The organism is Vibrio sp. RC2502 (genome assembly GCF_054850435.1).
The window spans coordinates 173,015-230,685 of the sequence record NZ_CM141453.1 but is presented as its reverse complement, the minus strand read 5'-3'; the positions used below and the strand labels follow the sequence as shown (position 1 = coordinate 230,685).

55 protein-coding genes and 1 pseudogene (2 of these 56 running past the window's edge) are annotated in these 57,671 nt (G+C 41.6%); 20 read left to right on the top strand and 36 right to left on the bottom strand.

Annotated elements, in window-relative coordinates; translation table 11 throughout:
* Positions 1 to 25, bottom strand: the 5' portion of a protein-coding gene (gene wecA / locus ACYJZR_RS01070; protein ID WP_406966263.1) for a UDP-N-acetylglucosamine--undecaprenyl-phosphate N-acetylglucosaminephosphotransferase. 1,061 nt of this gene lie to the left of the window's left edge; 25 of the gene's 1,086 nt are visible here — the first part of the coding sequence; the start codon lies at positions 23 to 25; the stop codon falls past the left edge of the window.
* 1,164 nt (positions 26 to 1,189) lie between these two features.
* Between wecA and ACYJZR_RS01065 the strand changes: the two are divergent.
* Together ACYJZR_RS01065 and ACYJZR_RS01060 are read left to right on the top strand one after the other, a co-directional pair.
* Positions 1,190 to 2,506, top strand: a pseudogene (locus ACYJZR_RS01065) (MBL fold metallo-hydrolase RNA specificity domain-containing protein).
* Positions 2,507 to 2,745: 239 nt separating this feature from the next.
* Complete coding sequence (locus tag ACYJZR_RS01060) at positions 2,746 to 3,753, top strand: sugar transferase (RefSeq protein WP_025500303.1); 1,008 nt, start codon at positions 2,746 to 2,748, stop codon at positions 3,751 to 3,753.
* A gap of 768 nt (positions 3,754 to 4,521) precedes the next feature.
* Here the strand turns inward: ACYJZR_RS01060 and ACYJZR_RS01055 are convergent.
* From ACYJZR_RS01055 to ACYJZR_RS00990, 14 genes are all read right to left on the bottom strand, one after another.
* Entirely contained in the window at positions 4,522 to 5,445 is a 924-nt protein-coding gene (locus tag ACYJZR_RS01055; protein WP_025500302.1) for a KpsF/GutQ family sugar-phosphate isomerase, read from the bottom strand.
* A 101-nt stretch (positions 5,446 to 5,546) separates the two neighbouring features.
* On the bottom strand, positions 5,547 to 6,809 hold the full coding sequence (locus ACYJZR_RS01050; protein WP_140268602.1) for a capsular polysaccharide export protein, LipB/KpsS family: 1,263 nt from the start codon (positions 6,807 to 6,809) through the stop codon (positions 5,547 to 5,549).
* A gap of 22 nt (positions 6,810 to 6,831) precedes the next feature.
* On the bottom strand, positions 6,832 to 7,236 hold the full coding sequence (locus ACYJZR_RS01045; protein ID WP_005428152.1) for a serine O-acetyltransferase: 405 nt from the start codon (positions 7,234 to 7,236) through the stop codon (positions 6,832 to 6,834).
* Positions 7,233 to 8,225 (bottom strand): glycosyltransferase family 2 protein, encoded by a 993-nt coding sequence (locus ACYJZR_RS01040; protein WP_097371452.1) that lies wholly within the window; start codon positions 8,223 to 8,225, stop codon positions 7,233 to 7,235. The genes ACYJZR_RS01045 and ACYJZR_RS01040 overlap by 4 nt, the downstream gene beginning before the upstream one ends.
* Position 8,226: 1 nt before the next feature.
* Positions 8,227 to 9,333 (bottom strand): EpsG family protein, encoded by a 1,107-nt coding sequence (locus ACYJZR_RS01035; RefSeq protein ID WP_406966262.1) that lies wholly within the window; start codon positions 9,331 to 9,333, stop codon positions 8,227 to 8,229.
* Positions 9,334 to 9,335: 2 nt separating this feature from the next.
* Positions 9,336 to 10,484 carry a hypothetical protein gene (locus ACYJZR_RS01030; protein ID WP_219575048.1) on the bottom strand — a complete coding sequence of 383 codons (1,149 nt, stop codon included), beginning with the start codon at positions 10,482 to 10,484 and terminating at the stop codon, positions 9,336 to 9,338.
* Positions 10,485 to 10,564: 80 nt separating this feature from the next.
* Entirely contained in the window at positions 10,565 to 11,668 is a 1,104-nt protein-coding gene (locus ACYJZR_RS01025; RefSeq protein ID WP_129830443.1) for a DegT/DnrJ/EryC1/StrS family aminotransferase, read from the bottom strand.
* Positions 11,665 to 12,195 (bottom strand): GNAT family N-acetyltransferase, encoded by a 531-nt coding sequence (locus ACYJZR_RS01020; protein ID WP_025500293.1) that lies wholly within the window; start codon positions 12,193 to 12,195, stop codon positions 11,665 to 11,667. The genes ACYJZR_RS01025 and ACYJZR_RS01020 overlap by 4 nt, the downstream gene beginning before the upstream one ends.
* A complete protein-coding gene (locus ACYJZR_RS01015; RefSeq protein WP_025500292.1) occupies positions 12,182 to 12,592 on the bottom strand; it encodes a sugar 3,4-ketoisomerase in 411 nt (136 codons plus the stop codon). Before ACYJZR_RS01015 ends, ACYJZR_RS01020 begins: the two co-directional genes overlap by 14 nt.
* A 1-nt stretch (position 12,593) precedes the next feature.
* Positions 12,594 to 13,460: a glucose-1-phosphate thymidylyltransferase RfbA gene (rfbA, locus tag ACYJZR_RS01010; protein ID WP_005428136.1), complete on the bottom strand. Its 867-nt coding sequence runs from the start codon at positions 13,458 to 13,460 to the stop codon at positions 12,594 to 12,596.
* A 26-nt stretch (positions 13,461 to 13,486) separates the two neighbouring features.
* Entirely contained in the window at positions 13,487 to 14,758 is a 1,272-nt protein-coding gene (locus tag ACYJZR_RS01005) for an O-antigen translocase (RefSeq protein ID WP_406966261.1), read from the bottom strand.
* Positions 14,759 to 14,774: 16 nt separating this feature from the next.
* Positions 14,775 to 15,785, bottom strand: coding sequence for a Wzz/FepE/Etk N-terminal domain-containing protein (locus ACYJZR_RS01000; protein WP_029786799.1), 1,011 nt, complete (start codon positions 15,783 to 15,785; stop codon positions 14,775 to 14,777).
* 100 nt (positions 15,786 to 15,885) lie between these two features.
* Complete coding sequence (locus ACYJZR_RS00995; protein ID WP_140250463.1) at positions 15,886 to 18,588, bottom strand: SLBB domain-containing protein; 2,703 nt, start codon at positions 18,586 to 18,588, stop codon at positions 15,886 to 15,888.
* Positions 18,589 to 18,652: 64 nt separating this feature from the next.
* Positions 18,653 to 19,171: an outer membrane beta-barrel protein gene (locus ACYJZR_RS00990; protein WP_129830446.1), complete on the bottom strand. Its 519-nt coding sequence runs from the start codon at positions 19,169 to 19,171 to the stop codon at positions 18,653 to 18,655.
* Positions 19,172 to 19,574: 403 nt separating this feature from the next.
* On the opposite strand from ACYJZR_RS00990, the gene ACYJZR_RS00985 reads away from it, so the two are divergent.
* The 10 genes from ACYJZR_RS00985 (at position 19,575) to ACYJZR_RS00940 (ending at position 29,896) form a co-directional block, all read left to right on the top strand.
* Positions 19,575 to 19,802, top strand: coding sequence for a hypothetical protein (locus ACYJZR_RS00985; RefSeq protein WP_025499292.1), 228 nt, complete (start codon positions 19,575 to 19,577; stop codon positions 19,800 to 19,802).
* 67 nt (positions 19,803 to 19,869) lie between these two features.
* Positions 19,870 to 20,550 (top strand): YjbF family lipoprotein, encoded by a 681-nt coding sequence (locus ACYJZR_RS00980; RefSeq protein WP_406966260.1) that lies wholly within the window; start codon positions 19,870 to 19,872, stop codon positions 20,548 to 20,550.
* The gene (locus ACYJZR_RS00975; protein WP_025499290.1) at positions 20,547 to 21,305 is read left to right on the top strand and encodes a capsule biosynthesis GfcC family protein; all 759 of its coding nucleotides are present in this window, start codon (positions 20,547 to 20,549) and stop codon (positions 21,303 to 21,305) included. The genes ACYJZR_RS00980 and ACYJZR_RS00975 overlap by 4 nt, the downstream gene beginning before the upstream one ends.
* Positions 21,302 to 23,494, top strand: coding sequence for a YjbH domain-containing protein (locus ACYJZR_RS00970; protein ID WP_025499289.1), 2,193 nt, complete (start codon positions 21,302 to 21,304; stop codon positions 23,492 to 23,494). Before ACYJZR_RS00975 ends, ACYJZR_RS00970 begins: the two co-directional genes overlap by 4 nt.
* A 148-nt stretch (positions 23,495 to 23,642) precedes the next feature.
* Entirely contained in the window at positions 23,643 to 24,584 is a 942-nt protein-coding gene (gene rfaD / locus ACYJZR_RS00965; protein ID WP_406966259.1) for an ADP-glyceromanno-heptose 6-epimerase, read from the top strand.
* A gap of 115 nt (positions 24,585 to 24,699) precedes the next feature.
* A complete protein-coding gene (lpxM, locus tag ACYJZR_RS00960) occupies positions 24,700 to 25,689 on the top strand; it encodes a lauroyl-Kdo(2)-lipid IV(A) myristoyltransferase (protein ID WP_029830009.1) in 990 nt (329 codons plus the stop codon).
* Positions 25,686 to 26,744, top strand: coding sequence for a lipopolysaccharide heptosyltransferase II (waaF, locus tag ACYJZR_RS00955; RefSeq protein ID WP_406966258.1), 1,059 nt, complete (start codon positions 25,686 to 25,688; stop codon positions 26,742 to 26,744). The genes lpxM and waaF overlap by 4 nt, the downstream gene beginning before the upstream one ends.
* Entirely contained in the window at positions 26,738 to 28,009 is a 1,272-nt protein-coding gene (gene waaA / locus ACYJZR_RS00950; RefSeq protein WP_029830007.1) for a lipid IV(A) 3-deoxy-D-manno-octulosonic acid transferase, read from the top strand. The genes waaF and waaA overlap by 7 nt, the downstream gene beginning before the upstream one ends.
* Positions 28,010 to 28,023: 14 nt before the next feature.
* The gene (locus ACYJZR_RS00945) at positions 28,024 to 28,740 is read left to right on the top strand and encodes a glycosyltransferase family 25 protein (RefSeq protein WP_020904338.1); all 717 of its coding nucleotides are present in this window, start codon (positions 28,024 to 28,026) and stop codon (positions 28,738 to 28,740) included.
* Positions 28,741 to 28,792: 52 nt separating this feature from the next.
* On the top strand, positions 28,793 to 29,896 hold the full coding sequence (locus ACYJZR_RS00940; RefSeq protein WP_406966257.1) for a glycosyltransferase: 1,104 nt from the start codon (positions 28,793 to 28,795) through the stop codon (positions 29,894 to 29,896).
* On the opposite strand, the gene ACYJZR_RS00935 is transcribed toward ACYJZR_RS00940, so the two are convergent.
* The 5 genes from ACYJZR_RS00935 to ACYJZR_RS00915 all read right to left on the bottom strand — a co-directional run bounded on the left by ACYJZR_RS00935 (position 29,893) and on the right by ACYJZR_RS00915 (position 33,926).
* A complete protein-coding gene (locus tag ACYJZR_RS00935) occupies positions 29,893 to 30,498 on the bottom strand; it encodes a DapH/DapD/GlmU-related protein (RefSeq protein WP_020839971.1) in 606 nt (201 codons plus the stop codon). The two genes, ACYJZR_RS00940 and ACYJZR_RS00935, sit on opposite strands and share 4 nt — an antisense overlap.
* Positions 30,499 to 30,548: 50 nt before the next feature.
* Positions 30,549 to 31,493: a glycosyltransferase family 2 protein gene (locus tag ACYJZR_RS00930; protein WP_025499284.1), complete on the bottom strand. Its 945-nt coding sequence runs from the start codon at positions 31,491 to 31,493 to the stop codon at positions 30,549 to 30,551.
* 141 nt (positions 31,494 to 31,634) lie between these two features.
* Positions 31,635 to 32,693: a dTDP-glucose 4,6-dehydratase gene (gene rfbB, locus ACYJZR_RS00925; RefSeq protein ID WP_025499283.1), complete on the bottom strand. Its 1,059-nt coding sequence runs from the start codon at positions 32,691 to 32,693 to the stop codon at positions 31,635 to 31,637.
* Positions 32,694 to 32,797: 104 nt separating this feature from the next.
* The gene (locus tag ACYJZR_RS00920) at positions 32,798 to 33,508 is read right to left on the bottom strand and encodes a 3-deoxy-D-manno-octulosonic acid kinase (protein ID WP_025499282.1); all 711 of its coding nucleotides are present in this window, start codon (positions 33,506 to 33,508) and stop codon (positions 32,798 to 32,800) included.
* Positions 33,509 to 33,518: 10 nt separating this feature from the next.
* On the bottom strand, positions 33,519 to 33,926 hold the full coding sequence (locus tag ACYJZR_RS00915; RefSeq protein ID WP_005489604.1) for a diacylglycerol kinase: 408 nt from the start codon (positions 33,924 to 33,926) through the stop codon (positions 33,519 to 33,521).
* A gap of 107 nt (positions 33,927 to 34,033) precedes the next feature.
* On the opposite strand from ACYJZR_RS00915, the gene ACYJZR_RS00910 reads away from it, so the two are divergent.
* Genes ACYJZR_RS00910 through ACYJZR_RS00900 form a run of 3 tightly spaced genes read left to right on the top strand, consistent with a single transcriptional unit; the run spans position 34,034 to position 36,677 of the window.
* Positions 34,034 to 35,089, top strand: a complete 1,056-nt coding sequence (locus ACYJZR_RS00910) for a glycosyltransferase family 9 protein (RefSeq protein WP_406966256.1) — start codon at positions 34,034 to 34,036, stop codon at positions 35,087 to 35,089.
* Positions 35,090 to 35,124: 35 nt separating this feature from the next.
* Complete coding sequence (locus ACYJZR_RS00905) at positions 35,125 to 35,892, top strand: glycosyltransferase family 2 protein (RefSeq protein ID WP_023583812.1); 768 nt, start codon at positions 35,125 to 35,127, stop codon at positions 35,890 to 35,892.
* Positions 35,889 to 36,677 carry a glycosyltransferase family 2 protein gene (locus ACYJZR_RS00900; protein WP_406966255.1) on the top strand — a complete coding sequence of 263 codons (789 nt, stop codon included), beginning with the start codon at positions 35,889 to 35,891 and terminating at the stop codon, positions 36,675 to 36,677. Before ACYJZR_RS00905 ends, ACYJZR_RS00900 begins: the two co-directional genes overlap by 4 nt.
* A gap of 49 nt (positions 36,678 to 36,726) precedes the next feature.
* On the opposite strand, the gene ACYJZR_RS00895 is transcribed toward ACYJZR_RS00900, so the two are convergent.
* The 8 genes from ACYJZR_RS00895 to ACYJZR_RS00860 form a co-directional block, all read right to left on the bottom strand.
* The gene (locus tag ACYJZR_RS00895) at positions 36,727 to 37,662 is read right to left on the bottom strand and encodes a glycosyl transferase family 90 (RefSeq protein ID WP_025547174.1); all 936 of its coding nucleotides are present in this window, start codon (positions 37,660 to 37,662) and stop codon (positions 36,727 to 36,729) included.
* Positions 37,649 to 38,131, bottom strand: coding sequence for a pantetheine-phosphate adenylyltransferase (gene coaD, locus ACYJZR_RS00890; RefSeq protein WP_005462497.1), 483 nt, complete (start codon positions 38,129 to 38,131; stop codon positions 37,649 to 37,651). The genes ACYJZR_RS00895 and coaD overlap by 14 nt, the downstream gene beginning before the upstream one ends.
* Before the next feature lie 96 nt (positions 38,132 to 38,227).
* A complete protein-coding gene (mutM, locus tag ACYJZR_RS00885; protein ID WP_043043564.1) occupies positions 38,228 to 39,037 on the bottom strand; it encodes a bifunctional DNA-formamidopyrimidine glycosylase/DNA-(apurinic or apyrimidinic site) lyase in 810 nt (269 codons plus the stop codon).
* A 102-nt stretch (positions 39,038 to 39,139) separates the two neighbouring features.
* Positions 39,140 to 39,616: a hypothetical protein gene (locus ACYJZR_RS00880; RefSeq protein WP_029846727.1), complete on the bottom strand. Its 477-nt coding sequence runs from the start codon at positions 39,614 to 39,616 to the stop codon at positions 39,140 to 39,142.
* Positions 39,617 to 39,791: 175 nt separating this feature from the next.
* A complete protein-coding gene (gene rpmG, locus ACYJZR_RS00875) occupies positions 39,792 to 39,962 on the bottom strand; it encodes a 50S ribosomal protein L33 (protein ID WP_004410866.1) in 171 nt (56 codons plus the stop codon).
* 13 nt (positions 39,963 to 39,975) lie between these two features.
* Entirely contained in the window at positions 39,976 to 40,212 is a 237-nt protein-coding gene (gene rpmB, locus ACYJZR_RS00870; protein ID WP_005467944.1) for a 50S ribosomal protein L28, read from the bottom strand.
* A 303-nt stretch (positions 40,213 to 40,515) separates the two neighbouring features.
* Positions 40,516 to 41,190 (bottom strand): RadC family protein, encoded by a 675-nt coding sequence (radC, locus tag ACYJZR_RS00865; protein ID WP_005482037.1) that lies wholly within the window; start codon positions 41,188 to 41,190, stop codon positions 40,516 to 40,518.
* A 113-nt stretch (positions 41,191 to 41,303) separates the two neighbouring features.
* On the bottom strand, positions 41,304 to 42,977 hold the full coding sequence (locus tag ACYJZR_RS00860) for a methyl-accepting chemotaxis protein (RefSeq protein ID WP_015296117.1): 1,674 nt from the start codon (positions 42,975 to 42,977) through the stop codon (positions 41,304 to 41,306).
* A 184-nt stretch (positions 42,978 to 43,161) separates the two neighbouring features.
* Between ACYJZR_RS00860 and coaBC the strand changes: the two genes are divergently transcribed.
* From coaBC to ACYJZR_RS00845, 3 genes are all read left to right on the top strand, one after another.
* Positions 43,162 to 44,361, top strand: a complete 1,200-nt coding sequence (coaBC, locus tag ACYJZR_RS00855; RefSeq protein WP_021486875.1) for a bifunctional phosphopantothenoylcysteine decarboxylase/phosphopantothenate--cysteine ligase CoaBC — start codon at positions 43,162 to 43,164, stop codon at positions 44,359 to 44,361.
* A gap of 160 nt (positions 44,362 to 44,521) precedes the next feature.
* Complete coding sequence (slmA, locus tag ACYJZR_RS00850) at positions 44,522 to 45,112, top strand: nucleoid occlusion factor SlmA (protein WP_005478760.1); 591 nt, start codon at positions 44,522 to 44,524, stop codon at positions 45,110 to 45,112.
* Positions 45,113 to 45,117: 5 nt separating this feature from the next.
* Positions 45,118 to 46,068, top strand: coding sequence for a Kdo(2)-lipid IV(A) acyltransferase (locus ACYJZR_RS00845; RefSeq protein WP_005496814.1), 951 nt, complete (start codon positions 45,118 to 45,120; stop codon positions 46,066 to 46,068).
* 60 nt (positions 46,069 to 46,128) lie between these two features.
* Here ACYJZR_RS00845 and pyrE read toward each other — a convergent pair whose 3' ends face one another.
* Both pyrE and rph read right to left on the bottom strand, forming a co-directional pair.
* Positions 46,129 to 46,770, bottom strand: a complete 642-nt coding sequence (pyrE, locus tag ACYJZR_RS00840; protein WP_005458955.1) for an orotate phosphoribosyltransferase — start codon at positions 46,768 to 46,770, stop codon at positions 46,129 to 46,131.
* Between the two features lie 104 nt (positions 46,771 to 46,874).
* Positions 46,875 to 47,591: a ribonuclease PH gene (gene rph, locus ACYJZR_RS00835; protein ID WP_140270822.1), complete on the bottom strand. Its 717-nt coding sequence runs from the start codon at positions 47,589 to 47,591 to the stop codon at positions 46,875 to 46,877.
* Positions 47,592 to 47,805: 214 nt separating this feature from the next.
* Between rph and ACYJZR_RS00830 the strand changes: the two genes are divergently transcribed.
* Positions 47,806 to 48,672, top strand: coding sequence for a YicC/YloC family endoribonuclease (locus tag ACYJZR_RS00830; RefSeq protein WP_015296114.1), 867 nt, complete (start codon positions 47,806 to 47,808; stop codon positions 48,670 to 48,672).
* Positions 48,673 to 48,726: 54 nt separating this feature from the next.
* On the opposite strand, the gene ACYJZR_RS00825 is transcribed toward ACYJZR_RS00830, so the two are convergent.
* The 6 genes from ACYJZR_RS00825 to ACYJZR_RS00800 form a co-directional block, all read right to left on the bottom strand.
* The gene (locus ACYJZR_RS00825; RefSeq protein WP_005458957.1) at positions 48,727 to 49,152 is read right to left on the bottom strand and encodes a phosphate-starvation-inducible protein PsiE; all 426 of its coding nucleotides are present in this window, start codon (positions 49,150 to 49,152) and stop codon (positions 48,727 to 48,729) included.
* Between the two features lie 129 nt (positions 49,153 to 49,281).
* Entirely contained in the window at positions 49,282 to 50,121 is an 840-nt protein-coding gene (locus ACYJZR_RS00820; protein ID WP_005458953.1) for an ABC transporter ATP-binding protein, read from the bottom strand.
* 36 nt (positions 50,122 to 50,157) lie between these two features.
* Positions 50,158 to 51,015: an ABC transporter ATP-binding protein gene (locus ACYJZR_RS00815; protein ID WP_180760272.1), complete on the bottom strand. Its 858-nt coding sequence runs from the start codon at positions 51,013 to 51,015 to the stop codon at positions 50,158 to 50,160.
* A 9-nt stretch (positions 51,016 to 51,024) separates the two neighbouring features.
* Positions 51,025 to 52,851 (bottom strand): extracellular solute-binding protein, encoded by a 1,827-nt coding sequence (locus tag ACYJZR_RS00810; RefSeq protein ID WP_029853916.1) that lies wholly within the window; start codon positions 52,849 to 52,851, stop codon positions 51,025 to 51,027.
* A gap of 38 nt (positions 52,852 to 52,889) precedes the next feature.
* Positions 52,890 to 53,933 carry an ABC transporter permease gene (locus ACYJZR_RS00805; protein ID WP_025517786.1) on the bottom strand — a complete coding sequence of 348 codons (1,044 nt, stop codon included), beginning with the start codon at positions 53,931 to 53,933 and terminating at the stop codon, positions 52,890 to 52,892.
* 1 nt (position 53,934) lies between these two features.
* Positions 53,935 to 54,960 (bottom strand): ABC transporter permease subunit, encoded by a 1,026-nt coding sequence (locus ACYJZR_RS00800; protein ID WP_005458995.1) that lies wholly within the window; start codon positions 54,958 to 54,960, stop codon positions 53,935 to 53,937.
* Positions 54,961 to 55,780: 820 nt separating this feature from the next.
* Between ACYJZR_RS00800 and ACYJZR_RS00795 the strand changes: the two genes are divergently transcribed.
* Positions 55,781 to 57,671 carry the 5' portion of a TonB-dependent receptor plug domain-containing protein gene (locus tag ACYJZR_RS00795; RefSeq protein WP_406966254.1) on the top strand. It continues 710 nt past the right edge of the window, so the window shows 1,891 of its 2,601 coding nt (coding positions 1-1,891); it begins with the start codon at positions 55,781 to 55,783; its stop codon lies off the right edge, out of view.

Below are 57,671 nucleotides of genomic sequence, written 5' to 3'. Positions count from 1 at the left end.
ATACAAATAAATATGCATTATTCATGATAGCCAACTGTGTTATTAAATAAGTTTGAGGTAAATCTATAACGCATCCGACTGATTCCCTTTACGGATTCCATTGCATCACAGGTCCGATACTGCTAATTCTTACTTCGCTCGTATCTAGACACGCCGAACTCTAAGAATGAGCAGGTGATTTTTGGGCGTGACAAAACCACATTAGCCAAGGTGGGTTGTAACGCATTGCAAACGCTAATTTCTAATATTGAATATGTAAGTAACTGAGTTCCACCAACACTAGCTCGTGACGGTCATCGGTTCTCAGCCTTTTATAGGCAGGCCAAATACAAAGCTGAACATACTAACTGACGGTTTGGGCCAGTAGTTAAGTACGTCTATAAACCTAGTATTTGGTTTTGATAGGTATGAGAAATGGAGATTTAAATTGTAACCTATGCCTAACCAACATTTGCTCGCCACTTTGTTAGCTTTGAGCGTCCCTCTGACAAAAGGGAATTACATTAATTTGTAATAGTTCTCGTTTTTTATAAATCAATCTTGCCAGAAATGCACTTAGGTGCTTATTCTTGTTAAAGGTTATTTAACTTTTCAGTTACTTATCATGCACTTAGCTTTAGAAACCTCGGAGTTATAACGACTTCGGGCACGCTACCGCCCCTAGGTCTGGCTCCTAGAGGCAATTGAAATGTTCACGATTTAATCGGTTGCATCTCCGATCTGGTGACGAATTGTATAGTAAACTCGTTGCAACGAAAAGCCATTCAATCGAAAAGCTTACAAAAAAATAGCCCCTTCTTGACACTTAAAGCGACAAAAATGTGTCGTCTTTATAAAATTATAAATATCAGACGCCCATTTACGCAGTTAGCCCTAAGCAGCCAGTGACGTTGATTCCAAAAGCTTGAATGAAAATAGTTGCAATAATATGATTTGCATCACAACCAGTTGCAACCCAACACAGTCAAATTTATGACGAATATCTAAGTCTCTCTAAACTTTCAGTTTTGCCATTTTCTTTCTCCTATTTTGCTTGCCTACAATACGCTCACTTCTTCACTATCTGCCTGCTTACCCTATCTACTCTACTGAGCGATTTACCGAATCGCTGCCAAATAGTGAGGTTTGACTATGTGTAAAATAGATACTCGCAAGCGTAAGCTAGCAAAAGTAAAAGCGTCGTTTTGTTATGAAAGTACTGCACCACGGTGGGGAAAATACGGTTACTGGCTCTTGTCACGAGCTCGTATTACAAAATGGAAGTGTGCTGATCGACTGCGGTTAGCTACAAGGTCAAGATAATGCTCAGCAGCAGAGTTTGAATATCGACTTTTCAATCTCTGGTCTCAAAGCGGTTGTTCTAACCCATTCTCATATCGATCATATTGGTCGGCTGCCTTGGTTATTGACTGCTGGCTATAAGGGGCCTATTTACTGTACGGAAGCCACCTCTGAGCTCGTACCGCTGATGTTAGAAGATGGTTTAAAGCTCCAACTAGGCATGAGGCATCATCAAAGGGAAAACGTGCTCGATTTTATTCGAACGCTTATTCGCCCTTGCCCTTATTCCCAATGGATAGAGATTGAAGAACATGCCTCTCTTCGCTTTCAACCAGCAGGACACATTTTAGGGTCAGCATATGTTGAGTTTCGTTTATCAAACAATGAGGTTGTTGTGTTCTCAGGGGGTTTGGGCCCTCGTAACACGCCTCTCCTACCGGATCCGGTATCGCCTGAAAAAGCTGACTATTTGTTTATCGAGTCGACATACGGCAATAAAGTTCACGAAGATGTAGAGTCTCGCAGTAGGCGATTGCTTTCTATTATTGAGCATGCACTTCAGGATGGTGGCGTAATTGTTATACCTGCTTTTAGCGTCGGGAGAACTCAAGAGTTACTCTTTGATATAGAACAGCTTATTCATGAGCACGCTTTGCAAGATTCACCGCCTATTATTCTTGATTCTCCTTTGGCTAAAAAGGTAACTAATACCTATCGCCAATTTAAAAAGTTTTGGGGAGCAGAAGCGAAAGAGCGGCTCGAGCATCACCGACATCCTCTTGCATTTGATCAATGTATTATGGTCGAAAGCCACACTGACCATTTAAAGCTCGTGAATCGACTCGCGAGCACAGCAGAAGCTGCTATCGTAGTTGCGGCCTCAGGAATGTGTGAAGGTGGACGTGTCGTCAATTATTTAGAAGTATTGCTGCCAGATAAAAGAAATGATGTGCTATTTGCCGGCTATCAAGCGGAAGGGACTTTAGGTCGGCGTATCCAAGATGGAGCAGACAGTGTATTGATTGAAGGTAAACGCGTAAAAGTGAAAGCTCAAGTTCATACGATGTCAGGCTACTCTGCACATGCCGATATGAACGACTTAATACAATTTGTAACTGCCATTCCCACTCCTCCTAAGGAGGTTCACCTTATACATGGTGAGGAAGATTCGAAAAAAGCACTTTATCAACAACTAATCAACCTCGGATATAACTGCGTACTATAGTGAATTAGATGATTATTTAATTTCGAGACAACATAATATATCGCAAACATAGTTTGTCGAATTCATTGATATAGTTACGTCAAGATTCAAAAACAAGCCATAAGTAAGGACTCAGGTTCAAGAAAATTCTCAAAGTTACAAGCATGTTCTGGATTAAGGGATATAATTTCTATACGAATTAAATTATAATCGCCGACTTGTAAGCAATTGGCTAGCCGAAAACAACTTATTCCATTCCTATGACAGACAGTATGAGCGACACGCTTCAAGAACGAGAAGCAACTGAATTAGCTAAGAATAATTCTATCAGCATAACATCAACATTGGACGAGTTATCAGCAAGCGAAACCGATGCTTGTATTTATATCTACTGTCCAAAAGAAGACGAAACAAAGATTGCTCAGGTACTTAAGAGACATCCTGAGATTAACGCTCAAGTTAATAACTATGCCCTTAGGGATTTCAAGAGTAAAACGCTTTGCCACTTCAAAAGCTCACACCTAAACTCTGAGCAGCAAGCGTTTCTTGTAGCTGCGACAGAGCTAGGTGCTTGGGTTGAGCCTTTAGTGAGCTACTTTGATCGTTCACTTGGCTACACTGAAACTGAGCTCTTGCATAGCGGCTACTTCTTACACCAAAAAGCTTTTTCTATCCTCTCTAATCGTAAGAACAGCTGGCAAAAGCGCTTTATTGATCTATTGTTTGTTTTTATGCTCTCGTGGGTTGCTATCCCAGTAGGGCTTATTACGGCACTGCTTATTAAGCTTGAGTCACCAGGCCCGGTATTCTTTAAGCAGCGTCGTACTGGCCAATATAATGAAGAGTTTGAAGTGATTAAGTTTCGCTCGATGCGAAACGATGCGGAAAAGAATGGTGCCCAATGGGCAACTAAAAATGACGCGCGCGTAACGAAAGTTGGCTGTTTTATTCGTAAGACTCGCATAGATGAGCTCCCTCAGTTAATCAATGTACTAAAGGGAGAGATGTCGATGGTTGGCCCACGCCCAGAACGCGAGGTGTTCATCTCTGAATTGGAAAAAGCTATTCCTTACTACCGCTTTCGTCACGCAGTGAAACCTGGGGTAACTGGCCTAGCCCAAGTAAAATACCCTTATGGTGCATCAGTAGAAGATGCCATCTGGAAGCATAAATACGATATTTACTACATCAAACATCAAAACTGGATGATGGAAGTGAAGATTCTTTTCCTTACGGTTAAAACAGTGTTGTTTGGGATGGGTAGGTAAATTGTCACACTCTAAAAAAAAGAGGAGGATTACAATAGCGCGATTTAGCACTATTGTAATTATCACTAGTTCTCACACAAAAACTGTAATGTATCTACTGATGTTGTTTAACGTCTTAAAAATCAAAAGAAGGTTCTGCTGACAATAACCTAGCGAAGGAAAATCACCTACTAAAATAGGTAGTTGAGACTGAAAGTAAAAAGCTACCTTAACTAATATGGCTTTTTATTTATATTGACCAGTTCTAAAAAATTGACAATTTTCAACTATAGAGTTGGTGAGTATTACGAAGTCAATGAGTAAAGAACACTTAATAGCAAACCTCTAAGAGGCATCTATAATATGTTTGACTAACACTAAGTTTACAAATCTATATAGTCTTTATAAGATTACCTAAGTACTAACACTTTTACACTTAAAAACTAATGTTCTCGATATTAGCTTTTTTAAAACCACTGTAGTAAGGATAGCCATATCTATATAGAGAGTGGTGATGATTTAAGACGCCATTTGAAACCATCTCAAGCCCTCCACAAAGCAGAGGGACTTGTACAGCAACTATGTCTATAGAGGAAGTAGTGAACAGATTGTACATTGAGTTCTTATCAACAAAACCGAGAGGTTAAGTATAAACAAAAGTGGTGGTTATAGATCTCTTGTATGTAGACTTGTAATCAAGATTCCCGACATGCGTATTTAAAAGTCAATATACCTAATGTGGTACATCGAGCACTGGAAGTAAAACGACTAAACCCACACTTGGAAGGATCATTTTTTTAGAATACCGACAACCATTCCCTCATCTTCAACCAACAATGACGTAATTCTCTTATGCTCCATCATTTCTAGGGCAAGTTGAATGTTTGCATTCGCGGACACTACAGCTGGGCTCTTAGAAGATATATCAGAAGCAGTTAGATCAAAAACATCTTTACGTTTTGATTCCATGGCTCGCCTTACATCTCCATCAGTAATAATTTCCCAAGTACTACCAGTCTGTATTAATGCCAAACCTAAAGCACCTTCAGTGATAGCAGAAACTACATCAGTGAAACTTGCATCAGTAGAAACTATAGGTAATTTACAGTGCATTTCATCACGTACTTTTGACAGAAGACGACGCCCTAGACTTCCTCCTGGATGGAATCGTGCAAAGCTTTCAGGAGAGAAACCTCTAGCATCCATCAAAGCAACCGTAAGTGCATCTCCCATAACTAGCGTTGCAGTTGTCGACGCAGTCGGTGCTAATTGATGAGGACAAGCTTCTTTCGGTACCGCAATATCCAAATGACAGTGGGCATTTTTAGCTAACGTTGACTCTCTTTTTCCTGTAATTGCAATAATGTAGTTCTGGTTGTCTTTGAGGAAAGGGAGGAGTTTAAGAACTTCATCTGTCTCGCCGGAATTTGAGATAGCAACAAAGATATCTTCTGGCTTTACCATGCCCAAATCACCGTGGAACGCCTCTCCTGGATGCATGAAGAAACTCGGAGTTCCCGTACTAGCAAAAGAAGCTGCTATTTTTTTACCTATAATTCCGGACTTGCCCATACCACATATGATCACTCGACCCGTTGTATCTTGGATTTTACTAACAGCGAGCTCAAATTCATTTCCAATTCTATCTTTCATATAAAGAAGACCATTAACTTCGATATCAATGACTTCTTGTGCAACGTTGATGGCATTCATTGTATTTTTCCATTTAAGGTATTTAGTTGAGTTATTTTCTATTCCGGGTCATCTTTTATAGATGACGACTATACGTCATCAGTTATAGTAAATATCACATACTAGATGTTAGATAACGTTAGGATTTTATTTGCTGTATACTCTAAATCTTCACCCGTATAGTTGAAGATTGAGCCAGGTACTTGATAGTTATCAAGCACAAAGTACTTGTAATTCTTTGCACAACGCTGTTCGAAGTTGGCATCAATGGCATTCATATGCTTATCGACATAGCCAACAAAGCCGTGCTCTGTATAAAATGATCTTCCCAGACAAAGAACTCTCTTTTTAAATAAAGCTTCAAAACCAACTGTTGAATTTATCGTTATACAGAATTCGCAATGCTCAATAAGCTGTTCTGTAGGCAAACTGCTCACAAGAACATCATTGGGGAAATTATAGAGGGAAGTATCTAAAGGGTGTTGCTTAAAGACAAGCTCAGCCTCACCATATAATTTTGAAGCGCGAAAATCCTCTACAATTTTATTGATAAATTCTTGCGTACTAGAAAAATCAGAATTTATTAGTGTTTGGGTATCGTTTGAAAGTTGCAGTGGAACAAATACATAGGTTATGTCTGCTAAATCAAGTTTTATATCATTTTGATTTTTAGATTTCACCTTACTGCTAGAGAATTGTAACTTAACATAATCTTTTAAATTTTTTCGGTAACGACTTTTAGCTACAGCCTTCACACTTTTTGGTTGTAGCGCGGCTGCAAACTTTGACGCAATAAAATACTTTACGAAATTAAACTTAACCGTTCTTTCAACCCTATTTTTAAAAAATACACGATCTAAAGTTTCAGACTTTTCTGAACAAATCTCTGTTACACGAGTATTTCTCAACTTTGAATTCGCGTTTACACCTATTGTATCCATTGTCGTTGAATACGGCCTAAAAACACCTCTTTCAAAAACGAAAAATGTACAATTATTTTTCTTTAAAATATCTATAGCAAAAGCGTGATTCCAGCGTAAATCATTGTAAATAAGATAAATTGCATTTAGATTATTCTTTATGTATTTTTCAATCGAAATATATACTTCGATGTGCTTGCGAGCGAGCTCATTACAAGTAACTTCACCATTAACATTACTCAGGCTTGGAATCTTTGTAACAAAATCATAGCGATAAAGATCTTTATCACTAGATTTACCGAGTTTTGGTTTGAACAGAGAAAAGTTAGGCAAGTATAATTTATTTGCGCTATTGAATGTGACACATTCTTTTTCTAAACGCTGTCCCAAGCACTTTTCAATGGACAATGTTAAGTCGTTAAAATAATGACTATAAGGAGGATCAAAACAAACTATTTTTCGCATCTTTAATCTCAATTAAAACTAATTAGCTTGGCTTAACCAACTTGTTTGCACTAATGATTGTATTTTCGGGCAAAGTTACATTTCCGACAATCACTGCACCTTTATATATAATTGAATTACTACCAATAACAGGCATGCAGCTGTCATCAACGTTAAGTTGTCCTATGCTTACATCATTATAAATAATCACATCGTTGCCGATCACCGCATTTTTTCCAATCACTATACCAAAATGATGTCTAATACTAAGCCCTTTTCCAATTTTTGATGCAGGATGGATATCTGAAGAATATACAATGCGAACAATCATATAGAGTAAATATGATAAAGGTCGTGTAATTCTCGTATTATAAAGCCAAGAATATAAACGATAAAAAAATACTAGTTGCTCCGAGGGATTAATCACTTTGTAGATTGCTTTTATCATTTTCTTTTCCCACTTTGACAAAATGTTTTAAACAGTCTTTTAGATACTAACAAGACGATAAGTGCAAAAAATTTCTTTTTATGATATTTATACATTAGACTCAAACTAGAAATGGTTAATACGTTAAAGTCAATTCTACCGAAGAGGTTCGAGATATCTTTCTTGTAATTTTTTGAATAAATGGCAATCTGATGACTACCTGCTACAATCACGTTTAAAATATAACAAACATTGAGATAATTTAAGTTATCCTTAAGTAAACTTCTCTTCTCTAATTCAGAAACTATTGAATCATGAACGATAAACCTATCTGTTACACTCTTTTCAGAAAGACCTTTCATAATAGATCCTTCTCGCTGCAGGTAATAAAAAAGGGGTTTGTTAATCAAGCATACTTTAGAAGAGTCCAGAAACATCTTATATGTTGTCGCGCGATCTTCATAATATAGACCTAGAGGATAGGGATAGTTAATGATGTGTTCGCGTTTGTATAGTTTGTTTTGTGCACCAGACGCAATTGTATGCATTAAAAGATTGTTGCGGAACGCCTCGAAACCCGTAATGACTTCATTTTCTCTTGGGCCTCTCACCTCTAGTTCGTCATAACACTCATCAACTAGTGACATTGCGCATACAGAAATATCAGCGTTATTATCCATTAATGTATTAATCATTACTTCTAGGAACGTTTCGTCGAAGTAATCGTCACTATCTAAAAATGAGATATACTCACCCTTGGAATATTTAACTCCAAAGTTTCTGGCACAACTTAAACCACCATTGCTCTTACTTACAAATATAAACCTAGAATCTTCGGAGAATGCTGCTTTTGCAATTTTAATTGAATCATCGGGACTTTCATCATCTACAACTATGACTTCAAAGTTACTATACGTCTGATTTACAAGAGAGTTTAAACATTTAATAATATATTTTTCTACATTATAAACAGGGACGATAACCGAGATTAAAGGCTCTTTTGAATTCATGTTATTTCCATAGGTTTTCTGATATGACGATCGGACATACTGAATCCGACAAAATACAATAATTTAATGTGTAATGGCTATATGATATATCGCTTGAAGAACGATATATATATATAGCAGAAGAAAAGGTCAGAAGCATAAAGAAGAACGCACTTAATGCCATTCTTTTGTATATATACTTATTAAATAGTTCCAAAAATAATATTGAGAACATGACGAAAACAAACGGTTTAAAGTAGTTAGCTATCCTATTTATTTGTTCGAAATCCAAAGCCATCAATCTAAAAGTAATATAAAGAACAATCGCATTCTTAAAAACAGTTTCCATTCTTTTGTTAGGTATATTAAGAAAACTCAACATCGTAACAATAACGATAGAACTAATATAGGTGCTCAATCTTCCAACCATTGAGGTTTCATTGGCAAACTCTACATATGCCAAATATCCATAATATGGTAACTTTAGGTCAATATATATTGATTTAATTAGATTTATAGGTTCAATAAAAGCTATAGAAACCAGCAAAATAATTAGTGCTTTATGACTCATTTTTATTGTCATAAATGGTAGCAACCCAAGTAAAAGTAAGGCGCTAACATGAAATGAAGAAGCAAAGAAAATGAGAATAACCGATAACAAAATCTTCTTATTTACAAAGCAGAGCAAGGCAAAAAGTGACACAGCGATTGCAGCAAATTGCCTAATTTGGTTCATCGATTGGAAATAATAAAATGCTATAAAGAAGAGCAACATAAGATACTTATATTCGTACCTTGAGTTTTCCTCAAAAAAATTAGAACTTCGTGAAATGAAAAGATAAAAAAATGTAGATATAATTATCGAAAATATAATAAATACAGTTTGAGCATTACCACCAATAAAATCACTGAACATTACTATAAAGTAATACCCAACCTCTTTTGCAGTTGTACCGCCACTTGTTAATGTTGAATAAATATATTCATACTGGATAAAATCTGGACCTACATGATATCTAAGTGCAGAAAATAGAGTCAAAATAACCCAAGATATGACTAAGAGATAGTTTTCTCTTCTTAATATTGGTATAAATGTGGTAAATAATATTAATACAAGCCAAAAAAGCATAGTTATTTTGAACCCCAAAGTAGCAAGTATTCTTGCGCTATCTTCTCCGGTTCATGATTTTGAATTATAAACTCGACCGCATTAATTTTTATATTTCTTAATTTAACTGGGTTTAATATTAGTTCATTTATCGATGTATATAATTCTGACTCATCAGGAACTGCATTAATTCCTATTGGCTTATCGAAGCTTTTTTCGTTTTCAAATCCAGAAACGACCACTTTTCCGTTAGCCATACCTAATATAGCATTTACACCACGATCATAGCTATATACTTGATCAAGAAATATATCAGCTTTATCAAAACAACGCACATATTCATTGTACGGTACATTTTGAATTACATTGTATTCGATTTCTCGAACATGATCTTCTTTGATTTTTTTAACGACTCTATCAAGAACATCATTTCCTTTTCTTAAATCCTTTCCTATTTGCCATCCATGGAAGACATTTATTATTTCTTTATCTTTATTGGAGCTGTTCTCTAATTCCTTTTTAACATCATATGCGTTTGAATGTTGTTCCTTAGATATTGGTATCCTAATAATATTAGACACTTTTTTACAATCTGAGTAAGCATTATAATAATCTAATAGCCCAGGAATGATAGCTTCTGACTTTTCAATCACATACTGATCCAATTGCTTATATCCAATCGCATATAAGTATTTGAGAGAAAATAAATAATTTTTAATATTATTTAGTTTTAGCCTATCAAAGTAACTATATTTGTTCTTTTTGTTTAGGCAATAATTAACCCAAGTACGATCGTCTCCTAACGCACACAGAAACACTTTCGCGTTTGGATTTGAAGAGATAATCGTTTTTAGCACGAGATAATTGGCTAATGATGAATAACTACAAATTGAAGCTGTATTTATACATTGAATAACATCAATATCATTTAAATTAGATAGTACTTTTCTACGCTTGAAAAAATGTGCAGTACCTTTAAGCCCTAGCCAATCTAAGATAATTGATATGCCTAATTTTTTATACCAAGGTGAAAATGAAAGGTCTACATCGCGTGGAAATGACTTGAAGCCATCACCATCAGAAACGGTTATAACATCATGCCCTAGCTCCTTAAGAACCATTGCTAAGTTTGTATGAACACCAGAGTATTCACCCAATAAAAGAACTCTCATTCTAACAATCCAAATTTCCTGTAAATTGTATTAAAAACAAAAAAGGGCTTACGGAATTTCCGTACGCCCCCTCTTTAGTTTTACACCTCAAAGCTGTTGACTGCTTTGATAACCGCTGAAACTTCTTCTTCTGTCATAACAGGGCTTATTGGTAGACTTAGTACCTGTTCATGCAACTCTTCCGTTAGAGGTAAGCTCAACATATCCATACTCTTATATGCCATTTGTTTATGAGGCGGAATTGGATAATGAACAAGTGTCATCACACCTTCACTTTCTAGGTGCTTCTGGAATTTTTCTCTGTAAGGAGTTTTAATTACAAATAAGTGCCAAACATGAGATTGGTCACGTTCTACTTTCGGCAATGAAATAAATACATTTGATATTTCTGTAAGATAACGTTTCGCAACTGCTCTTCTCTGTGTTGTTTCTTCTTTCAAGTGACGAAGTTTCACTCGCAGCATAGCTGCTTGAATTTCATCAAGACGGCTATTGACTCCTTGGTACTTATTTTCATACTTTTTGTGTGAGCCATAATTTCTTAATGCACTAACAACTTCAAATAACTCATCATCATCTGTGAGAATTGCACCAGCATCTCCCATAGCACCTAAGTTTTTTCCTGGGTAAAAGCTAAATGCAGAAGCATGCCCCCAACTACCAGCTTTTTTACTATTAAGTTCTGCGTCATGTGATTGAGCGCAGTCTTCAAGTACTAGTAAATTGTGAGATTGTGCTATCTCATTGATTTCATCCATTGGCGAGATTTGACCATATAAATGGACAGGCAAAATTGCTTTCGTTTTTGATGTGAGAGCACTTTCAATCGCTTTAGCCGTCAAATTAAAAGTATCAGCATCAGGCTCGACCATGACTGGCACTAGGTCGTTTTCTGTGATTGCCAATATTGAAGCAATGTAAGTGTTTGCAGGTACAATAACTTCGTCGCCTGCACTCAATTTTCCTAGCTCTTTCCATGCTCTCAACACCAGAGTCAGCGCATCCAAGCCATTTGCGACACCGATACAATGCTTTGTACCACAATGTTCAGCAAACTCTTCTTCAAATTGCTTAAGCTCTTGACCCATGATATACCAACCTGAGTCAATAACTTTCGCGCAAGCTTCAACAAGCTCATCTCTATAATTTGAGTTGATTTTTTTCAGATCTAGAAAAGGAATCATATTAACTTACTCTTTAACCTATTTTTCATTTGCTCAACGGCGTGTTTTTGAATGATATATTGGTAGCTATCATCAGACTCTCCAACTTTTACAGCTCCCATTTTCTCGTGAAATGAAACGACTTTCTTGTTCTCTTTCATTACATCAAAATGAGATTGGTTGAACCCTAGAACGGAAAAGCCAAAGTCATATACAAGGAATGCACTTTCTAACGCTGCATATTTTGTTTTGCTTTCATTCAGAATCCAACTACCCCAACAAAAAGAGTCTGGCTTTATGTCATAAACACGGACGGTACCACATGGGGTCCCATCAATTCTTTCAATAATGAAATAATACTCTTTTCCTTCCTTTTCCAGACGCTTATAAGACTCTATCCACGCTTTTTGTTGCTCTACATCACTTTCAACTTTAGAAAGATACTTATTGTATTTGTCGTCCGTTCTCAACGATAAAATAAATTCGGCGTCTGATACCTCAACAAAACGAATTCGGATAGTTTTAGATTCAAGGTTAATTGTTGACATTCTCAATCTCCTTTAAGAACTCGTCATAATTGCGAATATAGTCACTTTCTTTATACACTTCGTTTGCCATTACCATTAATATGCAGTTTTCTGAAAAGTTATACATTTCGTGCCATTGCATCACATCAATGAGGAGACCTTGAGAAGGAGAATTTAAGGTGATTGTTTCCTTAGTTATTCCATCATCCATCAGAATCTCACAACTTCCGTTCAAACAGACCGCTACTTGCACTGTATCTTTATGTGCATGGAAACCTCGAGGAACGCAGCTCTGCATACCATACAGATAGTAAACTCTCTTGATATCAAAAGGGATATCTTTGCTCTGCTCTAAAGCTACTAGGCTACCTCGAGCATCACCAATAACATTAAAGTTTATTAACTTTATCAAACTCATCTTATTCATCCAAAAGTTCTGATAAGTATCTACCATAGTCATTCTTAGACAGCTGTTGACTTGCTTCTTTTAATTTTTCTTTCGACAACCAACCATTACGAAAAGCGATTTCTTCAAGACAAGCGACTTTTAAGCCTTGAACATTCTCAATAGTTTCTACAAACGAAGAAGCTTCGTGAAGACTTGCGTGGGTGCCAGTATCCAACCATGCAAATCCCCTTCCGAGCAATTCAACATTTAACTTACCTTGGTCTAAATACATTTGGTTCAAACTTGAAATCTCTAGCTCGCCTCGCTCAGAGGGTTCCACTTTCTTCGCTAATTCAACAACATCATTATCGTAAAAATACAAACCAGTAACTGCAAAATTTGACTTTGGTTTTAGCGGCTTTTCTTCAATTGAGACAGCTTTCATATTTTCATCAAATTCAACAACACCAAACCGCTCAGGATCTTTTACTTGATAACCAAAAACGGTAGCTCCAACATCTCTATTTGCCGCTTGTCTCAATATTGGTGTAAACCCTTGACCATAAAAAATGTTGTCGCCAAGAACTAAACATACTGACTCGTCACCAATAAAGTGCTCACCGATAATAAAAGCTTGTGCAAGGCCATCAGGGCTAGGTTGTACCGCAAACTCTAATGAAAGCCCAAAATCAGCCCCGTCTCCCAACAAGCGTTTAAAGCCATCTTGATCTTCTGGCGTCGTTATAATGAGAATTTCACGTATTCCCGCTAACATCAGCACTGAAAGCGGATAATAAATCATGGGCTTGTCATATACCGGCAATAACTGCTTAGACACACCTCGTGTTATTGGATAAAGGCGAGTCCCTGACCCACCTGCTAGAATAATTCCTTTCATTATTTTCTCTATTATGTAATTAAAATTTAATTATTGGAGATGCTAGAACTTTTAATGAAAATATACTTATTCATTATAAAAATCATAGCAATTAGATAACAAAAATAGTTTGTAGCAAATGCGTAACTCATCCCAATCAAACCATAAGAGCTAACAAAATAAATGCTAAACAAAATGAATGTTATTGCAAAAAATATTTCCGTTAAAACATAGACTTTAGTCATAGCTTTTGCCAACATTAAATATGCTAACAACCATGAACTAATTTTCAAAAAATCCCCTACTAATTGCCATTTAAATAGTGAGAGCATTGGATAAAAGTCTTCGGAAAACAATAACCAAACTATGAAGTCTTTAAGAAGGTATATGGAAACACAAAGAATGGCTAAGATTGGAAGTATAACTTTATAACCATTTAGGAGCTCCTTCCTTAGTTCAAATCTATCCTTTATTTCTGAAAGACGAGGAAGGTAATAAGTTCCTAATGCTGTTGTAATTACCATTAAGTACATTGTTGATATGTAGTACATACCTTGCCAATAACCAGCTTCATCCCATGATAAGTTTTCGCCCAAGTAATTCCTAATGTACATCATTGATAAAGGAACAGCAGCAGTTGATACTAATGTCATCAGAGTATATTTACTGAGTTTTACACAAACCTCTGAACTAATCGGTAAGATAAAATTCTTAAAACAAATCTCTCTATGGCCTCTCAACATCCACAAGAGTATTAGAAATATTACCGACTGGTTAGTTACCATGGCAATTAACGCACCATCCAACTGGAAAAATACTATCAAAACAGTGGTAAAAATAAGGCTATATATGCTTTGAATTACATTTATAGATATGAATCTTCTAATTTCTTTCAAACCATTAATAATTGATAACAGCAATTGATTTATTGAATACATGATCATTGTAATAGAAAATACAACGAACACATACTGATAATCATAACTGCCAAAGATAAAATGAGACCAATAACTAGAAAATAAAAATAATAGCAAGCTAACTATAACGCTAAAAAATACAGTTATCTTTAACGATGAACTCCATAGTTCATGTTTTTTTTCTCCATTTTCATGAAACTCAGCTGTATATTTAGTAACGCCAGAGTTAATACCTCCTTGAGCTAAAGTTCGTACAATGCCTTGAGCATTTTGAAACTGGCCAATGACTGCTAACCCAGACGGTCCTATAAAAATTGATACTGCTTTATTTATTATTAGTCCGGAAAGTAATTTAACTGCTGTCGCTATAAAGCTCAATAAAGAAGTCTTAATCAAATTCATAATATATAGCCATAAACTAATAATTACCTTGATTTATTTCACTGCTTTCAGAACGATTCTTTACAATAGCATAGCGGATAAGAACTAAAGCTAAGCCCAACATAAAGCCCATAAATGTTCCTACAATCACTATTAATGAACGCTTCGGTTTACTTTTAAGCTCAGGAACGACTGCAGGATCGACCACTTTGAACACAAACTCTTCTTGAGCCTCAGCAAGCATCAAGCTTTTCGTCTGCTCTTCTATAAGTTTATAAAATGTACTCTGCATTTCGGTAATTGGTGTTTTAACTAACTGGTCACTCAAGTACTTCAAATTCTTAGTCGTTTCTTCAATTGTTCGGTTTCGCATCACTTCATTGATATCGGCCACCAACCAATCAACCCATTCTTTGGCTACATAAGGGGAGTAGTAATTTACAGTGATACGATAAAGTCCACTATCTTTGTCTTGAGCCACTTGGAAAATATCTTTAATGAAGATTTCATAAGCTTCAAGAGTGCTAGGCTTAGCAACTCTCAGTCCTTTCGAGTCTCGCAACCATTCTTTAGTATCTTCATTATAAATGTCAGCGTCTATATTAAGAGAACCACTACCTATATCCCAATTATTCACTGCCATTATGGGGATTAACAAATCATGCTTACTAATAAAAGACTCGATAAACTTCCTCGATTGCATTACCTGTACTGCAAGCTCAGTTTGAGAAGATTCGCCTGCATTCAAGTTGACCCCAGCAAGAGCTGCGATACCGCCAAATTGACCAGCCATCTGAGATAAACTACTGCTACTCGAGTTTTCAGCAGGAGAAAGGAGAGCATCTGCTTGATATATATCTGGACGACTCAACGCGAAAAAAACAGACAGTATACAAAAAGCTATCGTCACAAACGTAATATATAGTTTGCCACTGTAAATGGCTTTTAATATTTCTCTAATATCAACTGATTGATTTAGATCATCACTTAGATCAAACCGCGAGCTTGGTGAAGCCACTTGAGGATGTTTATCTTGATTCATGTTCATTTCTAATTCTGGATTAATAATTTCACCGATACGAAATCGTGTTACTCACCCTGAGATTGGCGAAAAGGCTCTAATACAATGTACTAGAGCCTTGTTCAGGTTATTTCAACGCATTTATCGCTACACCCGTTTGGTAAAGGATCTGTGTAGCAGCAGTCCAGGTGCTTAACGCATCACGGTAGTCGGTATCAATTGGCACAACAATAGTATCGCCAGCTTTTAGTTCTTCTTTGTTATTTCCAAACCAATAACCAGAGGATGGTTTGTAAACTGAACCATCAGCTCGTACGACAAAGATACGATCTTCGTCCGCTTGCTTCTTGGCACCACCGGCTTTGTTAAGATAATCATCGACATTAAGTTTGTTGTCCAACAAGTAAGTAATTGGAACCTGCACTTCACCCATAATCGATACTGTATTACGGAAGGTCGGGACAAAGAGGAAGTCTCCATCTTCTAGCATAAAATCTGCTGAACGCTCCCCCTTTAAGATGCGATTTAACTGTACCACCATACGGCCAAGTGCTTTGCTGCGACTTGCTTCTTCAACAAACTTCAGTGTTTTATCTGGGTCTGAGATCACTGAGCCCATATTACTGTCTGCACGGAATGTTTTCTTCGCAGTCTCTGCTCGCATATCTGCTGCGTATTGGTTTAAAAGCTTTTGCTCTTGAAGGCGTAACGCTTCACGAGTAAAGATAGCACCTTGTGGGTGTGCAAATTCAGTTAAACCACCAGCACGTTCAAGTAATTCACTCAAGGTTTCCCCCTGGCGAACCGTATAAGTTCCAGGAAAACGAACTTCACCCTGTAACGTTACTGTGCTTTGTAGCTTCACATTTGGCTTTTCTAAGATGTTCAAACGATCTCGGCCCACGATAATTGCATCGTCTGAAACACTGCCTTGTATTGCTTTACGTAAATCAATGCGTTCAACATCAATATACGCACGCTCATCCGCACTATTAATCGCTGTTCGTGCTAGTTCTGCATTAATTGTGAATGCGTTGTAAGTCAAACCACCAGCAGCTTCAATAAGTGTTGATACCGTCATTCTTGGAGTGATCGGGTAGCGTCCTGGGTGCTTCACTTCACCAAAGACTTCAGCAATTTGAGGAGCTAGCCCCAAACGAGACTGTTGCTGAAGTTGTAACAACACAGGGGCAAGTAAAGTGCGACGAGTATTTTGCTTCAGCTTTTCAAAGCCTTCCTCTGTAATCTCTTTACCACGGAAAATGATTTTAGCTGGTTTCGCCTGCTCTGTGGCGTTCTGGTTGTTCAGCATACCGTTTTCTGAATGTGAAACGGCAACAGAAGAGCTCATCACTTCTTGCTCTTTCTGTTGTTCCAGCTCAGCTTGCTCTTGCGCTTGCTCCAATGTTTTTGCTTTTGAAACAGCCTCTTGTGTTGCCAATGTATCCAAATCTTCGTTATTAAAGCGGTTGAAAACCAATATACGATCTCGTGATTGTAACTGGAGGTTGTCTTGGCTACCTGGTGATAGAATTGCGTTGGCTAAACTTAGTTGAAACACTTCAATATCACGCTGTGGATTAATCTCTCTTACCACAACGGCATAGTTAACATCAGCTGTAGAATTAAAAGCCGAGTCAACAGATTTGAAAAGATCGGCAACACGAACGCCATTGCGCCATTCCACATAGCCAGGATGACGAACATCCCCCTCTATCTGCACGTAACGAGTAAGCTCTTCGCTTTTTTTCAAGATCTTGATGGAGTCGCCATTTTTAACTTTACTCTGTCGATCTTGCGTTTTGTTGAAATCAAGCGTCAAAGCCTCACGAGCGCCATGTGAAGCGTAGCGCTTTATCTCCAACTGCTCGACATAAGCATTCGCAGTAAAACCACCGGCCATCTGAATAAGTTGTTGGTAAGTTTCACCGGCCTTGACTTCATAAATTGCCGGACGGTTGATCTCGCCTTCTATAGACACTGTATCGTTAACAGAACCAATTAAAACAACATCATCCGGTAGTAAGCGCACATCATTACTTGCATCACCTTTTAGTAAAAGGTCATACATATCCAACTTACGAATGATTTTACCATCACGCTTTAGCTGGATATCTCTCAGCGCCCCACTTTCACCAAAACCGCCGCTGTAATAAATAGCTTGTGAAATTGTCGTTAATGCGCTAACCGTGTAGGCTCCAGGCTTATATGCATCACCCATGACAAACACTTGCATGGTGCGTAATTCACCCAATGAGATATCACTGCGCACACCAATCATTTGCTCTTTTACACGTTGCGTCAGAGAGTCTCGAACATCAGAAAAGTGCATGCCAGCAACATTTACCGGCCCAAGTGAGGGGAAGTTGATTGTGCCCGCACGATTTACGCGTAAACGATGCGTTTCATTCTCCTTACCAAACAACTGCACAATGATTTCATCACCTGCACCCACGGTGTAATTTGCTGGCACAGGAACATCACTGATCGGAGCAAAAGTGCTTGGAGAACCAGCAAAAAGATCTAAACCAAAACGTTTAAGCTCTTCCTGCTCACCTTTTTTGAGCCATTGTTCTTCGATATTGGAAGATACAGCGCCACTAGATTCAGCTCTAGGTTTGATTACTTGCGGGTTTTCGTAAGGAGACTTGTTTGAAGATAAACTAGAAGGAATGGAGAAACCATATTTACTCGCCAAGGCCTGTTGTTGGTCGGCGGGTAGATTTTGAAACATTTTGATTTGTTCTGGAGTGGGTGTTTGTGCTATCGAATAAGACGCAAACGTACTTGCCAATATAAAAGCGGCAATAGAGAAATATCCTTTAAACATGGTATGTCACTATAATAATTGAATAAAAAACCCTAGCCCCAAGTTTGAGCTCTAGGTATTTAAATTAGAATCGGTGCTGAAAACCCAGTGTAATCGAGTTAAGGCGAAACTGGTCTTCAGAGACGTTATCAACGAACTCAAATATCACCGCGCTTTTGTTATTTAAAGCATAGTGCATACCTAACCCAAAACTAAATCCTTGTTCTTTGTGAGAACCTACATTTTGTAGATTAAGCTGAACGCTTGAATACCCAGCTAAACCATAAAGTGCAACTCGCTCTGAAACTGGCATATTCAACTTAACAAAGCCGCTCAAAACACTATCAACGGCAAGACCACTGTCACGTTGAACTGATGTCCCATAGCGTCCTTCTAAACCAATGTAATCGTTAAAGAAGTAACCTACTTGCGCACTAAGAAGAAAAGGGCTTCCCTCTTTTACGGACTCAGAAGACGAGCTTTTCAATTCTGCATTTGAGTAGCTCACTAACGCACCAGCATAAAAATCGGCTGACGCTGAAAAAGAACTCAGGCTTAAGCCCAGTGCACTAAGTATTCCTAAACAATGCTGCTTTCTTATCACGTAAAAGTCCCTAGTACTGGTAATAATATGGGCTGCCAAAGCAAAGTTAAGCGTGCTATGCAGGCCATTAAATACTGAAGAATTGGCACGCTACCGCCCTGAGGCGTTGAGCGTAAGCCACTGTATCGCTTTCTATATGGTGTAAGTAAAAACGACCTATTTCCTCCAAACCTCTAGTCTGGAGGAAATAGGCCGACAAATTATGCACTCTTGATAGTTTATCAGCAAGCAAGGGAGCAAGATAACCACACAATGTCACATTGGTGTTAGAAATGAGATAGTAAGCTATAGCAAAATAAGAAACTATTTACATGCTAAGGCTTTTTTATCTAAAATATAATTTGGAGCATTTTTTATGCTACCAAACATCGATGTTTTTATACCGGATATACAAGGATTAATAATGAAGAATACAGCTCTAGCTATTCTTATGGCTCTAAGCGCATCAACTGCATTTGCAGCAGAAGAAGCAGGTTCAGCAGGCGCAGCTTCTGCATCTGCAACAGGCACAACAGCTGTAGCAGTAGGTGCGGCAGCAGCAGTAACTGTAGTAGCAGTTGCAGCGTCAGATAGCGACTCAACATCTACTTCAACATCTACTTCTACTTCTACTTCTACTTCTACAAACTAATTTCGTTTTGTAGATAAAGATAATCGCCCTGAATGACTCAGGGCGATTTTATTTGTAAGAGGGAATAATGAATATCTTCCGAACGTCTAAATGGATACGCCCACTCCTCACTCTTCCGCTATTCGCCTTACTCTTTGGTTGTACACAAAAGTTCAATGATGTATCAGCCACAGTCCAAGAAGCATACGGTAACTACATCGATGTAGAGATGACCCCAGAAGAAATAAATGCTGTTCCATATGCCAGTGCCTACTTGAAACTTGGAAATCAAAAACAGGTGTTTGTTGTTTTAGCTTTCGCGGAACGAAACCCACTCAGCGGTAAAAAACAATTAAAATGGGTAAGCGCCGATAAAGCAATGATCGTTACGGAAAATGGACATATCGTCAAAACGATTGGACTACAAAATGGAGACTTAGTGGGCGTTTATGGTGATGTACCAGATTTTTCTCCAAACTCGGCCTCTGTCAACTTCACACTCTCATACGATTGGGCAACACAATACCGTTATGGTTTTCCTGCAAATGTAACGCGCTCTTACTCAGGCCAAGAAACGTTAACAACACCTATTTCTAACACCATGGCCGACGTATATAAAGAAGTTGTTGAGTTTAATAGCCTTTATCAGTCTGTCGAAAACTACTATTGGGTAGATGAACAAGGTCAGGTTGTCAAAACCTTACAGTATTTAGGGCCAAATATGATTCCGGTTGAGTTAACTATTTTAAAAGGGTATAGCAAATCATGAGCAAGCGACTACTCACATTATTCATTTTGGTTATGCCGCTTTTGAGCACACACAGCTTCGCTAAAACAGAAACCTCTACTACACAACCATTAAATGTTGAGTTGCCGGAAGTGGGCAAACAGCTACGATTCCAAGGGCCAGCTCGTTTAGAAAGTGTGTTAGCACTCGCCATCGAGCAAAATGTTTCACTACAATACTCTCTTGGTACGACCTTGTTTGACAAATCGGATCGTGCTGAGAAAACCTCTACCGCTTTAAAGAACTCGGTACTCAATCAAATGATTCAGCACAATTTGATTGCACACCCATTCTACAAGTTTATTCAGAAGCAAAGCTTTGCACCACGCTTACTGTCTGCGATCGATGTTGATAAAGTTCGACTAAACAAATTCGAAAATCCGATTTTGTATGGCAATGCCCTTCTAGCAAGCCCTCTACGCGAAGAAAAAGTGTATTACTTGGGAAACCTAAATAGCGTGTATTCCGTGAAAGACCAAGCAGGCATCCCTTTGCAGAGACAAATAAAGAATTTGAAAAGTAACATTGGTACGTTATCAACGCCGCCAGTGTTGATCTACCCAGATGGTCATGTAGTTAAACCGCATCACGGAGCTTGGTTAACAACACAATATTACTTACCACCTCTGACATTGGTATATGTCCCATTTGGTAATATTGAATACTCCGAAATGGACCAAGATATTGTCCGCCTACTCACCCAACTGATACCAAATTCCACAAAGAGACCACAATGATGCCAATTAGAAAAAGCTTAACCCTTTCTTTAATGGGCCCTGCATTGGTTTGGGCTCAAGACATGCCCTTTGAGGCTCCTGCTTTACAGCCGTCTCAATCAGACTTTGGTGGTGTTGGTTTAATGCAAATGCCAACAGGACGTATGGCTCCAGAAGGTGAATTCAATTTTTCTATCACTAGTAGCGATGAATACCTTTTTTACAATGTAACTCTTCAAGTGTTGCCATGGTTAGAAACGACGCTCCGCTACACTCGAGTTCCCAATATTCCATACTCATCAACACTACCTGACGTAACTAATGATTTCACCGACAAAGGCATTGACTTTAAAATCCGACTTTTAGAAGAATCCTCACATGTACCTGAGCTATCTATAGGAATCAGAGACTTTTCAGGCACAGGGCTATTTGACTCAGAATACATCGCCGCAACAAAAAGATTTTCAAACTCAAACGTTGGCTCTTTAGACTTAACTTTAGGTATTGGTTGGGGGTCATTGGGAATGCGCAATAACATCTCAAACCCAGCATGTAAATTGTCTTCTGCTTATTGTACTAGACCATCTGATTATAATGGAAACGGAGGAAGTGTTGACTTTGAACGATGGTTTAAAGGTCCTACAGCTCTTTTTGGAGGTATTGAATACCAAACGTTGCATAAGCCACTAAGGTTGAAATTAGAGTACGACAGTAACGATTATAGTCAAGAGTTACCTTATGTCCGTGGCGGAATTAATATGACCCCGCACACGCCATGGAACTTTGGTGTGCTCTACCGTCTAGGAATGGCCGACTTTCGTTTAAGTTATGAACGCGGCGATACTTTGGTCGCGGGCTTAACGCTAAACACTAATTTCAATGACATGCCATCATTCTGGCGAGACACACCAACACCAGAAGTCGAAGATAACCAGCCCGAAGAATTGTCTGATGTTGATTGGAAACGTGTAACAGAAGATTTAGACAAAATTGCAGGTTACAAACAAACTCAAGTTTTCGTAAACGGTAATACGGTTTCCGTTGTTGGCGAACAGAAAAAGTATCGTGATCGCAACGAAGCTCATGAAAAAGCAGCGGCAGTCCTTTACAACGAGATGCCAACACACATCGATACCTATACAATCAATGAGCGTAGCCGTGGTTTGATCGGCGAACAAACGGTTATTTCTAAAGAGAAATATCGTGACTTTGCAGAAGTAAACTACATCACTCCAGCTATTGAAGATGCAACGTCAACCTCGAGCGAAAAACCAAAAGGTAAGCCAGCTTACGATGACTTTGAGCGCTTTGATTGGGGCTTTGCACCTAAGCTTGTTCAAACTCTTGGTAGCGCTGAAGATTTCTATCTCTTTAGTGTAGGGCTAAGCGGTAATGCGTCATACTGGCTGACGGACAACCTTGAAATTGGCGGTTCGTTATACTGGGACTGGTATAATAACTACGATAAGTTTATCTATGTCACTCCACCTGATGGGACTACTGTTCCTCGCGTTCGTACCATGTTCCGCGCTTACCAAAATGAACATGTGGTAACCATGTCAAACCTCCAATTGACTTGGTTCCAAGAGTACACAGATACCATGGTTCAACAATTCTACGCGGGTTATCTGGAAAGCATGTTTGCTGGAGTCGGTACCGAGTTTCTTTACCGTCCACAAGGAGCTAACTGGGCGATTGGCGCTGACGTCAACTTAATTTCTCAACGTGATCCACAAAGTTACTTCGGTGTTTACGATGAGAAATGGCAAAACGTGCCAGAATATGGACGTCCGTTCCAAGTTATTGATAAAGGCTTCACTGGTTTTGTATCTGGTTACTACTACCCTCAATGGGATTTCCTACAAGATTTGATGATCCAAGTCGATGTTGGTCAGTTCCTAGCCGGTGATGTAGGTACACAAATCAATGTTTCTAAGCAGTTCAAGAGTGGCGTCATTGCTGGCGCCTTTGCCTCATTTACAGACTTGTCTGCGGATGAATTTGGTGAAGGTAGCTTTACCAAAGGCTTCTACTTGTCTATTCCGTTTGACATCATGACCGTTAAGCCAAGTAACAATCGTGCGAACTTTAGCTGGCAGCCTCTTACTCGTGACGGAGGGCAGAAGCTCGGCCGTAAATACAGCTTAATTGAGTTAACCGACGAACGAAATCCTTGGTACCAAAGACCTAACCGTTCGGATGTGGAATAATAAAGTAATCAAGGGAGCTACGGCTCCCTTTTTCATGTCTAGATACTGGCTCATAGAAGATTAAAACCTATCTTCCGGCTTCCAATAGCGCTACTTTTCGTTTCTTGCTAGAATTCCAGAGAAAATTTTAATCTATGGTGGAAGTTCTATGATCATCGTAACTGGTGGCGCTGGCATGATCGGCAGCAACATTGTTAAAGCACTAAACGAAGCTGGTATTAACGATATCTTGGTTGTCGACAACCTAAAAAATGGCAAAAAGTTTAAGAACTTAGTTGATCTGGACATCACAGATTACATGGATCGTGACGACTTTCTGACCCAAATTATGGCGGGCGATGATTTTGGTCCGATTGAGGCAATTTTCCACGAAGGCGCTTGCTCTGCAACGACAGAGTGGGATGGTAAATACATGATGCTAAACAATTACGAGTACTCTAAAGAGCTGCTTCATTACTGTTTAGATCGTGAAATTCCATTCCTATACGCCTCTTCCGCAGCCACTTACGGCGATACAGATACTTTCGTTGAAGAACGCGAATACGAAGGCGCACTAAATGTATACGGTTACTCGAAACAGCAGTTTGATAACTACGTTCGTCGTCTATGGCAAGACGCTGAAGAACATGGTGAAACCCTTTCTCAAATCACCGGCTTCCGTTACTTCAACGTATATGGCCCACGTGAAGATCACAAAGGCAGCATGGCATCTGTTGCGTTCCATCTGAACAACCAACTAAACGCAGGTGAAAATCCAAAACTGTTTGCAGGTAGCGAGTCTTTTAAGCGTGATTTCGTTTACGTTGGTGATGTATGTAAAGTAAACCTGTGGTTCCTTGAAAATGGTGTTTCTGGCATCTTCAACTGTGGTACTGGTCGTGCAGAATCTTTTGAAGAAGTAGCAAAAGCAGTTATTCAACACCACAACAAAGGTGAAATCCAAACCATTCCGTTCCCTGAGCACCTAAAAGGCGCTTACCAAGAATTCACTCAAGCAGACCTAACCAAGCTTCGTGCATCAGGTTGTGATATAGAGTTCAAAACGGTAGCAGAGGGTGTTGCTGAATACCTAACGATTCAAAACCGTTAATTTCCTTCAAAGGTGGTAGTTTACTCTCTACCACCTTTACTCTGATACGATTACTAGTATCATTTCTACAACCCCTCAATCGCCTTTCTCCAAAAATATAGGTACTTAAAACTTCATGACTAATCAACGTGATGATTTCGATCCTAAAGCTTATAACCCTGAATTTGAGCGCCACTTTTTAGCGCCGAAGTATTGGGGTACGTGGATAGGCGTTGTTCTTTCTTTGCCGCTTGCTTTATTACCTTTAGGGGTTCAGAAATGGCTAGCAAAAACCATCGCGAAGAAACTGGCTAAATCGCACAAAGGTCCGGCTCACCGAGCTCGAGTAAACTTTGAGCTGTGCTTCCCAGAGAAATCATTTGAAGAGCGCGAAGCACTGATTGAAAAAACGCTTTATACCGCAGCATTGTTCTTTTTCCGTTTCAGCTTACTTAGCTTACGTTCATCTAAATGGTTACAGCAGCGTTGCCAGATCCGAGGTTTAGACATCCTTCAAAAACACATCGACAATGATGAGAAAGTCATTTTGATGGTTCCACACTCATGGGCTATCGATGTTCCTGCTATTTTGCTGGCTTCAATGGGGATGCCTGTTTCTGCGATGGCAAAAAAACAAAAGAATGATGTGGCTGACTGGTTAATGCACAAGCAAAGAGTTCAGTATGGCGGCCGAGTTTACGAGCGCTCTGGTGGAATTAAGCCTTTTCTAAAATCTATTCGAGACGGCTACATTGGGTATTACCTACCCGATCAAGATCATGGCCCTGAACACAGCGTATTTGTCGACTTTTTCGCCACACGTAAAGCAACGCTCCCTGGATTGGGTAAAATTGCTAAACTATCACGTTCCAAAGTATTACCTCTGTTCGCTTCAATGAACACCGAAGATGGCACATTCGATATCGAAATTTTGCCTGCATTTGATTTAGACAAAGGTGAAGAACAAGACGCCCGCACCTGTAACGAAGCTATTGAATACTTCGTCGGTGATAAACCAGAACAATATATGTGGGTGCTACAGCTATTGCATTCACAAGAAGACGGCAACAATTATTACAATCTCTTTAAGCCGAGATACAACACTGACTGGCAAGTTGAAAAATGAAAAAAATTCTAATTATTGGCCCAGCATGGGTTGGTGATATGGTGATGTCCCAATCTCTTTACATCACACTAAAGCAACTGCATCCGGAAAGCCAAATTGATGTTATTGCACCCGGCTGGTGTAAGCCTATTCTTGAGCGTATGCCAGAAATTCACCAAGCAATCGAGATGCCGATAGGCCATGGTGAGTTTAATTTATTAGGCCGCAGAGAGATTGGTAAATCATTACGTGAAAAGCAATACGACCACGCTTATATTCTGCCAAAATCAGCGAAATCAGCGCTGATTCCTTGGTTTGCGAACATACCTCTGCGTACAGGATGGAAAGGAGAGATGCGCTACGGTCTTCTGAATGACCTGCGTCCAAATATGAAATCCTTCCAATACATGGTTGAGCGTTATGTGGCTCTCGCTTACTCTAAATCAGAAATGGTTGATTCATCCTCTCTTGGAGGATTGGATACACTGCCTCGCCCTAGCCTGTCGATCAATAAAGAAGAACAGCAAACAACCATCAATAAATTCAATTTAGATCAAAAACGACCAGCTGTTGGTCTATGTCCTGGTGCAGAATTTGGCCCAGCGAAAAAGTGGCCGGAAACACACTATGCCGAAGTTGCTGCACAGATGTGCAAAGCCGGCCATCAAGTATGGCTGTTTGGCTCTCAAAAAGACCTAGAGACTTGTAACAATATCCGTGCAATTGTTCCAACACAGTTCCATGAACACATTCATGTTCTAGCAGGGCAAACCAGTTTAATTGAAGCGGTCGACCTTCTTGCTGCATGTAAAACGGTGGTCGCAAATGACTCAGGCTTAATGCATGTAGCAGCCGCTGTAGGTTGTAATGTCGTTGCTGTTTATGGCTCAACATCACCAAAGTACACACCACCACTGGCTGAAAAAGTTGAAATGGTTCATACCGATATCGACTGCCGACCATGTTTCAAGCGTGAGTGCCAATACCAACATTTGAAATGCTTGACTGAGCTATCGCCAAAACAAGTCCTAGATAGCATCCAGAAGCTCGAAGCCATTGCGACTATTTCATGTTAATTCGAATTATTTATACGGCACTGTTAGCGCTTGCCTCACCATTTCTTTTATTGGGCTTATATAAAAGCAAACCCAATAAACCCAAATTTGGTGGGCGATGGAAAGAACACTTTGGAATAACCCCACAGTTAAAAACGCATCAGCGTCCAATTTGGATTCATGCTGTTTCTGTAGGCGAAAGCATCGCGGCAACACCTCTAATCAAGGAACTCAAACAGCAATATCCAGAGCAACCTATCGTTGTCACAACAACCACGAGCACTGGTGCGGAACAAATAGCCAAGTTGGGTGATTTAGTTGAACACCGCTATATGCCAATAGACTTTGGCTTTGCTGTAAAAAGCTTCCTAAAGGCAATACAGCCAGAGAAAATGCTGATTATAGAGACAGAACTGTGGCCAAATACGCTCCACGTCGTCAAACAAGCCAATGTTCCGATCACCGTAGTTAACGCTAGGCTATCAGAAAAATCCTGTCAAAATTACGCAAAAGTCCAATGGCTTTTTAACCAACTTCATCCATGCTTGACGCAAGTACTTTGTCAAACGGATTCTGATGCAGAGCGATTTGAACGCTTAGGCGTCAATAAAGAGAAGCTATCGGTCACGGGCTCGATTAAATTTGATATTCAAATTTCAGATCACGTGAAGCTACAAGGCAAAGCACTTCGAGCACAACTTGGAAAAGACCGCCCAGTATGGATTGCAGCGAGTACGCATAAAGGCGAGGATGAACAGGTATTAGAGGCACATAAGCAGATTTTAGAATCTCATCCAAATGCTCTACTCATTTTAGTTCCTCGTCATCCGGAACGATTTGACGATGTTTTCGCTCTTTGTAAAAAACAAGGCTTTGAAACTGTCCGTCGCACAGAAAAGCAACCTGCAGAAAACACAACTCAGATTTACCTAGGCGATACAATGGGTGAAATGCTCGTATTGATTGGTGCAGCAGACATCTGCTTTATGGGTGGTAGCCTAGTTGGAGATAAGGTCGGTGGGCACAACGTTTTAGAGCCAGCCGCTTTAGGCATACCTGTTGTTATCGGTTCAAGTTACTATAACTTCACAGAAATCGTGAAAGCAATGCGCCACCAAGATGCAATCATGCTCATCGAGAACAGCCAGCAGCTTTCTTTGTTCATCACCTCGCTACTCCGTGACGATAACCACCGTTTTGCTCTCAGTAAAAAAACAACCGCGTTTGTTGCCGGTAACGCGGGAGCTTTGAACAAGACTCTAAAAGGGATAGAAGAGCACTCATAACCATGTCCATAACCATGAAAACATACGTAATAAATCTCAAAGAATCTGTTGAGCGTCGAGAGCATATGACCCAAGTGCTATCATCTATTAACTTTGAGTTTTTTGACGCCGAAAACATAAAGAAAGATCCGAACCACTTTATATACACCCTTTACGATGCGCAGAAAACGCGCAAGTACAAAGGCTATCAGCTAACCGTTCCGGAGTTAGGTTGCTGGGCAAGCCATATTGCTCTTTGGCGACATTGTGTAAAAATACAAGAACCAATTTTAATTCTTGAAGATAATATTGAACTACTTGGTCACCTGCATGAGCAGCTGGAAAACATAGAAAAGCTTACAGAGCAATATGGTTTAGTGAAGCTTGGTAATATTTTTGAGCGAAAACACGTAGATATAGCCAAGATAGATGGAAAATACAAACTAATAGCAAACCTGAAAGGTGCTTGTGGAACCTCTGCTTACGCTATAACGCCTACAACAGCAGAAAGATACCTCAAACAGATCGATGGTTTTTTCGAACCGGTTGATGACTTCATGGATAATGAGTGGCGAACAAATCAAACCATTTACAGTTACTTTCCTCCTTTAGTATCACGCAGCAATACGGCTTCGACTATAGGTAAGAGAAAAGTTAAATCAAATATAAGCTGGATAAACAAAATATATATCGAATGGTATAGGGTTTTCAAACAATGGAAACAAAAAGAATACAATCAACGAGCCAAATAATTTCAATATATACATTTTTCCACTTTAACATTTTACTCGTTATGGAACGGTTATGAGAAAAAAAACCATCATATCTATCATGCCACACTTAAAAGGCGGTGGTGTTGAAAAAGTAGTGTGCCAATTAAGCGATGGCTTGAGTCAATATGATGACTGTGATGTACATATCATTACAATCAAACCGTACGAAAGCCTTATACCAATTTCAAATAGTGTTAAGATACACCATGTAGACACCACTATTAGAAACTCTTTAAACCTTCGAATTAGCGAAAAGTCAAAATCAAAACTGATTGTTGATTATATTAAAAACAACATAACCACGTCTGAACCAGAACTGATACTGTGTCATCAAGATACAGTATCAAAGATCATGAGACACAGTGAATTTAATAATACTTTTCATGTCATTCACAGTACTCTATCCCACGATAAGCTTAGCAACTCAATGGGTTTAAAGCGTTTACTTAGAAGAAATAAGCTGCGCTCTCTGTACAAAGGTTTAAATATTATCTGTGTATCAAAAGGGGTTGAAGAAGACTTAAAAACAAACTTTAAGCTAACCAACACAAGTGTGATCTATAATGCGGTATGCCAACAGGCGCTTGAGCGTTACGCACAGGAACCCACTCAATTGCCAAGTAAAAAATACTTCATCAATGTGGGCAACTTTAGCCGTGCAAAACGACAAGATCGTTTAGTACGCGCATACTTGGAGGCAAACATCAAAGACGTAGATTTGGTTCTACTCGGTGAGTATTCGCACCGAACTAATGAAATACACGATCTGATGGCGCAGATGGAAGGTGCCGACAAGCGAATCCATATGCCCGGCTTTGTGAGCAACCCTTATCCATGGATAGCAAACTCGAGTGGTTTTATCCTATCATCAGATTATGAGGGGCTACCGACAGTATTATTAGAATCCATCGCCTTAGGAATGCCGGTGATTTCAACCGATTGTAATAGCGGCCCCAGAGAGATCTTCGGAGAAAATTTTAAACACTGCCTCAGTGAAGTAAGCACATCAAGTCTGAGAGATAAAATCATTGAGCTTTATAACTCTCCCAAGGATTTTACCATCCCGCTACGAGAAGAATTTTCTCTTAATTTTATGAGCCGCCAATACTATAAACTAATTAAACAACACCGCTAATCAATATTAAGAGTTTCTATTATGGGGGCATTTGCCCTCACTATTTTGTTCTTTTCAACATTCTGTGATATCAAACAACCAGCGCCAATAACACTGTTATCTCCGATCTCAACGCCTTGCAGAATAGTCACATTTGCACCAATGAAAACATTTCGACCGATTATGATTGGCTTACATGTGTAATCTGATGTCTTTCTTTTATCAGGAGAAAGTGGATGAAAATTACTCCCCAAACACATAAAACCGGGACCAATTAATGTTTCATCACCTATATGTATAGAGGATTTATCGGCAATAACGGCACTACCATTGTTAATCATCACATTTCGACCGATTTCAATAGTACTTTCTTCGCCTCGGGCTTCTATATATACTTCTGAAAGTCGCAATTGTGGAGATGTGTCATAACCCAAACAAACACCATCACCAATACTAACCCTTCCTTTACCCACAATCTTGACAGGCTGACTAATAGAAATATCCCTCCCAATTTCTGTCTGACCTTCCCTAAATAACGCATAAAATAAGAACTTTCTCCGGTATATACATAAAGCAAACTTTCTGTATTTGGCTATTATTTTTTTAATAATTAGATATCTCATACCAACATTACCACCTAAAGCTCAATGACAGAAGTAACTAGCAATCCCGCTCAACAACTAGAGTTTCTGAAATACTTCTTTACTCTTCTATTGAATTTAAACAATCGACTTAACTTAACACCTCGGGAAAAGTAAGCCTTCCATGCTTGAGCTTTACTATCAAATTCTCCACTAAAGAGAGCTCTTAATATTTCCACAAACAGATGTTTTTCATATAGAGCTTTAACTACCTCTGTATTTCCTACAGCCTTAGCATCTTTTATATTCATCCGTAAATCAATTAACTCTCTTTCATACATCACTTTCCATTTATTGATGAATTCTTCTTTTGTTCTTTGTTTTAAGGCACTAATTCCAACATCATATCGATAGTCAATTAATGACTCCATTAACTTAATGCTTTTTCCTTTTAATCGACTTCTGAAGATAAATACTCGATCTTCGTTGATAACTTTTTTATCAATTTCCGGAAAATCATTAAACAATGATGAGTCAATCGCTGCGGTACAGCCTGCTGGTAAAACTTGACGCTCGATAATTGATTGATAAGAGTCATCAAAAACTTCACCTTCATCTCTGCCAGAAACAAAGTTGCCATGTTCATCAATCTTGTCAAACTGCGACAAAATGAGCTTAACATCTCTCTGCTCTTTCCAGGCTTGATATTGTTTTTCAAGTCGTTGTGGCTTAGACATATCATCACCGGCCTGAACAACTATCAGCGTATCATTAAACATCCCTTTCAATTTATTAAATTGAGAGACGAGGCCAACATTACATTCATTTTTAATAAACTCAATATTAAGCCCTTCTGGCTTTTCCATGAGTGTTTTTTCAATCACCGTCTCGGTATCATCGGGTGAACAATCATCAAAAATGTACATCTTTTTAGGCCAAACCGTCTGATTAAATATAGATTTGATAGCGCCTTCAATATATGCAGATTGATTATAGCAAAATATTGCGACAATCATATCGTCAATAATTTTATTCATTGTAATTTCTCTAGTGCAAATTCATCCTTAGATACACATAAAACTTTAAATTCCATTCACCTAAAAACAACAACTTTTATATAGATAATCAGCTATCACCTTCGATATAGTAATAGCTGATAAACATGAAGAAGTGATATTTTAAACTCCCAATCGCTCCAAACTGTAAGAACCATCTAATACACGTTGCCACCATTGATGGTTATTTAGGTACCATTCTACAGTTTTGCGAATGCCGCTTTCAAAAGTTTCTTCTGGTGCCCAATTAAGCTCTTGAGCAATCTTGGTGGCATCAATTGCGTATCGCACATCATGACCAGGGCGATCTTTGACATGAGTGATTAAAGACTCATAAGACTCAACGCCTGCTGGTTTTTCTGGTCGCAACTCTTCAAGTAGTGCACAAATGGTTTTCACTACCTCAATGTTTGCTTTTTCGTTATGACCACCGATGTTGTAGGTCTCACCGACTTCACCTTCGTTGACCACTTTGTACAGCGCGCGAGCATGGTCTTCCACAAACAACCAGTCTCGGATTTGCATACCATCGCCATACACAGGCAACGGCTTGCCATCGAGGGCATTCAAAATCATCAGAGGGATCAACTTCTCTGGGAAGTGGTACGGGCCATAGTTGTTGGAGCAATTGGTGATAAGTGTTGGTAAACCATAAGTACGTTGCCAAGCTCGAACTAGGTGATCGCTCGAAGCTTTAGATGCTGAATATGGGCTGCTCGGTGCGTATGAGGTGGTTTCGGTGAACAAATCATCCGTCCCCTCTAAGTCGCCATACACTTCATCCGTAGAGATATGATGGAAACGGAACGCCGATTTTCTCGCATCCTCTAGGCCTGACCAATATTGACGCGCCGCTTCAAGCAGATGGTAAGTGCCCATGACGTTAGTCTCAATAAAAGCAGCAGGACCATCAATAGAGCGATCGACATGAGATTCGGCGGCCAAATGCATCACCATATCGGGTTGATGCTCTGAAAACACGCGATCTAGTTCAGCTCGGTCACAGATATCTACTTGTTCAAAGTAGTAACGTTCACTCTCTGAGACATCAACTAATGATTCTAAATTCCCTGCGTAGGTCAGTTTATCTAAATTGATAACGGTATCTTGAGTGCCACGTATAATGTGTCGTACAACAGCAGAGCCAATGAACCCCGCTCCACCAGTTATTATAATTTTCATTACGTATATCACCTTTGTTGATTTGTAAATCCACAATATATTATTGGGCTGTGTATATGGACGCGGTCTTGGAGTTTCGCACGGATAATCCTATTAAAGAAAAACTACGTCAAAGATATATAACTTTTGTTTACTTGACTAAAATCTGACTCTCGCCAAAGGATTTTTCGCACAAGCAATTCTTTTTTGAATGAGCGAAGAAGCCTTTCTAAGTTTTGCTTTTTCCAGTCGCCGTGCTCTTGTTTGCGGCACTTATCAAAATCAATAATCCACACTTTATCTTTGTCATCGATCAAGATGTTGTGGATATTCAGGTCAGTGTGATTAACGCCAGCGTTGTGCATTTTGGCAATTTCTTGCCCTATTTTTTGATACATTCCTTCCGGTAACGGTTTTTCCTGCAAGATACTGACCAGGTCTCTTGCGTTAGGAATACGCTCACTCAATAAATCGGCCTGATATGTCAATCCAGATTTCACAGCTCTCGCAGCAATTGGCCTTGGCACATGAACACCTGCATTAATCAGTGTAAGTAATAGTTGGAACTCTTGCGCACAACGCGTTTGCTCCCAACCTGAAAACCAATAATTGTCTTTAACTAACTTACCAAACAAGCCACCACGTCGATAATGACGCAGAGCGGCTTGCATCGTATCAAGCTGAACAAACCAAGTCGTGCCACGCCCTGACGCACTGCCAGTTACTTTGTTGGTGGATTGCCAATACTCGGCATCAAAAATAGGCTGACTAGGATCTTCAATAAGCTCCTCATCAAACCAAATGACTTGGTTGCTATCTCGATACTGCTGAATCATGTTGTAACCTCTAGCCTAGGTAGCGACTGGCCAATATGTATAGCCAACTAAAAGCTGCGAACGCCAACGCAACCATAACGGCTGCCGATCCTATATCTTTAGCGCGACCACTTAATTCATGGCGTTCAACACCAATGCGATCCACCACTGCTTCTATAGCAGAGTTAATCAGTTCGACAATAAGAACTAATACCACGACACCAATCAATAAGATGCGCTCGATCATCCCGACATCAACCACGCACGCCAAAATCACAGCAATGCTTAGCAAAGCGAGCTCTTGTCGAACAGCAGCTTCATGTTTAAAAGCGGCTTTTAATCCCTGTATAGAATAACCTGTCGCTTTGATAATGCGCTTTACCCCAGTATTGCCTGGCTTTCCAGATTCTTGCGATTGATGCGGTGTTGTCTTTGACATTGCAGAACACTTATCGGTACTTCGTTATATTGGAGCCGTGTATTTTACATTTATTCGGGATGTCTGCATAATTTACCTGCCTCTATTCATCTAGTCAGACAATAATTATGTTCACTTCTGCCCCATCGTCATTATGCATCTTGCGTTTATCCGCTATTGGAGATGTGTGTAATACCATCGCTACTGTACAAGCAATCCAGAAACAGTGGCCAACCACGCAAATAACTTGGATTACTGGCAAGTTAGAAGCTCAGTTGCTAGCAGCTATTGAGGGGGTCGAAGTCATTGTATTCGATAAAAAAGCTGGTTTAGATGGCTATAAAGCCTTGTGGAAACAGTTAAAGGGCCGAGAATTTGATGCTCTGTTACATATGCAATATGCGATTCGAGCGAGCGTCGCGACTTTGGGCATTAAGGCAAAATACAAACTTGGTTTTTCATCTGACAGAAGCCAAGATTTTCAAACACTATTCACCAATGTCAAAGTTCCCTCACCACAATCTCTGCACGTGGCGGATGGTTTGATGGCATTTGCTCATCAAATTGGCATCCCTAACACGGAGCTAGACTGGGCACTTTCCTACTCCACACAAGACCAAGAGTGGGCAGAGAATCATGTTTCTTGCGACAAACCCAACCTACTGATTGTGCCAGGAGCCAGTAAAGCATATAAAAACTGGAATGCTGAAGGGTACATAGACGTCATCCACCATGCGAGAGCACAAGGTTGGAATGTAATTCTGGCTGGCAGCCCAGCTCAAGTCGAACTGGATTTGGCAGATGCCATTCAATCTCGACTGGAAGAGCCATGTCTAAATTTAGTTGGGCAAAGCTCAATCCTGCAAATGCTGGCTCTGATTGACAAAGTAGACATGGTCATCGCGCCTGATACCGGGCCAGCTCACATGGCAAGCGCCATGAACACACCGATCATTGGTTTATACGCCCACCATAATCCGGTTCGAGTGGGCCCATATCGCTATCTACAGTATGCCGTCTCAGTTTATGAGGAAGTCATCTTGGCTGAAACAGGAAAAACCAGCCAACAACTAAGCTGGAGAACTCGTGCGAAAGATGAAAAAGCAATGAATCGCATCACAAGCAAGCAAGTGATTACAATGTTCAATCAAGTCGTAGAAGATTTGTACCCGCAATACCAGTAAACTCCCTGTATAGATTTGTTAAGAAGGAAGTCAATTTGTCCAAGCCAACTTTAGCCGTTGCCTTAATCGTCAAAAATGAAGAGAAGCATTTAAAAGCTTGTCTAGACACCGTAAAAGGTTGGGTTGATGAGATTGTCATCCTCGACTCGGGCAGTACCGACCGCACTGAAGAAATTGCCCGACAATACACCGATAAGTTCTATACCAACTTAGACTGGCCGGGATTTGGAAAACAACGCCAACTTGCGCAGCAATATGTTACGGCCGACTACGTATTGTGGTTAGATGCCGATGAACAGGTTACTCCTGAGCTAAAAGCAAGCATTTTACAGGCTGTTTCAGCAGATAAGCCTAACGTTTTGTATAAACTAAATCGACTTAGCTCAGCATTCGGAAAGTTCATCTACCATTCTGGCTGGTCCCCAGATTGGATTGTTCGCTTGTATCGCACTGAATATACGCACTACAACAATTCACTTGTGCATGAAAAAGTCGATGAGAAAAGCTATCAGACTGAAAAGTTAGATGGTCGATTGCATCACTACACTTACGAACATCTTCATCATTACATCAATAAAACCACTGGTTACCTCAAGGCCTGGACGGATGAACGTGAAGGTAAAAAGAAATCCGGCTTAACCACTGCAATTGTTCATGCTCTTGCCAGTTTTTTAAAAATGTACATCCTCAAGAGAGGCTTTCTTGATGGTAAACATGGCTTTATTCTGGCGTGGCTTAGCATGCACTCTACCTTTGTGAAATACATTGATCTTTACTTACGTGAACAGGCAAAGAAATCATGAAAACGACTTTAATAATCACCACTTATAACTGGAAAGAAGCATTAAAAGCGGTGTTAGAAAGCGTGAAACGTCAAACCGTTTTGCCTGACGAAGTGATTGTGGCAGATGATGGTTCACGAGAAGACACCAAAGCAACGGTTGACCAAATGCGTGAAGGTTTTCCGGTTCCACTGATTCATAGTTGGCACGAGGATAATGGCTTCCAGCTTTCCATGAGCCGTAACCGTGCAATCGCTAAAGCATCAGGTGACTACCTGATCATGATCGATGGCGATTTGGTGTTGTCGCAAACTTTTATCGAATCCCACAAACGCGTGGCAAAACCAAATTGGTTTGTTCAAGGCGGTCGAGTTCTGACGGACGAAACGTGTAGTCGTGACATTATGGAAAACGGATTGGTTCCTTCGGTGTTTAGCAAAGGGATCCGCAACCGCAAGAACTGCATCACAAACTCACTGCTATCGAACTGGTTCTCATACGAACGCAACAACGATAAAGCAACTCGCGGCTGTAACATGGCGTTTTGGCGACAAGATGTCATCGAGGTGAATGGCTTCAACCAAGATTTTGTTGGATGGGGACGCGAAGACAGCGAGTTTGTTCATCGCATGTTGAATGCGGGCAAATCACGTCTGTACCTAAAATTCGCAGGTGTAGGCTACCACTTGTACCACGTAGAAAACTCTCGCGCGTCATTGGGCCAAAACGATGAAATCTTAGAGAACACCATTAAAAACAAGCTTAAGCGTTGTGAAAACGGTGTTGACCAGTTCCTAGAAGCTTAAAAACTTTGGAAGCTTACAAGAATAAAAAAAGGGGCGTTTCGCCCCTTTTTTATTGTTGATGAGATAAAGTGAAGTACTTATCGGCAACCATCAATGAGATCAAACGCTCTTTACGTTTATCTTTAAACTGCTCAACCCATTGGTGCGCATTCTCAATGATCGCCAATGCTTCTTGCTCATTCGCCAAGTAATAGTCCATCTTTTCAGGCAAATCTGAATAATCATCCTGCACTTCAACATAGTGGATGCCAGCTTCTAGCTTACCTTCCATAAACCACGTTTCGTACTTAGGTTTCGACATAATAACCAATGAGTTAGAGGACATTGCCCACTTCAGGTTGGTTGCGACATCATTGCCTTCAATACACAGCAAGAACTTGTATTGAAGTTGCTCCTCAATACTCATAAAGCCTTTTTCCCAAGGCTGTCCTTCTTGCGGTCGAGTTTGACCTATATTGCAACGGGGATGGTCATAGAACGCTTGTATCACCTTGCAACGGTGCGGTTGGAAACCGACACCTCGCCACGCCACCATATCTTTCTTATCGTGGTAGCTCATTTCGTCATCAATAAATTTGAAATGACGAATTTGATTCAGCTTTAAAACGACAGAATTCTGATTGTCGCCGTGGATAGGGCGACTTTTAATAAAGCTCGGAACATTGGGAATATGCGTCACATCGCCATTGATGTAGTTGAATTTAAACTCAGACGGGAAATAGCGTATGACTTGGCGCGTATCGAAAAAATAAGTCCAACCTTTTGTTTTTTTGAATTCGCCAATTTTAGCATAACTCTGTTCTCGGCTATCGACCGTAAATGGTTGCCCACACTTGTTGTAGTAATTTACTCGCTCAAGACAGTACTGCTTCTCCGCTTCAGTCAGAGTAGAAAGTAAACGCTTTGCCTGTGCTCGATATACAAAACGAGGAACCAGCATCGAAAGTGCGTTTGAGAAATAATAAGGAAACTTACTGTCTTTCATTTACTTTCTTCTCAATAGCGTTAGCAACGGCCGCGGGAACGAACTGCTCAATACTGCCGCCATGGATAGCAACTTCACGCACGATGGTCGAAGATAAAAAGGCAAACTCTTCTTCTGGAGTCAGAAATACACTCTCAATCCCAGGTAGTAGTTTTCGATACATGTTAGTCAAACCAAACTCATACTCAAAGTCGACTGTCGTTCTTAACCCGCGAATCAGCACTTTGGCTTGTTCTTGGCGAGCAAAATCCACTAACAATCCAGAAAACCCTTTTACTGTCACGCCAGGTAAATGTGCCACTACCTCTTCCATCAAAGCGACGCGCTCTTCCAATGTGAACATAGTGTTCTTTGAAGGGCTTGCTGCTACTCCAATGACGACTTCATCAAACATTTCATGAGTGCGCTCGATAAGATTTAAGTGACCATTGGTCACTGGATCAAATGTACCTGGGTAAATGACTTTCATAGGATGTACTGATCTATTCAAAATTGTATGAATTATTGAAGGAAAGGTCGGCGATTACAACTGCTTGATGGCAATACACCGTACGCGATCGTATTTCTATTGCTGACACTCATTACAGAAGAAGGTATTACGTTGGCCAATTTTTAGCTCTTGAAGCGGCTCTCCACATTCTGGGCAAGGCTCACCCGCTTTTCCATACACTAAAAGTTCTTGAGCAAAATAACCCGGCTTGCCATCGGCTTGAGCGAAGTCTTTTAAAGTCGTACCACCTTGGTTAATGGCAATTTTTAGCGTGGCTTTGATGTTTTCCACTAACAGCACCCACTCTTGGGGTGTCACTTGACCTGCTTGTCTGGTTGGGAGAATACACGATTTAAATAGAGATTCATTGGCATAAATATTCCCCACACCGACCACGACTTTGTTGTCCATGATGAACTGCTTTACCGCGACACGCTTGCCTTGCGCTTTATCGGCAATGTACTCGCTATTAAACGCATCAGTTAGAGGCTCTGGTCCCATATGATCAAGTACCGCATGGGACTCACCAGGAGCGCACCATAACCAAGCTCCAAAGCGTCGAGGGTCGTTATAACGCAGCACTTTACCATTTGTAAGTTTGAGATCGACATGATCGTGCTTAGCCGCAGGAAAATCAGCATCCAACACACGTAACGAGCCGGACATTCCAAGGTGCACAATGGCAGTCCCTGTATCCGTTTCTATGAGCAAATACTTTGCGCGGCGGTGAATAGCTCGAATCACTTGCCCTTCAAGCAATTTCAGCTCTTGCGGGATATCCCAGCGCAGTTTGGGTGTGCGAAAAACAAATGCCTTAATCGTTTGTCCAACCATATGTGGACTAATACCCATCCGGCTTACTTCAACTTCTGGTAATTCAGGCATTTAATTCTCCTTAAAACACTCAAAGCCTTACTGAAAGGCAGTTAGCATAATCGAAAAGTACAAGCGTAAACACTGCTTACCTACGAGGTTATTGACCACCTCTCACTTAGGCATGATGTAATTGCTATCAACAGAAATCGCGATCCACTTGTTTTGCCAATTCTTGAACAACCAAAAATCATGAAGACGATAAAGAGTAATTCGCTGCGGTTCTTCGACGCCTTGATACCAGACTTCGATGGTTTCTGGTGTGCCTAACTTATCTTTAAGAGTGTCGTATTGCTGCGCAGATAACTCCGTACCTTCGAGCGCTTGCCAGCGAGCAATAAGTTCAGATAGAGGGAGAGGAACATCTGCATTCGCATGCCATCGCCCATCGCGAAACTCCAATTCAAGACTATTGGAATAAATAGCGCTAACCGAATGATCAGTTCGAAGTAAATGCGGATAAGGATCAACGTTCTCTGACAACAAGTACGTTTTGATCCACATCGGCGCATTTAAGATCACGATAAACGCGATAATGCCCAATATTAGAATATTGTTCCAACGGCGACGGCGAGTCGGACTAATACGCATAACGGTTCCTACTATCTTAGTTCTAGTGACAAACTAACAAAGGTTACAGGAATTGACTAGAGCATCAGCATGTAAACATGGTGAAGGTGGATTTGAAGGAATAGTGAGGATTTCAGATAATAAAAAACCCAACTCGAAAGTTGGGTTTTTCAAATCGTCAAAGAGACAAAACCAATTATTTGATTTTAGCTTCTTTGTACATAACGTGCTGGCGTACAACTGGATCAAATTTCTTGATCTCAAATTTGCCTGGCATGTTACGCTTGTTCTTATCAGTTGTGTAGAAGTGGCCTGTACCTGCTGAAGATACTAGACGGATTTTCTCACGAACGCCTTTCTTTGCCATTGCCTATTTCCTCTTAAACGTTTTCGCCACGTGCACGGATATCAGCAAGAACAGTATCGATACCTTTCTTGTCGATGATGCGCATACCTTTTGCAGTAAGGCGTAGTTTAACAAAACGTTTTTCGCTCTCTACCCAGAAACGATGAGTTTGTAGGTTCGGCAGAAAACGACGCTTAGTAGCATTTCGTGCGTGTGAACGGTTGTTACCCGTTACTGGACGCTTACCAGTTACTTGGCATACTCGTGACATGAATGTCTTCTCCAAAATCGTTTCAGCTCGATATCAACCTTGGTGGCCGAACCTCTCTATCTCTCGAAAAGAAGTTAGAGGTTAAGAACCGCTATGGAAAATCCATACAAGGCTATCAAAGGTCGCGCATTATACTAACTTGATATGCATTGCTCAAGACCCGAACAGATCCTTTTTACAGGTTTTCGTGATCTTTTTTTAGACAGCAGGTTTTTTCTAGCAGTCCAAGCTGAATTCAGTTAAAAATTTAGTGGCGAGGATGATAGCAGATTTTTAGCAACTAACAACCTAAAAAACGCACAGTTATATCCATCCTCTTTCAGCAAAAGAGACACTTTCCCCATCGCCAATAACGAAATGGTCCAAAATACGAATATCCACCAGCGCCAACGCATCAATTAATCGCCTTGTAATCCTGCGGTCTGCCTGGCTTGGCTCGGCAACACCGGACGGGTGGTTATGCGCCAAAATCAAAGCAGCCGCGTTGTGGTGCAGGGCTCTTTTTACTACTTCTCTAGGGTAAACTGATGCGGCATCCAAGGTTCCTTCGAATAAAATCTCATCTTTTATTACTCGGTGTTGGTTATCGAGGAAAAGAATGTAAAAAGCCTCTCTTTGGCGGTCTCTTAATATAGAGGAAAGATATAATTTAGTTTGCTCAGGGCTGGTTAAGGCGTCGCCACGCTTGAGGGTTTCCGCCAAATATCGCTGAGTCATTTCTAACACCGCTTGCAATTGCACATATTTGGCCTGCCCTAACCCTTTATGCTGACAAAACTCCTGTTCTGAAGCGGAGAACAACTGCCTAAGCGAACCAAAATCTTGAATAAGGAAATCGGCCAACTCAATCACGTTCATGCCTTGCGTGCCCGTACGGAGGAATATCGCCAGTAATTCGGCATCGGTTAACGCCTGCGGCCCACGTTGCAGAAGTTTCTCTCGTGGCATCGACTCATTTGGCAAAGCTTTGAGTATCATCGGAACTCTCTTTGAAGGTAAGAATCCCTATTCCACAAAACAGAAAGCGAAAGTCGAGGGTGACTTTCGCTTTCTTCGTTCCACTCTGATTTTATGTGCAATTTAATGGTTCATCAGAGTTTAAAGTTGCCGACCAGATCGTGAATTTCCGTGCCGGATTGTGACAACTGAGTGCTGATCGTTTCTGCGTGTTGCAAGGTGTCATTGATGTTGTTGACGATCTGTTGAATCGCCACCAAGTTCTGGTTGATGTCTTCCGCCACCGCACTTTGTTCTTCTGCCGCTGATGCGGTTTGAATTCCCATATCGCGAATTGTACCAATAGAATGGTGAACACCAGACAAAGACTGTTGAATCAGTGCCGACTCTTCAGCCGTTTTCACGCCGCGTTCTTGACTGGCGGACATAGTCGTGACGGCTCGAGATACACCACTTTGTAGCTGTTTAAGCATATCGCCAATTTCATGAGTGCTATTTTGCGTACGGCTCGCTAGTGAACGCACTTCATCGGCCACCACTGCAAATCCACGCCCTTGCTCGCCCGCTCGCGCGGCTTCAATTGCAGCATTGAGCGCCAATAAGTTGGTCTGCTCAGCAATCTCGCCAATCACATCCAATACTTTGGTAATCTGCTCCGTTTGCTGACTCAACTCAGAGATAGCATCCGATGTGCTGTTGATCTCTGTAACCAACTCAGTAATGCCTTGAATCGCTTGTTCAACCTCTCGCTGGGCTTCGGTGACCTGATCGTTCGCATCGTCAATGGCCTGCGCAGTGGCATTTGTATTGCTCGCGACTTCTTTTGCCGTCATGCTCATTTCTGTTACGGCTGTCACCACTTTATCCGTTTCCAAACAGTGACTCTGCATTTGACCGCTCGCTGTGCGCGTTTGATCATTCAGTTCTTCAGAAACTGTTTGAACGGCAGAAGCAGATCGATGAATGTCCTGCATCAGTGGGTGAAGTTTATCCATAAATTCATTAAAGGCAGCCGCGACTTCGCCAACTTCGTCTTTACTTTCCACTTTTAGACGCGCAGTTAAGTCACCGCCACCCGCAGCAACATCTTTGAGAGAATCGGCGACGTGCTGAAGTGGTTTAATGCCTTTCGAAACAGCAATGCTGGTTAAGATGCTGGTAATAATCAGGCCAATCACCGAGATTGTCACCGCAGATAAAGTGTGTTGATTTAACTCTTGCGTGCGCAATTCACGCTGCATGGCAACTTGTTGGTCGATGTCATCAATGTAGATACCGGTACCAAGCACCCAGTCCCATTTTTGTAGATACTCAGCGTAACCCAATTTCGGTGCCTGAGCGTTGATGGTTGGTTTGTGCCAAGAGAAATACAAAAAGCCATCGCCTTTTTGCGATGCATCAATCAAGCCAGCAATCACCGCAACGCCATTTTCATCTTTAAGGTCATACAGATTTTTACCTTCCAGCGACGGTTTGATGGCATGTAAGGTATTGATACCCTGAGAATCATACGCGAAAAAGTAACCGTCACTTTCAAAGCGCATCGCTTTTAAGATTTCTTTCGCCGCTTGTTTATTACTGCCATTAACGTCAGAGTCATACAGCGGCTTAATCGCCGTTACACCCATCATCATGTAGGCTTTTAGCTCTTTCTTACGCGCATCAATCAGCTCCTGTCTGTCTCGGACGAGCTCCGCCTCCAAACTCTTACTGCTGTTGATGTAATACACCACAGAGATCAATGTCGTGATCAACAACAGAGGAATTAAGGTTATCAGCAGCAATTTGTTTCGACTTTTCAACACCATGTTTGTACCACCTCTTTTTTCTTTTCAATCTTGCAAAATCAGCTCAAATTGTCTGTGAGATAGGCGGGAGTTTTTTCTCCACTTGCGTAACTAATGCCGCGGAGTTTGATGTGGATTTGATTTGCTTGGGTGCTGAAACAGTCCGTTATGCTAAACTCGCTGCCAGAAAAATTGGAGATCTCACATGCAAACACTAGCAGGAAAGAAAATTCTACTCGGCATCAGTGGCGGTATTGCCGCGTATAAATGTGCGGAGCTAACCCGTCGCCTAATAGAGAGAGGGGCACAAGTTCAAGTCGTCATGACGAAAGCTGCAAAAGAGTTTATTACTCCGTTAACCATGCAGGCCGTCTCAGGACGACCAGTATCCGATAGCTTGCTCGATCCGGCGGCTGAAGCGTCAATGGGTCACATCGAGTTAGCTAAATGGGCGGATTTAGTGCTGCTTGCTCCTGCTACGGCAGACCTCATTGCTCGTATGTCAGCTGGCATGGGCAATGATTTATTGACGACGTTAGTGTTGGCAACGGATTCGCCTGTTGCGGTATCTCCAGCAATGAATCAGCAGATGTATCGCAACATCGCGACGCAAGAGAACATTGCGACTCTAGCTCGCCGCGGTATGTACATTTGGGGTCCAGCAGCGGGTGAACAAGCCTGTGGTGATGTTGGTCCGGGTCGAATGCTTGAACCAATGCAATTGGTGCATCTGTGTGAACAGTTTTTCCAACCTAAAGTCTTGGAAGGTAAGTCCATTCTGATCTCAGCAGGTCCAACGCGAGAAGCCATCGACCCAGTGCGTTACATTACGAACCACAGCTCTGGAAAAATGGGGTATGCGCTAGCAAACGCTGCCGCGCAGTTAGGCGCAAAAGTCACGCTAGTGAGCGGCCCTGTCAACCTGAGCACACCGATGGGAGTGGAGCGCATTAACGTGTCTAGCGCACAAGAAATGTATGAGGCCGTGATGGCTCAAGCCATCAGTCACGACGCGTTCATCAGCTGCGCAGCAGTAGCGGATTATCGACCAGAGGCCATTGCGTCTCAAAAGTTGAAAAAGACGGCAGACAACGATCAGATGACCATCAAAATGGTGAAAAACCCTGATATTGTAGCGTCCGTCGCAGCACTGACTGATAAGCGCCCATTTACGGTAGGTTTTGCAGCAGAAACCAACGATGTCGAAACTTATGCCCGAGGAAAGTTAGCGAAGAAAAACCTCAATATGATCTGCGCTAACGATGTGTCAGTCGAAGGCCAAGGCTTCAATAGTAATGACAACGCCATCACCCTATTTTGGCCTGATGGTGAGCTTGCATTAGCTCTAGAGTCAAAAGAAGCCCTGAGCTTCAAAATCCTCGAGAAAATGCGTGAATTGATGTAATTCGCACTTATTTTCTAATTAAGAACTGGCACAAATTTAGTCTAAACATGACAACTGAGGGTGTTAAATCTCCCATTCCGCCCTCAGCAGTCTAGTGTGATGCGACTTAGCATCTTATAATCCCCTCCGCTCAACTTTGTATTTTGAAAGGAAGTAACTAATGGCCGGCAGTAAAAAATCCAATCGTCGTGAAGAGATCTTGCAAGCATTAGCACAAATGCTTGAATCAGCAGAAGGCGCTTCACGCATTACTACGGCAAAATTGGCAAAACAAGTCGGCGTCTCCGAAGCCGCGTTGTACCGTCATTTCCCAAGTAAAGCTCGCATGTTTGAAGGTTTGATTGAGTTCATCGAAGAAGCCTTGATGACTCGCATCAACCGCATTTTAGATGACGAGAAAGATACACTAGAGCGTATTCGTATGGTAATGCACCTGATTCTTGCATTTTCAGAACGTAACCCTGGCTTGACACGTATTCTGTCTGGTCATGCTTTAATGTTTGAAAACGAACGTCTACGTGAACGCATCAACCAGCTGTTTGAACGTATCGAAACCCAACTACGTCAGATTCTGCGTGAGCGTAAAATTCGTGAAGGTAAATCTTTCCCTGTAGAAGAGCGCATTCTTGCTGCGCAAATTCTTGGGCAAGTTGAAGGCAGCCTGAACCGTTTTGTGCGCAGCGATTTCAAGTACCAACCTACTGCAAACTTTGACGAGTATTGGGCACTACTCAGTGCACAAATTAAGTAGAGATTATGAGTAAAGACAAATACACGCAGCCCGAGTTTTCTCTTTCCCTTCTCCATCCTCGTAACTGGGGAGTTTGGCTTGGGTTTGGTCTACTGGCTATCATCGTCAATATTCTTCCTTATCGCCTATTACTGTCTTTGGGGCGCTCACTTGGCAAGCTAGGCATGCGCTATGGCAAAAAGCGCGTGCATATCGCGAAGCGCAACCTTGAACTGGCATTCCCCGCGAAAACGCCAGAAGAAGTGCAACATATCGTGGAAGAAAACTTCAAGAATACCGGGATGGCACTGATCGAAACCGGTATTACATGGTTTTGGCCTACATGGCGCTTCAAAACGCTCATTGTCGAGAAAGACATCCACGCTCTAAAAGAAAAAGGCGCGGAAGGGAAAGGCGTATTGTTGTGTTGTGTGCACGCTCTTAACTTAGAAATTACCGCGCGAGCTTTTGCTGTTTTAGGTGTTGCGGGTTACGGCGCATTTCGTCCTCACAACAACCCAGCGTACAACTTCATCCAATATTGGGGGCGCACGCACAACGGCAACAAACTGATTGATCGCAAAGATGTGAAAAAGATGATTCGTGTACTGCGCAGCGGCGAGCGTTTGTTCTACTTACCTGACCACGATTACGGCCGCAATAAATCGGTCTTCGTGCCGTTTTTTGCCATTGATGACGCTTGTACAACAACCGGCACCAGCATTTTAGCCTACACATCAAAATGCGCGATCATTCCAGGTTCTGGTTTCCGCAATGACGAAGGCAAATACGAAATCATCGCTGATAAGTGCATTGAAGCCGATTACCCACAAAAAGATGAAGTGGCTGCAGCGGCTTACATGAACAAGTACGTGGAAGAAGTGATTTTGCGAGCACCTGAGCAATGGATGTGGCTGCACAAACGCTACAAAACCATGCAAGATGAAAACGAGCCCAAAGGCATTCGCTACAAATAAATCGCAAAAGTAAAGGTATCCGATTGGATACCTTTTTTATTGAATTGGAAAAGTGGGAAATTAGATGCCGTATTCCGCGCGGTATGCTTTCACCGCTTCAAGATGCTCGGTCGCGTTACCTTTTTCTTCAAGGTAAGTGATTAGGTCACCCAAACTCACGATAGAAATCACCGCACAACCGAAGTCGCGCTCAACTTCCTGAATCGCAGAAAGTTCGCCTTTGCCTTTCTCTTGGCGGTCGATAGCCACTAATACGCCAGCCAGATCTGCACCATTCGCCTTGATGATTTCCATCGATTCACGAATCGCGGTACCCGCTGTAATTACGTCATCCACCAGCATGATACGACCTTCTAAAGCAGAACCGACTAGATTACCGCCTTCGCCGTGATTTTTTGCTTCTTTACGGTTGAAGCAGTAAGGCGTGTCGATATCGTGGTGATCCGCTAGCGCTACTGCTGTTGTAGTCGCGATTGGGATACCTTTGTACGCAGGGCCGAATAGAACATCAAATTCGATACCAGAATCCGCAAGTGCTGCCGCGTAGAAACGACCAAGACGCGCTAGGTCACGGCCTGTATTGAAAAGACCAGCGTTAAAGAAGTACGGGCTTTTACGGCCAGATTTCAAAGTAAACTCACCAAACTTAAGAACTTCTTTCTCAAGTGCAAACTCAATAAATTCACGCTGGTATGCTTTCATTATTTTCTCTCTATTTCCTTGGTTTCTTTTGTCTCTTCTCGGCAATCATTCAATTCTCTATTCCCGAGATAAAAAAATAGCCCCCATAATGGGAGCTATCTAAATCAATTGGCTAACGCCGCCTTCTGCGCCGCGACGATTTCCATAATGCCGACTTTCGCCGACTCGAGTAATGCCATCAGCTGTTCATGACTGAACGGTTCACCTTCTGCGGTGCCCTGTATTTCAATCATCTTACCTTCTTCTGTCATCACAACGTTCATGTCGGTATCTGCTGCTGAATCTTCAACGTACTCAAGGTCACACAGCACTTCATCACCAAGCAAACCAACTGATACTGCCGCTACGTGACCTTTCATTGGGTTTGCTTTTAGCTTGCCACTATCGACTAGATGTTGGAATGCATCTGCCATTGCAACGCTTGCACCACTGATTGATGCAGTACGTGTGCCGCCGTCAGCTTGAATTACATCACAGTCAACCGTGATCATGAATTCGCCCATAGCTTGCAAATCGACAACTGCACGTAGGCTACGCGCGATAAGGCGTTGGATTTCCATTGTACGGCCACCCTGCTTACCGTTTGCCGCTTCACGGCGAGTACGCGAGTGAGTCGCACGAGGTAGCATGCCGTATTCAGCGGTCACCCAACCTTTACCTTGGCCTTTTAACCAACGTGGCACTGATTCTTCGACGGTCGCATTACACAACACTTTGGTGTTACCGAACTCAACTAACACTGAACCTTCAGCGTAAGCCGTGTAGTTACGAGTAATTTTGATTGGGCGAACTTGGTCCGCCTTGCGATCGTTTGGACGCATGGGCATCTACCTTAAATAATGAGGAGAAGACGATTTGGTTGGGCGAAGATTATAGCGGAATCGATTTCGGATTCCTAGGTCACAGCTTCACTCCCTCTAAACATTTCCTGGGAGCATATTTGCGAGACACTGATGTAAGACAGCCCGCGCACCTCTTGCCGCTCCGTGATACACTCTCTAGGTAATTTTCAAAAAATGAAGACAGGAAAATTCGATGATTTACAGTATGACTGCGTATGCGCGCAAAGAAGTAAAAGGCGATTGGGGCTCAGCGGTATGGGAAATCCGCAGTGTAAACCAGCGTTACCTAGAAACCTATTTCCGCATGCCAGAACAATTCCGAGCTTTAGAACCAGTTCTACGTGAGCGTTTTCGTAAACGTCTAGCGCGAGGAAAAGTGGAATGTAGCCTTCGTTTCGAAGCGAACCCTGCAGCAAAAGCCGAGCTTAGCATCAATGAAGCGTTGGCAACCCAAGTGATTAAAGCTGCTGAACAAGTTATGCACATGACTGGTGAGCTTAGCCGCATCAATCCATTTCAAGTCATGCAATGGCCTGGTGTGATGGAAACTCCTGAGCAAAACATGGATGAGGTCAACAAAGAGCTGCTTGCTGCATTTGATGAAGCAATTAGTGAATTTATTGAAGCGCGTGGCCGTGAAGGCGACAACATGAAAGCGCTGATCGAACAACGTCTAGACGCGATTACCGCAGAAGTGGTGAAAGTTCGTGCTCGCATGCCTGAAATCCTAGAATGGCAACGTGAGCGTCTATTCTCAAAATTTGAAGATGCGAAAATTGAACTGGATGCTTCTCGTGTAGAACAAGAGCTTATCTTGCTAGCGCAAAAGTCAGACGTTGCAGAAGAGCTAGATCGTCTGGATTCTCACGTGAAAGAAACGACCAACATCCTGAAAAAAGGTGGCGCAGTCGGTCGTCGTCTGGATTTCATGATGCAAGAATTCAACCGTGAGTCAAACACGCTCGCTTCTAAATCGATCAGCACCGACATCACTGCGTCGGGTGTTGAACTGAAAGTTCTGATCGAACAAATGCGCGAACAGATCCAAAACATCGAATAATCTAAAAACATTTAGATTACATATTGAAAGCCCCGCTTAGTGCGGGGCTTTATTTTATTCGTCTTTTTCCAAGGTTCGGTTGTCAACATACGGCCAATAGTGGTGTCCAACGCGAATCACCAAGGTCGCAGCCGCCAAGATAAACGCCGCAATAGAAAGCCAAACCACCAAAGTGGCATCCAACTCTTTCATACCTAAGGTGATGTAGCGAGCAATGGCCATCATCGCGATATAGATAGGATAGCGAACGGGGATCTTACCGTTCATCACAAACTGCTGCACCATCGCTAAAACCTCAAGATAGATGAACATCAATAAGATGTCCGTCAACAGCACTCGCTTCTCAACAAAGACGTGAATGAACTCTTGAGCCATGGCATAAATAGTTGCCAAGGTAATAGCGACCAACAGAACCGCTTCTAAGATGTGGAACATCTTTAAAAATGGGCGACTGAACGATTTAGGTAAATTTGATGGCATAGCCAATTATCCAAGCAAAACCAAAGAGATAAGTTTTGAGTTTAGCATGCAAGATAAAAAAGAATACATAAGAAAAACGCCCCGTTTATTTAACGGAGCGTGTTTTCTTGAATGCGATGGTGGCACGGCTTACGCCACTTGCTGCTTTTTTTCTGCCACACGCTTTTTCTTGCGATATTTAGGATGGGTAATCGGAATCGCGGAGAGCAGTTTCTTGGTGTAATCGTTTTGTGGGTTCGCGTAAATTTCTTTCGCATTCCCCGCTTCCACCACTTTACCAAAGTACATCACCGCAACTTTATCGGAGACATGCTTAACCACCGACAAATCGTGAGAGATGAAGATGATGGCAAGGTTCATTTCTTGTTGAAGTTGTAGCAACAAGTTGAGAATTTGCGCCTGAACCGATACATCCAGTGCAGATACTGATTCATCACAAATCAACAGCTTTGGCTTCAGAGCTATCGCACGAGCAATACCAATACGCTGACGCTGGCCACCAGAGAATTCGTGCGGATAACGGTTCACAGCCGTTTCAGGCAAGCCCACTTTCACCAACAGCTCTTTCACCCATTGTTTACGCTCTGCAGGAGTGCCTATTTTATGGATGATATACGGCTCTTCCAAAATCATACCAATGGTGTGACGCTGGTTAAGTGACTCCATTGGGTCCTGAAAGACAATCTGCATGTCTTTACGCAACGAGCGCATCTCTTTGACAGAGAACTTTGTGATGTCTTTGCCTTCAAAGAAAATCTTACCTTCCGTTGGCTCGTACAATTTTAGAATCGTACGTCCTAAGGTACTTTTACCACAGCCAGATTCACCAACGAGTCCCAATGTTTCTCCTTCTGAAACCGACAAGGAAACGCCGTCTACAGCTTTGATCGTGTAGCCCTTCTTAAACAGTCCTTTACCAGATACAAAGTGCTGCTTAAGATTTTCAATTCTTAATACTTCTTTGGCCATAACATCCTCTTTTATGACTTGTTCACTTTGCACCAGTTAGCTAGCAAACATGCTGGCATCGATTGGTTTGATATCAATCATCTGCTTAGGTTCGTTGTCCAAGCTTGGCATTAAGCCCATCAAACGTTCCGTGTAAGGGTGCTGCGGATTGTCAAACAGCTCAAAAATCTCCGCTTTTTCGACAATACGACCACCATACATTACCGCAACGTCATCACACACTTCAGCGACTACGCCTAAATCATGGGTAATGAAGATCATTGCCATGCCTGTTTCTTCTTGAAGTTCATTCATTAATTCAAGGATAGACGCCTGTACTGTTACATCCAGTGCTGTCGTTGGCTCATCACAAATCAAAATGTCTGGTTTACATGCGAGTGCCATTGCGATCATTACGCGCTGGCGCATACCACCAGATAGGTTGTGTGGGTATTCGTTGAGGCGCTTTTCTGGCATTGGAATTTTCACTTTAGCCAGCATTTCTACCGCGTAAGATTCGCGCTCTTTTTTACCTAACTCAGGACGGTGTAATTCCAACACTTCGCACAGTTGGCGGCCAATGGTATGCACTGGATTCAACGCCGTCATTGGGTCTTGGAAAATGATCGAAATGCGGTCGCCGCGCATGGCGTACATTTCTTCCACTGGTAGCGACACCAGATTGGTACCTCGATAGTTAACCTCACCATTGACAATATTTCCGTAAGGCTTTGGCAACAGTCCCATGATGGACATGGAGGTCACGCTCTTACCACTACCAGACTCACCAACGAGACCGAGCGTTCGTCCTGCGCGAACATCAAAGTTCACGCCATGGAGTACTTTTACCGGGCCATCATCCGTGATGAATTCCACTTCGAGATCTTTTACACTCAAAATTACATCGTTTTCCATAACACATCCTTACAGCTTATACGTGTCATCAACGACAACAACCGGTTCAAAGGTTTTACCCGACTTCATCGCTTTCTGGGTTTCTTTCTTCACGTCTTTGTCGATCCAATACGTGCCATCACCGATAATTCCGCCACTGAACAATGCTTCTGTCATTCGATTCATTGGTTTCTCTGGCAATTTCAACCAACGCCAGTGTCCATAACGAACGTAAGGCACCATGTAGCCAGTGACAATCACGTGCGCATCAATAATGTCTCGCTGAATCTCATGACCTAGTTGGATCTTCTTATCCATGTCCATGTTAAAGCGATACGCAATGATCTTTTCATCTAGCTCTGGCGTGCTGTAGTTAGTGAATGAGTTCGTTTGTGGTTTGTTCGCGTTCACGGAATGGAAGTATTCCCAATAAGTTGGGATTTCCGAAGTCCCCATATCGAAGAAAGCAAGTTCGTGTTTTTTCTCACGCACATACTTGAACATCGATGAACCATCAATCAGCTTCAGCTCAATGTCCAACCCTGCCAATTTTGCCTGTTCACGCAAGAAAGCAATACGCGGTGTATGAACTGGAGATGAGTACGTCAATTCAAAGCTCAAACGCTGACCTTTATCATTCACGCGAATACCATCGGAACCAATCTTATCGAAGCCCGCAGCTTCAAATGCTGCCGCCGCTTTTTCTGGTTCAAACTTTGGCGCTTTCACATCTGGTAACGTGTATTTACCATGCCCAAAGCCCGTTGGGTTGGGTTTACGGCTGTAGTCTCCACGCATAACATTCTCGATCATGCCGTCGAAATCTGTCGCGTAAGTGATCCCTTTGCGAATGTTTAAGTCATCAAGTAGAGGCATAGCCGTGTTTATCCACACGCCACCAGCACCAACTGGATATTGGTTGTAACCCCAGAACTTCTCAATGTAACCCTTTTGATAAGGGGCAGTATTGGATTTGTCATGCCATAGACTTGGCAAAACTAATCCAAATGCGTCCAACTTACCTTTTTCAAAGTGCTTCATCGCAATATCACTATCGCGGATAACCGTGATACGAATTTTGTCGACGTTATAGCGATTCTCGTAGTACTTATTGGTGTAACCCCACCAGTCCTCACCTACGTGCTTAAAGGTAACGCTTTTACCTTTTTTGACGTCTGCTAAGTAATAAGCGCTGGTGGTTGGTTCACTTTTAAAGTTGTAGTAGCGCACAAAATCATCATGAATGCCGTCACCGTTCGCGTCTTTCTTCGGATTCGCATAGAAATGAGCAGGACGAGGACGTAGCGCCCCCATTCTCAACAACAACTCTTCTGGATTGAGCTCTTTCGCGGCCTTCACGGCGAAGGTGTGATCGTCAAATTTGATAACATCAGCAACCGTTTTGTTGTAATAGTCGTTGTACCAAGGCTCTAAAATGTCTTTCGAGCGGTAAAACTTAAGCATAAAAACAAAATCGTCTGCCGTGACTGGCTTGCCATCCGACCATTTAGCTTGTGGGTTCAGTTTGAAATAAACCGTTTTATTGTCACCCGCTAATGCCCACTCATTGGCTAGCTCAGGGATGAATTCAAGCGTATCTGGGTGGCGAACCACTAACCCTGGCGTTTCATCCAAGATGAAAGAACGTAAACCAGAGTTTGCATCAGGACCAACACTGCGTAGAGTCTGAGGAAAGCTCGACATGAAAGTGCGGTAAGTCCCGCCACGCTTTGCTTCAGGAGAGCCATATTGAGGCTCATCCCAGTTCGTTTGCCAGTTTAAGTCAGTCGGTAGCGTCGCTGACATCGCACCAAAACTTAGGGCGCTTAGCGTGGACGCTAAAATTATTCTTTTCATAAAACTTCCCTTTTTTATGTTTTGCTCACAATGCATGCTTAAACATAGCGTGTGAATTTTTTCGGGTCGAATGCCGCTCGAATCGCTTCACCGATAAAGGTGACCATCACTAGTACCAGTACAATGGAAGTCACAACAGACGCCACAATCCATGGCGAGTCCAAGTTGGACTTACCTTGCTGCAGTAACTCACCCCAGCTTGGTGTTGGTGGCATCAAGCCTAAACCAAGATAATCAAGCGCTGTCAGTGCGGTGATGTTGGCAGCAATGGTAAATGGCGCCAAGGTAACAATCATGACCATGGTATTTGGCAGAATATGGTTAAACAGGATTCGACCTGTCGAGGCACCCAACGCACGAGCTGCCATTACGTATTCGCGTGCAGATTCTTTATAAGTCATGGTACGCATGTACCATGTCATCCCCATCCATCCAAACAACACGTTGATGGCGACAAAGAGCGTGAAAGTCGGTTGAACGATGGACACCAAAATCATAATGACGTACAGGAATGGCACCATTGACCAAACCTCAATCAAACGTTGGACAAATAGGTCGAACTTGCCGCCCCAGAAGCCCATGGCACAGCCTACAGCGGTACCAATAGCGTAGGACACCGCCATCGTTAACAACGCAAACCCCATCGCAGTACGGAAGCCATACACCAAGCGCGCTAAAATATCGCGACCAATAACGTCAGTACCTAGATAGTGTTTATTCTCAGCGCTTGGCGCGGTCGGAGGGAAATCGCCAGTGAAGTCTTGTTCGTATGGGTTCCAAGGAACGATAGGTAGAATCACAAAGTTGTCCCCCCCCTCTTCCTCAAAGACTTGTTGGAGAACTCGGTAATCAGCTTCACTTGAAGAATCTTGACCAAACTCGCTACCTAAACGAACGTCACTGACAACCGGAAAGTAATAACTACCATCGTACTTCACCATCAACGCTTTACTGTTGATTAACAGCTCGGCAAATAGTGAAAGAATCAACATGATAGATAAGATCACAAACGACCAATAACCACGTTTAATTTCTTTAAAGTGACGGATTTTCTTTTGAGTTAATGGACTTACTTTAATCATATTACGCTCCAAACTTCACACGTGGGTCGACTAAAGCAACACAGATATCCGAAATAATATTGCCGATCAGCAGCAATACCGCGTTGATAGCAACGATGCCCATCACTACTGGGTAATCACGTTCCATAATGGATTCGTAACCTAATAAACCAATGCCGTCGATGTTGAAGATAACTTCGATCAAAAATGCCCCTGTCATGAAGAACAACAGTGAGTTGCCAAAGTGAGAAGCAATTGGAATTAAGCTATTGCGTAGCGCGTGTTTGCGTACCGCTTTCTTAAATGGCAAGCCTTTTGCGATCGCGGTACGGATGTAATCCGATGATAAGTTTTCCATCAGGTTATTTTTCATCGTCATGGTGAGCGTTGCGAAATCACCAATCAAGTAACAGATCAGCGGAAGCACAGCATGCCACATCACGTCTTTTGCGCGTTCAAAGAAGGTTTCATAGTCATCGAAATCATCACCGACAAAGCCCCCCATTGGGAACCATTCCAAGTGATAACTAAACAAAGTAATCAATAACACGCCAACCACATAGCCAGGCAAGGCATAACCGACGAATATCAAAATGGAGGAGGTAGAATCAAACACAGAACCGTGCTTGAGGGCTTTGTAATAGCCAAGCGGTATCGAGATGAAGTAGCTGATAAAGAAAGTCATGCCACCATAGAACAGCGAAACAGGCAGACGCTCTGCAATCATATCCGATACTGGTTCGTAATAACGCGTTGATTCACCCAAGTCCAACGTCACTAATCGACTCAACCAATCAACGTAAGCTTCCATCACAGGTTTATCCAACCCGTAGAATGCGTTTAGCTCAGCGATTTGCTCATCAGACAGTGCAGTATTGCCACCCGCTGACGTCATCGATGCTGCGCCGTCTCCCTGAGACTGCATTTGTGACAGCATGCGTTCAACTGGCCCACCCGGTACAAATCGAGTGATGGCAAAGATAAGAATGGTGATACCGAGAAACGTCGGAATGACTAACGCTAAACGGCGTAAAAAGTACGACAGCATATACAACTTGCTCCTTGTCTACTGTCCAAATTAGGCGGGTTTGGTGGGAAGTTTCCGGCCCAAAATGGTGCATATCTATCCGCGTAGTAACTAAAGCTGTTGAAACACACTCCCTGCGATTCAATAACTAGTTTTTTCTTCTACGGCAATAATTTCAGCGTCATATTTATCTTGAATCCACATCAGCTTCAAGTGTTTGAAACCAAAACATGACAAACTTCCTCCGATGTCGAAAAACAGAAATGTTTTTGTAAAAAATTATAAAAAACCACAAAAAGAATTCCTGCAGAATATCAATCTAGGCACTTTAGAGCCAAAACCCTATATAAAAATGCACATAGCAAGAATAAATAGACACATAAGCTGTGGTTACATTTGACTGAAAAATACGAGTGAGCCCTTTTACAGCAATGGGTATCATATTTTGATACCACCCAGTGCAACCAAGTCAACATGGTTAGCATTCGATAAAATTCCACCTTTAGAATAATTCACTGGATAAATGAGTATTTTCAGATTCAATTACCCACTTAAAAACCATAGGCAATATATGTCATTAAAGTTTACAAGAAACACAAAATACGGTGTTTTATTAAAATTTGATCTCGATTTATAGAACCTACACAGTAAATTATTCCGTGATTTAAATCACTTTTAGTTGTTTACATCTTTTTTACATTTCCACATCTCCGTTTACCACTGGTTTGACTTCCTTTTTTCTTCTCGGTTATACATTGGCCGACCGTTAACGAAATATTAACGTCACATTTGGTCGCTATGCGACCAGACATAGGAAATAATAATAATCGGAGCAACAAGGATGTATAAAAACACAACCGCTTTATCTGTTGCGATCAGTCTTGCTTTGGGGACAGCGGCAGCAGTGGCCCCTCTAACAGCACAGGCAGAAGAGCAACAAGTTGAAAAACTTCAAAAGATGAAAGTTACTGGTTCGCGCCTAACGCGCGCATCTATGGAAGGAAGCACTCCAGTAGCAGTAATTGGTCGAGCTGAAATTGAACGCGCTGGTGACGTATCGATTGCCGATGTATTGCGTAAATCATCTTTTAACTCATTTGGTTCACACAACGAGCGTTCAGGTAGCTCTGCGCAAAGTCAAGCAACGATCTCTCTACGTGGCCTAGGTTCTGAGCGCACTCTCGTTTTGATCAATGGTAAACGTCTCCCTGGTTCCGCATCAATGGGTGGTGGTGCAGCAAACATCAACGTAATTCCGTCAGCGATCGTAGAGCGCGTGGAAGTCATGGCCGACGGTGGTTCTGCGGTGTATGGCTCTGATGCTGTAGCAGGCGTAGTAAACATCATTCTTAAAGAAGAATTTGATGGCATCAACGTAACCCTGGGGTCTGGTATTCCAAGTCGCGAAGGAGCTGACGAAGAAAACGTTTCAATTGTGCTAGGTACAAGCGGTGAGAAAGGTAACATCATGTTCTCATTTGAACATGACAGCAAAGACGAAATTTACCAACGCGATCGTGATTACCTAAGCTCAACCAACACTGGCTCTGCAAACTACTTCGATATGTCAGGCGTTAGTATTTACGGGCGTAACGTTTATCATGATGGTCAGTTGAAAGCACTTAAAGGCTACGATACAGACGCTTCGTGTGATCCTTCAAAAGGTTTTGTAGGGTTAACGAACTACCCTGGCTTAGGTGATATCTGCGGCTACGACTACACATCGGAAGCTGCTCAAACAGCATCTCTAGAACGCAACACCGTTTTTATGAACGGTAACATTTTCTTATCTGATGACACCACGTTTAACGCTCAGGTTCTTTTAAACCGAAATGAAAGCTTTGGACGCTTCGCGCCAGCGGCTGGTTATTTCGAAGTCGATCCAACAACTACTGGTGGCGCAGCATTCTTTGCCGAAAATGGCTTAGATGCAACTAAAGGTCCTGCTGCTGTTTATTACCGATTCAACAATGTTGGTACACGTGACAATAGTGTTACCGATTTCCAAGCAGACTTAAAAGCCGGCTTAGATGGCACACTTTACACAGATTCATTTGGTGAAGTCATTTGGGAAACTGGTTACCACCTAAACTTCTCGAATAGTAACGAAACTGGTACTGGCTATGTGTTCCGCTCTCCAGCTGAACAACTGGCAAACTCAGGTCAGTTTGTAAATGGCGAGTTCAGTGCCGATGCGACTAGCCAACTGTCAGCAGGAACAGGGCGCGAAACTCAAATGGAAATGCACCAAGTTTATGGTGGACTTCAATTTGATCTAGCAGAAGTGGGAAGCATTGTTATCCCATTATATGTAGGGGCAGAGTACACAACTTACGACTACTTTGACCAATACGATCCACAAAGTGAAGCGGGTAATATCATTGGCAGTTCGGGGAACTCCGCTGGTGGTGACCGCGAAACATACGCAATTTATGCTGAATCTCTCATTGCATTTACTGATGAACTAGAGATGAACATTGCAGCTCGTTACGACCATTACAGTGACTTTGGAGATGAAATCTCACCAAAAGTATCTTTCCGTTACCAGCCGTTAGACAACTTGATGTTCCGTACTGGTGCAGGTCTTGGTTTCCGAGCTCCAACCCTATCGGATCTATACGGAGCTGATAGCTTCTCATCTGACTATGCGAAAGACTACGTATTCTGTAGCCAGAATGGCATATCAGCTTCAGAATGTCCGGAAACTCAATATGACGTTACTCGCACATCCA

Coding starts and splice junctions, on each gene's coding strand:
- ACYJZR_RS01060 (WP_025500303.1), top strand. CDS start 2,746: ATGACAGACAGTATGAGCGACACGCTTCAAGAACGAGAAGCAACTGAA.
- ACYJZR_RS01055 (WP_025500302.1), bottom strand. CDS start 5,445: ATGAATGCCATCAACGTTGCACAAGAAGTCATTGATATCGAAGTTAAT.
- ACYJZR_RS01050 (WP_140268602.1), bottom strand. CDS start 6,809: ATGCGAAAAATAGTTTGTTTTGATCCTCCTTATAGTCATTATTTTAAC.
- ACYJZR_RS01045 (WP_005428152.1), bottom strand. CDS start 7,236: ATGATAAAAGCAATCTACAAAGTGATTAATCCCTCGGAGCAACTAGTA.
- ACYJZR_RS01040 (WP_097371452.1), bottom strand. CDS start 8,225: ATGAATTCAAAAGAGCCTTTAATCTCGGTTATCGTCCCTGTTTATAAT.
- ACYJZR_RS01035 (WP_406966262.1), bottom strand. CDS start 9,333: ATGCTTTTTTGGCTTGTATTAATATTATTTACCACATTTATACCAATA.
- ACYJZR_RS01030 (WP_219575048.1), bottom strand. CDS start 10,484: ATGAGAGTTCTTTTATTGGGTGAATACTCTGGTGTTCATACAAACTTA.
- ACYJZR_RS01025 (WP_129830443.1), bottom strand. CDS start 11,668: ATGATTCCTTTTCTAGATCTGAAAAAAATCAACTCAAATTATAGAGAT.
- ACYJZR_RS01020 (WP_025500293.1), bottom strand. CDS start 12,195: ATGTCAACAATTAACCTTGAATCTAAAACTATCCGAATTCGTTTTGTT.
- ACYJZR_RS01015 (WP_025500292.1), bottom strand. CDS start 12,592: ATGAGTTTGATAAAGTTAATAAACTTTAATGTTATTGGTGATGCTCGA.
- rfbA (WP_005428136.1), bottom strand. CDS start 13,460: ATGAAAGGAATTATTCTAGCAGGTGGGTCAGGGACTCGCCTTTATCCA.
- ACYJZR_RS01005 (WP_406966261.1), bottom strand. CDS start 14,758: ATGAATTTGATTAAGACTTCTTTATTGAGCTTTATAGCGACAGCAGTT.
- ACYJZR_RS01000 (WP_029786799.1), bottom strand. CDS start 15,785: ATGAACATGAATCAAGATAAACATCCTCAAGTGGCTTCACCAAGCTCG.
- ACYJZR_RS00995 (WP_140250463.1), bottom strand. CDS start 18,588: ATGTTTAAAGGATATTTCTCTATTGCCGCTTTTATATTGGCAAGTACG.
- ACYJZR_RS00985 (WP_025499292.1), top strand. CDS start 19,575: ATGAAGAATACAGCTCTAGCTATTCTTATGGCTCTAAGCGCATCAACT.
- ACYJZR_RS00980 (WP_406966260.1), top strand. CDS start 19,870: ATGAATATCTTCCGAACGTCTAAATGGATACGCCCACTCCTCACTCTT.
- ACYJZR_RS00975 (WP_025499290.1), top strand. CDS start 20,547: ATGAGCAAGCGACTACTCACATTATTCATTTTGGTTATGCCGCTTTTG.
- ACYJZR_RS00970 (WP_025499289.1), top strand. CDS start 21,302: ATGATGCCAATTAGAAAAAGCTTAACCCTTTCTTTAATGGGCCCTGCA.
- rfaD (WP_406966259.1), top strand. CDS start 23,643: ATGATCATCGTAACTGGTGGCGCTGGCATGATCGGCAGCAACATTGTT.
- lpxM (WP_029830009.1), top strand. CDS start 24,700: ATGACTAATCAACGTGATGATTTCGATCCTAAAGCTTATAACCCTGAA.
- waaF (WP_406966258.1), top strand. CDS start 25,686: ATGAAAAAAATTCTAATTATTGGCCCAGCATGGGTTGGTGATATGGTG.
- waaA (WP_029830007.1), top strand. CDS start 26,738: ATGTTAATTCGAATTATTTATACGGCACTGTTAGCGCTTGCCTCACCA.
- ACYJZR_RS00945 (WP_020904338.1), top strand. CDS start 28,024: ATGAAAACATACGTAATAAATCTCAAAGAATCTGTTGAGCGTCGAGAG.
- ACYJZR_RS00940 (WP_406966257.1), top strand. CDS start 28,793: ATGAGAAAAAAAACCATCATATCTATCATGCCACACTTAAAAGGCGGT.
- ACYJZR_RS00935 (WP_020839971.1), bottom strand. CDS start 30,498: ATGAGATATCTAATTATTAAAAAAATAATAGCCAAATACAGAAAGTTT.
- ACYJZR_RS00930 (WP_025499284.1), bottom strand. CDS start 31,493: ATGAATAAAATTATTGACGATATGATTGTCGCAATATTTTGCTATAAT.
- rfbB (WP_025499283.1), bottom strand. CDS start 32,693: ATGAAAATTATAATAACTGGTGGAGCGGGGTTCATTGGCTCTGCTGTT.
- ACYJZR_RS00920 (WP_025499282.1), bottom strand. CDS start 33,508: ATGATTCAGCAGTATCGAGATAGCAACCAAGTCATTTGGTTTGATGAG.
- ACYJZR_RS00915 (WP_005489604.1), bottom strand. CDS start 33,926: ATGTCAAAGACAACACCGCATCAATCGCAAGAATCTGGAAAGCCAGGC.
- ACYJZR_RS00910 (WP_406966256.1), top strand. CDS start 34,034: ATGTTCACTTCTGCCCCATCGTCATTATGCATCTTGCGTTTATCCGCT.
- ACYJZR_RS00900 (WP_406966255.1), top strand. CDS start 35,889: ATGAAAACGACTTTAATAATCACCACTTATAACTGGAAAGAAGCATTA.
- ACYJZR_RS00895 (WP_025547174.1), bottom strand. CDS start 37,662: ATGAAAGACAGTAAGTTTCCTTATTATTTCTCAAACGCACTTTCGATG.
- coaD (WP_005462497.1), bottom strand. CDS start 38,131: ATGAAAGTCATTTACCCAGGTACATTTGATCCAGTGACCAATGGTCAC.
- mutM (WP_043043564.1), bottom strand. CDS start 39,037: ATGCCTGAATTACCAGAAGTTGAAGTAAGCCGGATGGGTATTAGTCCA.
- ACYJZR_RS00880 (WP_029846727.1), bottom strand. CDS start 39,616: ATGCGTATTAGTCCGACTCGCCGTCGCCGTTGGAACAATATTCTAATA.
- rpmG (WP_004410866.1), bottom strand. CDS start 39,962: ATGGCAAAGAAAGGCGTTCGTGAGAAAATCCGTCTAGTATCTTCAGCA.
- rpmB (WP_005467944.1), bottom strand. CDS start 40,212: ATGTCACGAGTATGCCAAGTAACTGGTAAGCGTCCAGTAACGGGTAAC.
- radC (WP_005482037.1), bottom strand. CDS start 41,190: ATGATACTCAAAGCTTTGCCAAATGAGTCGATGCCACGAGAGAAACTT.
- ACYJZR_RS00860 (WP_015296117.1), bottom strand. CDS start 42,977: ATGGTGTTGAAAAGTCGAAACAAATTGCTGCTGATAACCTTAATTCCT.
- coaBC (WP_021486875.1), top strand. CDS start 43,162: ATGCAAACACTAGCAGGAAAGAAAATTCTACTCGGCATCAGTGGCGGT.
- slmA (WP_005478760.1), top strand. CDS start 44,522: ATGGCCGGCAGTAAAAAATCCAATCGTCGTGAAGAGATCTTGCAAGCA.
- ACYJZR_RS00845 (WP_005496814.1), top strand. CDS start 45,118: ATGAGTAAAGACAAATACACGCAGCCCGAGTTTTCTCTTTCCCTTCTC.
- pyrE (WP_005458955.1), bottom strand. CDS start 46,770: ATGAAAGCATACCAGCGTGAATTTATTGAGTTTGCACTTGAGAAAGAA.
- rph (WP_140270822.1), bottom strand. CDS start 47,591: ATGCGTCCAAACGATCGCAAGGCGGACCAAGTTCGCCCAATCAAAATT.
- ACYJZR_RS00830 (WP_015296114.1), top strand. CDS start 47,806: ATGATTTACAGTATGACTGCGTATGCGCGCAAAGAAGTAAAAGGCGAT.
- ACYJZR_RS00825 (WP_005458957.1), bottom strand. CDS start 49,152: ATGCCATCAAATTTACCTAAATCGTTCAGTCGCCCATTTTTAAAGATG.
- ACYJZR_RS00820 (WP_005458953.1), bottom strand. CDS start 50,121: ATGGCCAAAGAAGTATTAAGAATTGAAAATCTTAAGCAGCACTTTGTA.
- ACYJZR_RS00815 (WP_180760272.1), bottom strand. CDS start 51,015: ATGGAAAACGATGTAATTTTGAGTGTAAAAGATCTCGAAGTGGAATTC.
- ACYJZR_RS00810 (WP_029853916.1), bottom strand. CDS start 52,851: ATGAAAAGAATAATTTTAGCGTCCACGCTAAGCGCCCTAAGTTTTGGT.
- ACYJZR_RS00805 (WP_025517786.1), bottom strand. CDS start 53,933: ATGATTAAAGTAAGTCCATTAACTCAAAAGAAAATCCGTCACTTTAAA.
- ACYJZR_RS00800 (WP_005458995.1), bottom strand. CDS start 54,960: ATGCTGTCGTACTTTTTACGCCGTTTAGCGTTAGTCATTCCGACGTTT.